Here is a 57671-nt window from a genome sequence, read left to right on the forward strand (position 1 = left end):
CGTGTTGTATAACTTCCCCTGCGCCTGAGCTTTGCTCGGCGCACCAAGTTTCGGAATTCACATTGGCTGCATCGCCTTGAGCCCGCGGCGGATGGCAGGGCTGCTCCTGCGGGGGCGCCGTAAATACATCCATGTAGGCTTAACTTCGGCATCCATGCCTCAGATACCCCCGCAAAAGCAGCCCTGCCACCCGTCGCTAACCTATTGCGTACTCCGGAGTTTGAAGGGTAAGAACCAATCCAGCACACTGGGTTCAACGAGTCGGATACCGATCAAAGGTCGGTGACTGCTCAACGCCTTCAACCCAATGCGGTCGTTCCGACCAGAAAATGCGATCATCCGGCGTCACTTCAGGCTCACCATCCAGGCTGCCAGCCGGTACCACCAGAAACTTTCCGCTGCGGTTCACGTAAGGCAGGCCAGACCCACAGGTCGCACAGAATTGCCGAGTCCAGTGCTTGGCCGTCGGCAATTCAAAGCGTTTGATCTGATCCTCACCCTGCTCCCAGGTAATGGCATCCGGCACGGTAAACAAATTAGCGGCAAAGGCCGACCCGGTAGAGTGCCGGCATCTGTCGCAATGGCACAGATGAAAAGCCGACACCGGTCCGTTGACCACAAACCGAACCGCGCCACATAAACAGCCACCAGAGACGGCATTTAATGCATTAGTCATTTTGAACCTCTTTTTTTGTATTGTTCAAATTTAGTATAAACGCAGGGTCAAGTGCTGGTCACCGGGTATGCCTATCCGGTGGCCGGGCACGAACGAATGGCTAAACAGCCAACCAAACCAACAAACTAAACAAGCCGCGTCATAAACACACTGTTTGGGTCTTCTATATAATCGCCAAAGGGTAAACACACTTCAAAGCCGAAGCGGCTATACAGCGCTCGGGCTGCTGTAAAATAGTCCATTGAGCCCGTCTCCAGACTGAGCCGATTCAGTTGCTGATCTTTGGCTTGGTCCAGCAAATGTTGCAGTAAATGCTGGGCCACGCCCTGGCGTCGAAAAGCCGCTGCGGTACGCATCGATTTGATTTCGCCGTGTTCGGCAGTCAATCGCTTTAACGCACTGCACCCAGCGAGGCATTCGCCCCGCCCTTCATTATCGGTTGCCCATAGCGTCCAGAAGGTGACGTCCGATTGTTTGAGACCATCCAGATCCAGCGCGTGCTTGCTTTCTGGCGGCGAGGTGGCGTTCATGTCCGCCAGATGCTCTTCCAACAGTAGCGCTATTTCAGGCCCGCTCAGATCATCGATCCGAATTCGGAAGTCTGGCTTGGTCGTCGGTGTCCTGACGGTCATCATGGGGCTCACTGTATTGGTCTCGTTGGGATGATTATTACTCGCTGCCAATAGGTGTGCAATCAGGTTTAAAGGCATCGGCAAACAAGACAACCTCATCGAAACCAAGATAGACTGATCCACACTATTGTCTGGTTCGGATCCGGAAATGTTCAAGCAATTACGAGTTAGGTCAGGGCTATGGATACTCGCCTTGTGTTTGCTCGTCAGCCCATGGGTTGTGGCAGAATACACGACTGATGCCAGCATCCAGCAAACCCTGGATCAGGTAAGCACGCAGACCAACCAGTTAAACCAGCGCCTGAGTTCCGTGCAACGACAGCATGATCGGCTGCTGACCAATGAAGCGGCGTTGAACGAGCACATCATAGCGCTGACCGGCAGCGGCCTGGTGTTTCGTGTTCTGCAGGAACAAAACATTAACCTGCCTAAGCTAGACTTCGATCCGGGGCTCTCTGACCTGATCGCCGATGCACGGCTGACACAGTTTAACGTGAGCCAACAGCAGCAAGAGATCCAGGATAACCCCAACGACTACCCGGCCAATGTGCGACTGCCCGAATTGCAGGACCGCCTGCAAGAGCTAGTGGTGACTGCCGTCAGTCTGCAGCAGGCCCAGCACGAGCTTACCGAGACGGCCGACCGCCTAAGGTCCAGCATTATTGAACAGTTGTTCTGGATTCCGAGCAACCCGGCGTTCAGTCTGAGCTGGTTCACCACTGCGCCTGGCGCTCTGGTGCAGCAACTTACCCGCCTGAATGATCAGTTCTCAGTCAGCCTGACTCCGGGTGACCTGTCACTCTGGCATTGGTTGGGCGCCTTGCTTTTCCTGCCTGCTGTCGCCCTGTACTGGCTGCGCCCTCGTTTAAAGACAGCGCTGGCGACAACGTTGAAGACCGGTACGGCCGCCTTCTACCTGCCTACACCTCAAACAGGGTCAACAGCGGAAGCAGAAACCGCAGGTTCCAATCCCTTGTCCACACTGCTGGCGCTGGCCTTGACTGCGGCGATCACGGCACCGGTCAGCCTGACTTTGCTGGCGATCGGCAACTTGTTTTCCGGCCCCCAGGCACCTAACACCCTGGTGCTCGGCCCCGCCCTTACCGCCATCGCGCTAAGCTTGTTTGTCGTACAATTCTTACGCAGAATCCTGGCACCCGGACAAGTCGCTGAGGTCGATTTTCAATGGCCAGACAAGGCCCGCCAAACACTGCATACCTTTGTTCGGCATTTTGCCTGCGTTCTGCTGCCTACCAGCGCCGTGTTAACGCTGGCTGTTCAGCAAGGGGCTGCGCTGAGCAATGATGTACTGGGGCCGGTCATACTGATTGTAGCGAGTGCCCTGGTTGCCTATTTCTTTCGCATGCTGCTGAAACAGCTACCGTCTGGTTTCGCACCGGCCGGTGTGCGCTGGATGCTCAACCTGGTTCTGGTGTTGCTGCCGCTGAGCCTGGTGGTGCTGACATTGACCGGTTATTACTACACCAGCTTGCAGCTGACCGGGCGCTTCCTGGCCACTTTTTATGTCCTCAGTGGTTGGGTGATCGCAGAGGCCAGCGCACGCCGGGCCATTGAGGTATCCAGTAACCGGCTTCGCCTGCAACGGGAAGCCGAAATACAGGTGTTACGAGAGCAGCGTGACGCACAACGAGCCAAAGATCCGGACAAACTTCAGGAACCTTTACCCGATATGACAGCAGAGCTGCGTCAGGTGCGGCAACAGACCCAGCGTCTGGTTCGCTTTCTGCTGCTGACCGGTTTTGGCGGCTTGCTGTATTGGGTCTGGGCGGATCTGGTGGGGGTATTTGGCTATCTCGACTCACTGGTTATCTGGCAGTACGGCACGGCTGAAAGCCCGGGTAGCATGAGCCTGTTGGACTTGGCGTCATTTTTCTTCATCGTCTTACTGTCGCTGTTTCTCGCTGCCAATCTGCCTGGCCTGCTGGAGATGCTGGTGCTTTCCAGGCTCAGTTTGCGGCAAGGCAGCGCCTATGCCATAACCACGCTGCTCAACTACATCCTTACCGGCATTGGTCTGGTACTGGCGTTGTCGAGCCTGGGGGTCAGCTGGGACAAACTGCAGTGGCTGGTGGCTGCACTCAGTGTCGGGCTCGGCTTTGGGTTGCAGGAGATATTTGCCAACTTCGTATCCGGGCTGATCCTCTTGTTCGAACGGCCCATACGCATCGGTGATATCGTAACCCTGGGTGATTTATCGGGCGTGGTCCGTCAGATCCGCATTCGTGCCACCACCATTACCGATTTTGACCGCAAAGACATCATCGTACCCAACAAAACCTTTGTCACCGACCAGCTCATTAACTGGTCGCTCACCGACACGGTGACCCGGGTCATCGTACGGGTAGGCGTTGCCTACGGTTCAGATCTCGATAAAACACGGGCACTCTTGCTCAGTGCCGCGAAGGCAAACCCCCGCGTACTGGACGAACCGGAACCCCAGGTTCTGTTTCTCAATTTTGGTGCCAGCACGCTTGACCATGAATTACGCATTCATGTGAAAGAACTTCAGGACAGAAACCCAGCAATCGACGAAATTAACCGCTACATCGACCGGGAATTCAAACGGGCGGATATCGAGATTGCGTTTCAGCAAATCGACATTCACCTGCGCAACGGCGAAGGCTTGGACAAACTGATCAGCCGCCAACCGCCTCAATCAAGCCAGTGAATTCGCCTACTCACCGGCCAAAATCCAGGATGCTGCCTTTTCGGCGATCATCAGCGTCGGTGAGTTGGTATTGCCGCTGACGATGGTGGGCATGATACCCGCATCCACGACGCGCAAGCCGTTCACGCCCCACACCTTCAGATGGGCATCCACCACTGCCAGCGGGTCGTCGGCCACGCCCATCTTGGTGGTGCCGACCGGGTGGAAAATGGTGGTGCCAATGTCGCCAGCCAACTGCACCAGTTCTTCGTCACTTTGGTATTCAAGACCTGGCTTTATTTCCTGTGGTTGGTATTTGGCGAAGGCTGGTTGGGCGGCAATGCGACGGGTTACCCGCAGCGAATCAGCGGCCACTTTGCGGTCTTCTTCGGAGCTGAGGTAATTCGGGCTGATGGCCGGTGCCTTGTGTGGATCCGCACTGCGAATCTGAACCCGGCCGCGGCTGGTCGGGTTGAGGTTGCAAACACTTGCGGTGATCGCCGGGTAACGGTGCAATGGCTGGCCAAACGCATCGAGGCTCAGCGGTTGTACGTGATACTCAAGATTAGGGTGCTCGTAACCGGGCGAGCTGCGGGTAAAAGCACCCAATTGTGACGGTGCCATACTCATCGGGCCAGATCGGGTGAGCAGATACTCAAGCCCGATGCGAGCTTTGCCCAGCCAGGAACTGGCCATGGTATTCAGGGTTTGGGCACCGCTGACGCGATAGACTGACCGAATCTGCAAATGGTCCTGAAGGTTTTCGCCGACACCGGGCAAATCTTTCACCACATCGATACCGTTAGTCTGAGACAGAATGGCCGGGCCAATACCCGATACCTGCAACAACTGCGGCGACCCGATGGCACCGGCCGACAGTACTACTTCGCGTCGTACCCGGACAGACCGCGCCTGTCCATCCCGTTCAACGTTAACGCCCACGCATTTTGGTTGCCCATGAGGGTCGGTTTCAACCTCCAGTTTCAGCACCTGCGTTGAATGCCAGACACTCAGGTTCGAACGATGACTAACCCCCCGCAAAAACGCCTTGGCCGTGTTCCAGCGCCAACCCCGGCGCTGGTTGACCTCGAAATAGTCGACCCCTTCGTTGCAGCCGCGATTGAAGTCTCGGGTGTAAGGAATGCCAGCCTGCACCATAGCCGCCGCAAAATCATCCAACACCGGCCATTTAAGGCGTTGCTTTTCAATGCGCCACTCACCGCCATGGCCGTGAAAATCACGGTGATTTTCATCGGCATCGGCACCGGGATCCATCCGGTAATGGTTTTCGTGGCGCATAAAATCCGGCAAGCAGTTTTCCCAGCGCCAGGCGTCATCCCCAACAGACCGGGCCCAAGCATCGTAATCACGTGCCTGACCGCGCATGTAGATCATGCCGTTGATGCTTGAGCAGCCGCCCAGGGTTTTACCTCGGGGGTATATCAGGGCGCGGCCGTTCAGCCCACTATCCGGCTCGGTGCGATACAGCCAGTCGGTGCGTGGGTTGTTGATGCAATAGAGATAACCGACTGGAATGTGAATCCAGTGATAATTATCGCGACCACCGGCTTCGATCAGCAACACGCGGTTGCTGGGGTCTGCACTGAGCCGATTGGCCAGCAGACAGCCGGCGGTGCCTGCCCCGACAACGATGTAATCGAAGACATCGCCAGATAAAGACTGTGACATGAACCCTCTCCGGGCGCTTTGGTAGCGCCCAGCTTAACCCGCATAAAGACTTTGACCATCGAACAATAGTAGGACGTTCAACGCCCCGATCACCTCGTTCAGGCAAATACCTGATCCAGCCTCGCCTTGTACGCTGCCCGTGCACGGTCTTCCATCCAGGCGCCGTCGAAACCATTTAGCAGCAGCGTATGCAGTTGATCGCGGTCGATCAGCCCATGGTTAATTAGCGCACGGTAGTTGTCATTGACGTAACCGCCAAAGTAGGCCGGATCGTCGGAGTTGATGGTGGCCTTGAGGCCCGCAGCCAGCATGGCCGGAATCGGATGCTGTTTCAGATCGTCGATGACCTGAAGCTTGTGATTCGACAAGGGGCACACGGTCAGTGTGTAGCCGCGCTCTACCAGTACCTTAACCAGCGCCGGGTCTTCCATCGCGCGATTGCCATGGTCGATCCGGTCCACTTTTAGCAGGTCTATTGCCTGCCAGACATACTCCGGCGGGCCCTCTTCACCGGCGTGCACGGTGATGATCAGCCCCAGTTCACGGCAGCGGGCAAAGACACGCGCAAACTTCTCAGGCGGATGCCCTTTCTCGCCGGAATCCAGCCCCACAGCATGAATTCGATCCAGGTACGGCTCGGCGATAGCCAGGGTTTCAAATGCGCTTTCTTCGGACAGGTGCCGGAGAAACGACATGATCAGCCGGAAACTGATACCAAATTCAAGCTCACCCTGTTGCAGCGCCCTTTCGATGCCATTGAGCACAGTTTCAAAGGCAATGCCCCGCTCCAGATGCGCCTGAGGGTCAAACATGACTTCGGTATGAACCACATTGTCGGCATGAATGCGTTTGAGATAGGCAAAAGTCAGGTCATAAAAATCCTGCTCGGTTTGCAACACCGACATGCCCTGGTAGTACAGATCCAGAAACTCCTGCAAGTTGCCAAACTGGTAGGCCTGCCTTACCGCTTCGATATCAGCATAGGGCAATGTAATACCATTACGTTCGGCCAGTGCAAACATAAGCTCTGGCTCCAGGCTACCTTCAATGTGCAAGTGCAGTTCCACCTTGGGCGCCTGGTCTGCAAGTTCGGCTAAAGAAACGGTCATAATACGATCCACTTTCGATGTCTTATTAGTAAGTCACTTTGGGTAAGTTTGGACTTTTCACCCAAACGAGTGCCAGGTGACTGGTGCGTACGACTGACATTCAGGCAACGCTTGACTGGGTTTGTGTTTGTCCCCGGTATTCGCCGCTGAAATAATGATCGGCGATGGCCTGGTGCAATTCGTTGAACGAGATTTGCAGTGTATCGACAAAATCATGCAGCAAATCCGGTGTATGCGCCATTTTTTCCATGTTGGCATTGACCAGGCGCGGTAGCAAATCATCCACGAGTGCCTGCACCTCCTCATGACGTGGCAGATCTTCCAGTTCAAAAGAGAGCTGCCCCAGGCAACTGGCCACAGCACGCGGAAAGAATTCGTCCTGCAGTAAAAAGCGCAACACGTCCGGCCCTCGCACCCGCAAGCGAACTTGTTGACGGTACATCTGATAGCCGGTCAGGGATTTCAGCACGCTCATCCACTGCAGATTCTCAAAGGGCGTCAGATCATCCGGGCTGCGGGGCAGCAGGTTAGCCGAGCGCACATCAATGATGCGCGTCGTCATATCGGCTCGCTCCAGGTTCCGGCCGAGCATCAGAAAGGTGTGTACCTGGGTGTGGCTTAATGAGCCTTCGATCAACCCGTTGATGGCCTGACAACTGCGAATCACGCGTTTCAAAAAAGCATCCCGCTTGCGCGAGGTGATACCGGCTTCAACCTGCTTAAGCGTATCCAGATAGAGTGTATTCAACTCCTCCCAGACCTCGCGGGGCATAATATCACGCGTGGTGCGCAGGTTTTCCCGTGCCGACTCCAGCGACGAAATAATCGACCCCGAATAATGCAGATCGACGCACAGAAAATTCAATACATTGTCGGCACTGCGTGTTTCATAATGCTCATCGAACAGTTCTTCGGCACCGGTAATGGTGACCAGCGAATCCCAGTCGAGCCGGGTAGTGCGGGGAAAATCGAGCAGAAGATTACTGGTCACGTTAATCAACCGTGCAGTATCTTCCGCACGTTCCAGATAACGCGCCAGCCAGTAAATATTTTCAGCAACACGAGAAAGCATAGATCACCTCGTTTTGGTCCGTACTATCAAGACGCATCAATTCAAGTCCACAATCCAGGTGTCTTTACTGCCGCCACCCTGAGACGAATTCACCACCAGTGACCCCTTGGTCAGCGCGACCCGGGTCAAACCACCGGTAGTGACGTAGGTGCTGTCCTTTCCGGACAGTATAAAAGGTCGCAGATCAACGTGGCGGGGTTCCAGCTGATCATCAATCAGTGTAGGCGTTGTCGACAATTTAAGCGTTGGTTGTGCCATGTAATTGCGCGGATCGGCCTTGATCAGTTCAGCGAATTTTTCGCGCTCTTTTTTGGTTGAATGCGGGCCGACCAACATGCCATAACCGCCCGACTCGTTGGCGGGTTTTACCACCAGTTCATGCAGATGATCGAGCACATAACGACGGTCATCCTCGCGCATGCACAGATAGCTTGGCACGTTGGCCAACAACGGTTCCTGATCCAGATAATATCGAATGATTTCGGGCACAAAGGCATAAACAACCTTGTCATCCGCCACGCCTGCCCCCGGTGCATTCACCAGAGCCACTTTCCCACTTCGCCAGGCGCGCATTAGGCCGGGTACACCCAGTGTCGATTCCGGGTGAAACACTTCCGGGTCCAGAAACAAATCGTCAACCCGCCGATAAATCACATCCACACGTTTCAGACCGTTCACGGTCAGCATGTGCACCACATCATCGTCATCGACCACCAGATCAGAGCCTTCAACCAGCTCCACACCCATCTGCTGAGCCAGATAGGAGTGCTCAAAATAGGCCGAATTATAGATGCCCGGCGTCATCACAACGATTTGCGGGTCATCGCCGGGCCGGGGCGACATAGAGGCCAGCATGTCGTAAAGCTGACCGGTGTAGTCGTCCACGGGCTGAATTTTTCCGGTCGCGAACAGTTCAGGCAAAATGCGCTTGGTGACGTTGCGGTTTTCCAGCATGTAGGACACACCGGATGGTACCCGCAAATTGTCTTCCAGCACGTACAGTGTGCCGTCGATGTCGCGCACCAGATCCGAACCACAAATATGAGCCCAAACATTGTTAGGTGGGTTAATCCCCACGCATTGTTTGCGAAAGTTGGCAGAATGCGCCAGTACTTCAGCCGGAAACACCTTGTCACGAATAATCTTCTGTTCGTGATACAGATCGTTGATAAACATGTTCAGGGCTTCGACGCGTTGTTTCAGACCAGCTTCGGTTCGCTGCCATTCATCGAGCGGGATGATTCTGGGCACAATATCGAAAGGCCAGGCGCGGTCGATCATGTTCCCTTCGGAATAGACGGTGAAGGTGATGCCCATCACCTGAATCGCCACTTCCGAGGCGTTTTTCAGTTCGGCCAGTTCGCGGCCACCGAGCTCAGCGAGATAATCACACAACATTTCTGCAGCCGGATGTGGCACGCCGGGTCGAGCCATCAGCTCATCATAAAAACCCTTACAGGCGTATGCCGACCAATTTATTTTACTCATCGATGGTGTCTCCTTTACGCGCCCGTTCAGTGGCCTGCCCGATCTGATTTAAGCGCCGCCTCACGTACATGGTCAAAGCGCATGTCCAGGGTATGAGGGTATTCCCCACGCGGCACAGACGTCGTCACCGGCAATGGGCCCTGGGTGTGACCGTGTGACCAGAACCGGGCCAATCTGCGTGCCTCGGCTTCATTGGCGTTGACTGGAAAGTGCTCATAATTCCGGCCCGCCGGGTGTGAAACATGATAGGTGCAACCGCCCAGTGAGCGATCGTTCCAGGTATCGACAATGTCGAACACCAGCGGCGCATGCACCGGTATCATCGGGTGCAGTGCCGAGGGTGGCTGCCAGGCGCGGAAACGCACGCCAGCGACGGCTTCACCTTTGGTACCCGTAGTATGTAACGGCACTGGCCGGCCATTGCAGGTCAGTACATGGCGTTCAGGCACCAGGCCGCTCACCTTAACCTGCAACCGTTCGACCGATGAGTCCACATAGCGGGCCGTACCGCCGCCACTGACTTCTTCACCCATTACGTGCCAGGGCTCAATCGCCTGCCGCAATTCCAGTGATATCTGGTCATACTGCACCTGGCCGTAAAGCGGGAAGCGGAATTCGAGGAACGGCGCCAGCCAGTCGGGGTCAAAATCAAAGCCGTGGTCGCGCAAATCGTGGAGAATGTCGAGCAAATCCGTCCATAAATAATGCGGCAGCAGCCAGCGGTCGTGTAACGCTGTGCCCCAGCGCACCAGCGGTTTGCGATAAGGGTCGACTGCGAAACGGGCTACCAGCGCCCGAATCAACAGCTGCTGCATCACGCTCATGCGCGCATGCGGCGGCATTTCAAAGCCGCGCAATTCGACCAACCCCAAACGTCCGGTAGCACTGTCCGGTGAGTAGAGTTTATCGATGCAGAACTCGGCGCGATGCGTATTGCCAGTAATATCAGTCAGCAGATTGCGCAATAACCGGTCTACCAGCCAGGGTTGCGGTACTTCGCCCGGCGGCATTTGCTGAAAGGCGATTTCCAGTTCATACAACGCCTCATGTCGAGCTTCATCAATGCGCGGGGCCTGACTGGTCGGCCCCATAAACATGCCGGTGAACAGATACGACAGCGCCGGATGATGTTGCCAATAAGTGATCATACTGGCGAGCAAATCCGGACGGCGCAAAAACGGAGAGTCGGTTGGTATAGCACCACCCAGAGTGACGTGATTACCACCCCCGGTGCCGGTATGACGACCATCGAGCATGAATTTGTCGGCACCCAGGCGACTCTGACGGGCAGCTTCGTAGATGGTTTCAGTGACCCGGACGACATCGGGCCAGTTGCTGGCTGGCATAATATTCACTTCAATCACGCCCGGATCTGGGGTAATCATGAATTTTTCCAGGCGCGGGTCAGAGGGTGGCGGATAACCCTCAATGCCTACCGGTATTTTAAGCTCAGCTGCGGTTTGCTCCACGCTGGCGAGCAGGTCTATGTAGTCTTCAAGTTTAGTGACCGGCGGCATAAAGACAAAGAGTTGGCCATCTCTCGGTTCAATACAGAGTGCTGTGTGAATGATGCTCTCGGCCTGGTCCGTTGCCGCTGACTGGTCGAGGTGTTGTTCACTCACCGGCTTGCGTGCCGAGTTGTCTGCTTGCCAGGCGGTATAGCGCGCCGCCACTTCGCCATGAATGTCAGCCAATGGCTGGCGCATCTCAAAGGCGCTCGGTGGCTGATGCTCTTCGGCCCGGTCAGATTCCGGCAAGCTGTCCAGTGGTAAGCGCAAACCCATGGGGGAGTCGCCCGGAATCAGATACAGAGCTTCCCGGCGCAAGGGCCACTCGCTCGACTGCCAGCGATCGCGACGCACGTCACGCCCCAGTGGCAATACGAAGCCGGTTATCTCATCCAGGCCACGTTGCAGCAGTGCCGCCAGACGTCGCCGGCTATCAGTGTCTTTCAAGTCTTCCCGGCTTAAATCCACATCGGCGGGTTGCTGCGCTTCCTGCAGCAAATAGTGATACGCATCCTCGTAACCGGGAATTAAAAACCGGTCACGCACACCGAGCCGATTAGCGACCAGCGCCGCGAACGTTCTGGCAGTCTCGACACTGACGTCAGGGTGTTTGCCTTTTTTGTCAGCAGGCGCGTCACGGAAGGTCGCCAGCCAGCGCTCGTTCTGCCACAGCGCTTTGCCATCTTTGCGCCAGTAACAGGCCAGTGCCCAGCGGGGTAAAGGTTCACCGGGGTACCACTTGCCCTGCTGATAATGCACCAGGCTCCCGGGTGCGAACTCGGCACGCAGCTTGTGCAACAGGGTTTCAGACAAACGGCGCTTGTCTTCGCCGAGTGCGGCTATGGTCCACTCCGGCGCATCCATATCATCGATGGAAACGAACGTTGGTTCACCGCCCATGGTCAGCCGGAGATCCTGCTGATTCAGCTGATCATCTACCTTATCGCCCAGCGCCAGAATGTCCTGCCATTGCTCTTCGCTATAGGGACGGGTTACTCGTGGGTCTTCATGGATGCGGGTCACGCTCATCGAGAAGTTGAACTCGACCTTGCTTTTATCGCTGGCGCCGGTTATCGGTGCCGCACTGGTCGGTTCGGGTGTCGCCGCCAGTGGTATATGGCCTTCTCCGGCAAACAGACCCGAGGTTGGGTCCAGCCCTATCCAGCCGGCGCCGGGTACGAAAACTTCAGTCCAGGCGTGCAGATCGGTGAAATCGACTTCGGTGCCCGACGGGCCGTCCAGCGCCTGCTGGTCGGCTTTCAACTGAATCAGGTAACCTGAGACAAAACGTGCTGCCAACCCCAGATGCCGGAAGATCTGTACCAGTAACCAGGCGGAATCCCGGCAGGAACCGCGCTTGATGTCGAGCGTCACATCGGAATTTTGCACGCCCGGTTCCATGCGCACCAGATACTCAATGTCATGCTGCAGACGCTGGTTGATACTGACCAGAAAATCAGCTGTCGGTCGTTTATCGGAGCTGACACCGGTCAGCCATTGTTTTAATAAAGGGCCGTCTTCGCTGACTTCGAGGTACGGCGTCAGCTCTTTCTTTAGAGCTTCCGGATAATTGAACGGAAAATTTTCGGCGTAGTCTTCGAGAAAAAAGTCGAAAGGGTTAATCACCGTCATCGGCACGATGAGTTCGACATCCACCTGCATAAACCGAACCTTGTCGGGAAACACAACCCGGGCCAGGTGATTACCAAAAGGGTCCTGCTGCCAGTTTATAAAGTGAGGGCCGCCACTGACATGGAGCGAGTAGGCATCAATCGGTGTCCGGCAATGGGGCGCAGGTTTGAGCCGGACCAGGTGCGGGCTGAGCGCAACAGACCGGTCAAAGGCGTAGCGGGTGGAATGCTTGAGCGCAACGCGAAGGGTCATGATACCTATCCTTGTGAGTATGAGTTTGACTTAGCAATTGCTACGCCAGATTAAACAGGCCAAACAGGTAGAGTTTCTTGAGCCGTCGCTTACTCAAACGGCGAGGCACCGTGAATAATATCGTGCACCATACCGAGCTTGCGAATTGCACCGGGTGAGAGCACAAAGGGATACAGATCACCATGCCCCATGCTTCGGTTCAGGCTGTTTAAAGCATAGGTCAGCGGTAACCAGTGCTCCAGCAGACTGTTGATATGAGTATCGAAGTAGGGATTGAAGTGCTGTTCAACACTCTTTTCAGAGTCTTCTGTCACTCTGGGATGCAGACTCAGCCCGAACTGATAGGCGGTCTCGAGCGTGTCGACCATGTGTAGGTAATGCGCCCAGGTCTCCGCCCAGTCTTCCCAGGGGTGTGCACTGGCATAGGCGCTGACGTGGTTTTCCTGCCAGTTTGCCGCCGCTCCCTGGCTATACAGCGTCTCTAAAGCCTGACTGTAATCCTGACGTTCATCGCCAAAACACTGTCGGAATGGTTCAAGCCAGGGGGTATTCCAGACCAGACGATCCCAGTAATAGTGCCCGGATTCGTGCCGAAAGTGCCCTAATATGGTGCGATAGGGTTCCGCCATCTTGCTGCGCATGGCTTCGCGTGTCACCGGGTCGGCTTCGGCGATATTCAGTGTTATGACCCCGTTTTCGTGACCGGTTATTACCCGACCGCTTTCATTAAACTGGGGCGCCGTATCGGCCAGAAACCGGAATGCCAGGCCGAGCTCCTCATCCGCTTTCGGAGTCAGCGGCAAATTCAATTTTAACAGGCTGTACACCAGACGCCGTTTTTCGGTTTCAAGCCGCGCCCAGAGCGTTTTATTGGCCCCGAAACTGAGGTCCGGGATGGTCTGATTCAGACGGCAGGCTACGCAATAGACCTCCTGCGGGGCCTCCGGCAGCAGCCAGTTGCACACACCCTGATGCGCATAATTGCTGCACTGGTAGTAGACCGCGGTGCCCTGGCTACCTGTCGCCACTGACTGCCAGCGACCATCGCCAAGCGGCCGAATCGCCACCATGTCAAAACGATCGAGGTCGAACCCCAGCGCGGCACCACACTGGGTGCACTGGGTGTTCTCGAAATAGACCCGATGACCGCAGGATTCGCACCGGAACAATTGCATAAGTGTACTCAGTCGGATGCAGTTGGTTTATGATCTATAGATATAGAATTTACCATCCAGACTCAAGCGGTTTCGGAACAACAGCCCGTAAACCCACCTCACAGAATCGATCGTCCGGCGGACTCAGACCGATCATGCGCAACCCACTTCCTCACAGCACCCTGTTGCACCAATTACTGGCAGATTACCAAGCCAAACGGTCACAGACTGCACACCGGTATGACGATCTGGTTACCCCGGAAGGTCAGTTTCGGGCACGCTGGCAGCCGCTGGTTGAAGAGCTTGATGAGCTGGGTCTTGACGGCCTGCAACAACGCACCCTGGAAGCCCAGAACCTGCTTCACGAAAATGGGGTTACCTTCAACGTTTACGAAGACGATGTGCGTAAAATGCGCTCCTGGCAACTGGATCCAATCCCCTATGTCATCAGCCCGCAAAGCTGGACCATGCTGGAACAGGGCCTGAAGCAGCGGGCGCGGCTGCTCGAATGCCTGGTGACCGATTTATACGGTGAGCGTCGAGTTATCAGGGACGGTATTTTACCGCCCGAACTGGTCTATACACATCCCGGCTGGTTGTTCCCGGCGGCAGACACCGGCAATTTATACGCGCGCCCAAACGTTATTTTTCAGGGCATGGATGTGATGCGCAACGAGGATGGCGAATGGCGCGTGCTGGGTGACTGGACTCAGGCGGTTTCGGGTGTCGGTTATGCGCTGGAAAACCGCATCATTTTGTCGCGCGCTTTGTCCCGACTGTACCGGGACGCACCACTGAGCCGGCTGGCTGGCTTTCTGCAAGCCTACCACCGCTGCCTGTCGGAACTGGCGCCGCATCGCCGGGGAAACCCAAACATCGTGCTGTTCACGCCAGGCCCCGGCAGCTCGGGCTATTTTGAGCATGCCTGGCTCGCCAACTACATGAACTTTTCACTGGTTGAGGGCGGTGACCTGGTAGTGCGTGATGGCCAGGTATCGATGCGGACGCTGGGTGGCCTGAAAGCGGTCGATGTCATCGTCCGGCAAATTACCGATCCCTGGTGCGACCCGCTGGAGTTACGCGGCGACTCTTTGCTGGGCGTTCCCGGATTAATGCAGGCGGAACGGCGCGGTGAAGTCGCCATCGCCAACAGCCTGGGGGTCGGCGTGCTGGAACATCCTGCGCTGGCCGGGTTTTTGCCCGGGTTATGCCAGTACCTGCTTGGGGAACCCTTGCAGCTGACCGGTCGCGACGTACTCTGGTGTGGCACACCGCACTACCTGAACACCGTCCTGGACAATATGAACGCCTGGCAGATCCGGGCTGTTCAGGATGCTACCAAGCCGATCATACCGGCCGAGTTGACGCCCGACGCACTGGCAATCTTGCGTCAGTCCATTATTCAGGCACCCCACCTGTACGTGGCCGAGCAACCGCTGAAACCAGCCTCCTCGCCCAGCTATAACCTGCAGCACAATAAAGTGACCCCGCAGCCCGTCTGTTTGCGTTTTTTTGCTCTGGCTGACCCGAGCGAAGGCAATACCGAACCCGCAGACCTACCGCATCGCATCATGCCTGGTGGCCTCGCCTGGGTGGCCCCACCGGGTACCCCGGTGATGGAAAGCACGATCGTTAAGGATATATGGGTTCTGTCACCGGTCGCCCAACCCCATATCAGCCTGTTGCAGCGTGCCAAGGGGCCCATTCTGGTAACCCGTGATGGCATGGATTTGCCCAGCCGTGTTGCCGAAAGCCTGTTCTGGATTGGTCGCTACGGCGAACGGTTGGATAACCGGTCACGGTTACTGCGTGAAACCCTGACCAGCCTGGTCGAAGAAGGCCAGTTGCGTTTGACCGATACACTGCTGCCCGACCTTTTTACCGCTCTGAAACTGGAGTTGCCGGACTCACTCGACCCAGACGAAGATCCCTCCGCACGGACTCCCACAGAGCCTCCGGTCGCCGTTGAGCAATTCATCACGTTGCGAAAAATACTGCTGGATATGTTTCAACATTCCGATAACGAAGGCTTGCCCCGGTTGTTCTATGCCATGTTACGCAACAGTCGTGCGGTGCGTGATCACCTCGGTGACGACGCCTGGCGTACCATTAACACCCTGCATCAGACGTTCAGCGACCTACCCAACATCCAGGGCGCCAACGCCGGACAGCGCGGACTGGAAGAGATCGTTACCTTGCTGGCGGCCTTTTTCGGGCTCTGCAACGAAACCATGCCGCACCATTTTGGCTGGCGTTTTATGGACATTGGCCGCATAACCGAACGTTGCATCGCCAGTCTTGAGCTATTGAAGCTGGCCATGATCAGCGCCCGCAGGCCAGGTACCGACCTGTGGGAAACAGTGCTGGCCACGACTGACAACCTGACCGTCTATCGTCGGCGCTATCGTTCGCAGTTGTACCCGGCTGCAATTCTCGATCTGCTGCTGTTTGATGAAACCAACCCGCGCTCGGTTGGCTACATGCTGAAACGACTGGAAACCCAGATTGAACACCTGCCCCACCCTGAGACCACGCCATTTCGCAGCCAGGAAACCCGGCTAATCATCCAGGCAACCAGTCATCTGCACCTGGTCGATCTGGATTCACTGACCGACCTGGAGAACTCGGCCAAGGCCCAGGCAGCCCTGGAAACCCTGCTCGACCAGTTGCTGACGCCACTCTATGCGCTCTCTGATGCGATCTCGCACAGCCATTTCAGCCACGCTGAAACCCCCAAACAACTGGTGACGTTGCAAGGGTCCGTTACATGAAATACCAACTGCGCCACACCACTCACTTTGAATACAGCAGCCCGGTAACGCTCAGCCACAACGAGGCACGTTTGCTGCCAAGAGACCTCGACGTTCAGCGCTGCACGAATACCCGACTGACGATCTCGCCAACGCCATTGCGCCAGCATGAGCGCCTCGATTTCTTCGGCAATCGAGTGCTTTATTTTGTCATCCAGGATATCCACGACAGCCTGGAAGTCACCATACGCAGCCGGATTACCACTCAAAAGCGGTTAGAACCCACCGGCGATGCTGTTCATTCAGGGTGGGAAACGGTGGTTCAGCATCTGGCACCGGACAGTGGCGGAAAGGCGACTATAGCAAGCCCGGAAACCCTCGATGCGCGGCTGTTTACTCTGAACTCTCCGTTCGTTAAACGCAGCGAAGCACTTAGACGTTTCGCGCTGGACTGTTTCAGCCCGCAGCGATCATTGTGTGACTCGGTACTGGCACTCAATCAGAAAATTTACCGGGAATTCAGCTACGACCCAGAGTACAGCACTCTGGCGACTCCGCTTGAGGACGTGCTAAAAGACCGCAAAGGTGTGTGCCAGGACTTTGCCCACCTGGCCATTGGTGCGCTGCGCTCGGTCGGCCTGGCAGCCCGGTATGTCAGTGGTTATCTGGAAACTTTTCCGCCGCCCGGCCAGGAAAAACTGGTGGGCGCCGATGCCAGCCACGCCTGGCTGAGCGTTTTCATTCCCAACTGGGGGTGGCTCGACATCGATCCGACCAACGGCAGCTTGCCCAACGAACGCTATTTAACACTGGCCTGGGGACGTGACTACGGCGATGTAACCCCGCTAAGGGGTGTTATGAATGGTGGTGGTGCGCATGAATTGACGGTCGAAGTGGATGTGCTACCGCTGGATTGAATGAAAACGTTCGCTTTTTTTGAGCAAGCTATGACGCCTTAATAGGTCGAATGCACCAGATCGAAACCAAACATGTCGAACAATCCGTCTTTGGTGTTCGTTGGCACCATAAACGCAGATTGCACACTCTGATACGCCAGAATGCCATATTTCAACGCTGTCCGAGGGCATATCATTAACTTCAAAGTATTGCGGGGTTAGCAATGTAGAACTTTTATCTAACTTATCAGGCACAGCAAATGGCGCCGCGCTAAGTCAATCAAGGAAGGTTCTCTTAGGAATAGGTCGGAAGTGATCAGGAAGAGATAAATCAGGCACAAACAAAAAAGGCCCTGCTTACGCAGAGCCTTTTCTCGAATCAATCAACCCTTATAGTGGGGTGATGTTCTCAGCCTGAGGACCTTTCTGGCCTTGAGTTACGGTGAACTCAACTTTTTGGCCTTCAGTCAGGGTTTTGAAGCCAGAGCCAGTGATAGCACTGAAATGTGCGAAGACGTCTTTGCCGCCTTCCTGCTCGATGAAACCAAAACCTTTTGCTTCGTTAAACCACTTAACGGTGCCAGTTACTGTAGACATAGTAATATTCCTATCAATTATAGATTGTGCCCGAAATTGAGCTCTTTTAGCATAAAAATTGGAGCTGACGTACTTAAGAACTTCAAGGCAGGAATAAAACTAAACCGGCATGGAGCAATTAAACTATCTTGCGTCGTTCTTTTTAAGCTGTGGTGCATGATATAGATCCTTCAGATGATGTCAAAGGTTTCTGCACCCCTGAACGCAAATATTTCGAACGCTGATCCTAACTGATTGATTTTATTGCCTTTATGCTTCTAAAAATACTTTTTTCGTTTAGAAAAAGTCATAGGCAGTACCATGTCAGCCCTCAGACCAGCCGGTTGCAAGCACTACCCGGTGTTCCGCCTGGCCACGAATCCCCACCGGAACCTGAAACAAGCGCTCTACGGGGCCGTCACCTGTCTTGAGACCACTTACTGCCTTTATAGAGTGTTTCCAGATCGCCCCCCAGGGCCGGACAGAAGCCGTCTGGCGCCATGCCCGATGGCATCCGATGAGTGCCGAAACTGATAGCCTAGACCAGACCCGCGAAACCGACCGCGCCTACCGGCTGATTCGCCCTGCCCTACCCACCGGATGGGAAGAGGTGAGAGTGGTCCGGCAATTTCGCGGCATCCGCTTTAGCGTTCGCTATATACGGACTGCCGAGCCAGGCCAGAGGCATCAGGGTAGACGGGCAACGCCTCGAAGGCGATGGTGTAACGAACGTTCAGGCTGGAAAGCTATATCAAGTGAACGTATATATCGAACAGGCTGTTGAAATTCCAGGAATTCCAGCATCCTGTGCCCGGAAGACGGATGTTCCGGCGAAATCGATGATTGCTAACTATGGTCAATGTATTCTATACATTGACGAACAACCTCATCGAAAGATACATCAACTGATATATGTTTAACTTCGCTAGCGTCTGGTATTTCAAGATCATTAAACTGACTGCGTAACATTTCATCCCCTGAAAAATAGTGATTTTTGCGTGCTATCAATCGATCTCGGATTATCTCAAACGAGCCAGAAAGAAAAATGAATTTAGGCAATGATTCCGATAGTGATCCCAGCTGGGAACGATAACGATTTTTCAATGCCGAACAAGCAAGAATAACGTTCTCATGCTCCGATAGCAGACGAGACAATCGATCAAGCCAAACAACCCGATCATCATCTGTAAGCGGCTCTCCTGCAGCCATTTTTTCAATACTGCGCTGACTGTGAAAGTCATCTGCATCAAAGAAAGGAACACCGTATTCCTTGGCAATATACTCGCCGACGGTTGACTTCCCTGAGCCTGAAACACCCATAATGACAATTCGACCCGTAGTTGGCACCTTACTTCACCCTCCCTTAGCTGACACTTTACGCCGCATTTGAACTACAATTAGCAGAAGTACAATTACAATGCTGAACAAAACCATAGAGAGCGTAGAATCAAAGAGATACTGCAAAATTGACATACTACGAGCTTCGGAAATACGTAAGGATCGGGCAAGGTTGATCTCTATAAGCGGGCCTAAAACAACACCAATAATAATTGGTGCAGGTGGAATACCAACACGCCGAAAGATAGCACCAAGTATGCCTATTGCTATGGCAACGAAGACGTCAAAAAGGCTGTTACGCAGACTGTATGCCCCAAACAATGAAAGAACGAGCACAGTTGGAACGATATAGGCAGATCGTATTTTTAATATATAAGAAAAATACTTGATCCCAAAGGCTCCAATTAGTGCCATTGCCACAACGGTAAACAGCATTCCGTAAATAAACACAAAGGCTATGTCAGGACGATTCTGAAACAGTGACGGCCCAAGAATCACACCATGCACGACCAATGCACCAGCAATAATGGCAGTTGTTGGACTTCCTGGAACACCGAGTGCAAGCAAGGGAACAAGTGCTGACCCGACGGTCGCATTATTCGCGCTTTCCGCTGCAACAATACCGTCTACATTACCTTTTTCGAAAGTTTCCGGTTCTTTGGAGCTGCGTTTTGCTTCTGCATAGGAAATGAAGACAGCGAGGGTGGTACCCACACCAGGAAGCAAACCGATGATCGTGCCAATTAACGAGCCCTTGGCAAGCAACAGCTTGCGTTTAAGCATGTCACCAATAACCGAGCTGCGCTTTATATCCTGCTCGGCATAGCTCACCTTATGGCCATCTTTTTTACCCAGAACGGACAGCATTTCTGCGATACAAAACAACCCGAGAACAACAGGCACAACGGAAATACCTGATCGCAACTGATTTTCACCAAAAGTGAATCGATCGGCACCCATCATCTGGTCAATACCAATTGTGCTAATAAACAGACCAAACAAAACCGCAAAAGCTGATTTTGGAATACTGCCAGACAATGCACCAACTATGATCAAGCCGGAAAGAGATACAAAAAACATTTCAGCTGGCCCAAACTGAAGAGCAAAACGAGCCAGCGGAGGTGTAAAAAAAATCATAACCAGCACACCAACAACACCGCCAACCGTGCTGGAGAATACGGAGTAGTACAGCGCTTCCCGGGAACGACCTTGCTGTGTAAGCGGATACCCCTCCATGGCAGCAGGAGCTGCTACTACATCGCCCGGAACATTAATCAGAATCGCGGTAATTGAACCACCGTACATACACCCCATGTAAATACCACCAAGAAGTAATATTCCCAACTGGGGTGGCATTGCAAACGTCATTGGCAACATCAAAGAAATGCCAACAGCACCGTTGAGACCCGGTATTGCGCCTACGAGAATGCCAATCACAACGCCAGCAAAAGCCGCAAGAAAGACAGTAGGGGAGAACAATGCCCCCAGTAAAGCGAAATCCATCAGGCTTTCCTTTTATTGAAAAGTGACTACAAAGAGGGTCGCTTTTTGCGACCCTCTTTGACTAACCAGAGATGATACATTCAGAACTGATCAGCATTCGCTTCAATCACTGTCCTAAACTGCTGATTGGACATCTCAACTTTCTCGTTGACTGCTTCATAACCCAAGTAGTTATAAGGCAGTGCAGCCTCAAGGAAAGTGTTAATCATGGCTTCGTTGGTAGAGATTGCATCCAGTGCATCCGTAAGTACTTGACGCACTTCATCTGACATTCCCGCAGGCGCGACCATTACACGACCAACTTCCATAACCTGGTCTACACCCAATTCGCGCATAGTCGGTACGTCAGGAAACATGTCCATCCGTTCGGCTGCCGCAAATGCAATAGGTATGCCGCCACCATCAACAACCGGATCGTGGCTCATCGACGAAGTAGAAGCCAGATCTATATGCTGACCCAGAATGGCATTCATCAGATCACCACCACCGCCATATCGAATCTCTGTCAATTGCACCCCGAGGTTTGATTCAAATGCCAGTGCACTTAAAAGACCCAATGCTCCGCTCTCGCCAATGATCAAAGCGTTGGGATTTTCACTGGCATAAGCCTGTAAACTATCGAGATCTTCATAGGCAGCATTAGGTTTGGCAAAAATACCCATCGGGGTAGAGTCAAACTGAGCAAGGAATTCAAGATCTTGATCGGAATTGAAGCCAACATCGCGGGTGTTTTCGATTACAAAATTATCCGGATAGCCAAATACACCCAGGGTATAACCGTCCGGGTCTGCATTGGCCATTTCCGTGATACCAATCTCTCCGCCCGCCCCCGGCCGGTTAACAATATTAACATTAACACCCAGCTCTTTTGACAGCGGGTCAGCGATAATCCGTGACACAGTATCACCGCTACCACCGGCACTATAGGGCACAATGATCGTGATATCCTGATTTGGATAGCTGCTTTCAGCCATGGCACCCGCTGCGATGAGTGCAACCGGTGAAGCCAGTAAAAACGCTAGTTTGCGAATCATTATCTTTTCTCCTGTCGTCTTATTATTGGTTGCCCGAAATCAAGTGGTACCAACACATTGCCAGCCACTTAACCGGACAGTTGTGGTCTGAAAGCGCCTTCTAGAACAAAGTACCAGAAGGCGCCGGAAGACCAATCAACACGTCGAAAACCAAGAACATGCCCAGCGTTGCGAACAACGCGAGCAAAATGCCACGCCTCAGAATGGCCACGGAAAAAGCAGCATGACCTGAGCGGTGAGCATGTAAGGTGTGGAAGGCAAAGATCATCAGTGGTGCGGTAACGTAAAAGCCAAATGCCATCAGGATCAAACCTGCTGCGACAAGCAAGAATGCGGGCATCAGTAACCCCGCCGCCTTGCGGCTATAGGCATGGCCTTCTTCTCTTTCTAGCTTGAACCCTATGTAAGCGGCCTGTATGGCAATCGCTGCCGTCACTACCAGCAGACACCAGAGTAAGGCAGTCGGAAAAAGTGCCGCCCGCTCTGGCAATTGCGCTGCTTCAGTTAGCAGCCATAACGTAATAGCCACACCAATGACACCAAAAAGGATTTCAGGCCAATATTGCCTATGGATGCCCAACATAGGGTGAACTCTCCCGTTTTAGCTACCTGCGGTCCATAATTGAACCCTTGGCAATGTGAATCGATGGCTGCAGTTTAGTACCAATGTTACCGGTAATGCAACTAAAAACATTACCGGTAACATTGGTTGCTCGAAAACTGAGGACGACCCCCGGTTACATCGGGAACTTGAAGCTCGACTTCATTGGAATCACACGCTGGTTAAGGAAGACCCAGCTATTAAAACAAGGGCAGGGTCTATCGTACGATAGGAAATTGAAAGCTGATCTTTAGTAGGTTGTTCGGTTGCAAACGCCTCAGATCGTTCCTCCAGCTTCGATCCGATAGCCCAAATCAATGACCGTGTCACCCAATGGTCGCCCCTGGATTCGACTCATCAATTCGTTTGCAGCCCTCTCGCCCACGGCCTCTCGAGGGGTTATCACACTGGCCAGGCAAGGCGACATGACCTGGCCGACATCATGTCCGTGAAAACCGGCTATAGCCATTTGCTCCGGCACTTTTACGCCACGCTTCATGCATTCAAAATAGGCGCCTACGGCAACGTCGTCGTTGGTGCAAAATATGCCGTCTGTTTCCGGATACTCCTCCAGTACACTGGCCATGAGACTGGCACCGACACTGTAAGAGGACCGGGACGTAATGCGCAGTGTCTGAGGTTTAAGACCATGCTCAGCCATTGCACGCTGGTAACCTTCCTGCCGTTGCAGTGTCCGGGCATCAAGCCGAACGGCCAGATACAATACATGTTGACGGCCACGCCGGATCATCTCACTGACCATATCATAGGACGCGGCGACATTATCGAAGCCAACTGCTTGCTGAAAAGGCTGTGTTCGCGAATCCATAATCTCAACAGCAGGAATACCGGCCGTCTCGAGCATGCGCAGGGTGCGTTGTGTATGTTGACTCTCTGACAATATCACCCCGTCAACGTTGTAGGACAGCAACGAGGCAAGGCTGCGTTCTTCGATTTCAATGCTATACCCATAATGAGACATCATCAGGTGATAACCGGACGGTTCTGTTACCTTTTCAATGCCCTTGATAACGTCAGCGAACACCTGATTGGTCAGTGACGGCAACAAAACACCAATAGCTCGACTGGTTGATCTGGATAGCATGTCCGGGCCACGGTTAGGGATATAACCCAGCTCTTCAGCTGTGGCAAAAATACGTTGCCGCAGGTTTTCCGAAACTGAATCAGGGGTACGCAGACACCGGCTTACCGTCATTTTGGTTGCGCCAACTCGATCTGCTATATCCTGTAGCGTTGGTCGTCTGTTCTTCACAACAATCGGCCATTCCATAAAGAGTAAAACTAATATCATACACGGAATCGAGACACATGCAGACGCGGAATGTGCGATCCCGGTGGTCCGGCAAGAGCAATCATGGACGACCTGACTGAAGCCGTCATTGAGCTGGGCTATCGGATAGAAACCGGGTGGACACTCTAACAAATCGTTAAAAAAGGCACCCTGCCTTCTCCAGCACAAGGAGCCCGGCGAGCTACCAGACTGATCCTTTTCCTTTCTGCCACAAAAAAAAAGCCCGAACATCTCTGTTCGGGCTTTTTTAATATGGTAGCGGGGGCAGGATTTGAACCTACGACCTTCGGGTTATGAGCCCGACGAGCTACCAGACTGCTCCACCCCGCAATAACCTGCTTAGAGAGTGTTTCTGATCAACCTTCTGAACAGAAACTTGCAACCAATTCTGGGTTGGCTGCTGTGCTTTGCTGACCGTTTGGTCATCGCCTCTCAACGGGGACGCATATTAATGACCGACCTGTTAGCTGTCAACTAACTTTATGATTTTTTTCAGTTTTTTCTGTTAACTCGACGTCATCCAGACCGATCGAGCCTGTTTCATTCGCGCCATCAATGCATCATATTGCGCCTCATCGCGAGCCGGAGTCGCAAGCCAGGCAACAACTGCCCGATCGATGTCACTCTGGTCCACTTGCTGGCCAAGACCGTCGGTCAGTCGCTGCACCTGCAGTGCCATGCGCAACGTCTTATCAGCCTCGGGTGAATCGGCCCGGGCCAGGATCTCCAACTCAACGGTTTTGCGGCGTAAGGTTTCATCATCTGCACCCGAGGTCTGCCAGTTTGCCAGTGACGCCGGCAACTCAGCCGCCGGAGACGGGATCTTGCTCAGGCTCTCCCAGTCGGCTTTTGCCACTTCAGCCGAATCGCATTCGAACCGGGCACGTCGATTCCAGTCGAACAGTGCTTGCCAGTGCTGATCCTGCTGCTGGAGTTTGAGGTCCCGGCACCGGGTCTGATAATCCTGGTTCAGGCGACCAAACTGGTCCTGCAACTTTCTATAGTCGGCTTTGGGTAAGGTGCCCAGTGCACTGTATTGCGCTTTTAACGCCTCAAACCGATCTTTCGCTGCAAGGGGGTCGGCTTCGGTTAATAGGGCATCCATGTCGGCCAGAATGTGGTCGGCCTGCTCTTTATGGGCATTTAAATCGGCCTTGAACGTCTCTGCCGCTGCTTCACGACGGGCAAACAGCTCATCGCAAATGGCCCGGAACGACTTCCATAACATTTGTTCATCGCGCCGCGTTAAATGCCCGGCCTGTTGCCATTCACGCTGCAGTTGTTTCGCCGCTTCAGTCGCCTGCCGCGAGTCAGGCTCTTCAAGCAAGACCCGGGCCCGGTCAATGATGGCCAGCTTGGCCTCTTTGAAATCCTGTTGCTCGCTTTGCAACCGATCGCGAAGCCGCTGAAAAACCGCATCAAAGTCAGCCTGAACGGCCTTATTGGCGGCCCGATCCACCGGTGAAAAACGGCGCCATTCATTACGAGCCAGGGTCAGTACCCGGTCCAGCTCTTTCAGGTCGAGCCCCTGCGTTTCAATCAACTGTTCATACTGAACCAATTGTTCTGCCAGAGCCTGACGCTGACGCAAATTGAGTGCCCGCAGCTTGCCCTGCTCCTCGAAAAAAGCCTTACAGGGCTCGTAGGCCTGCTGCGCCAGATCATGAAAGGTTTCCCACAACGCCTGATGCTGGTTTTGTAATCCCCGGCTCAGCATCCGCCATTCATCCTGCATATCGCGGATCTGTCTGGCACGATCTTCCGGCGGCAACGACTGTTTCAGCAAGTGGCGCATGCGTTCGATCAGCGCTTCTTTCTTGGGCAGCACGGCAAAGCTCTGCCAGTCGCGCAGCTTTTCGACGGCCTGTTCGGTGTCTTCAAACTGACGAAAAAGACCATGGTGCTCGCCCGGCTTCAGGTCAACCATCGCATCGCGGATGCCCTGCAACAGGCCCGATGCGCGCTTGAGGTGGCCTTCGCTGATCGCTCCCTGACACCGCCGAATCAGCCCGCGCGCCTGACGCACGGCCTGAATGCTGTGTTTTCGGTGCTCGGCGAGCTGTTCGTGGTGGATCTGTACCGCCCTTTCCGCCCGGACTTTCAATGCCGGTTCCGGTTCGCTCTCTGGCCAGTCCAAACTGTGCAGCCATTCATCCAGCGCATGAGCAGCCGCGTCATATTGGGCAGGGTCGGATTCGATGGCGGGCAGCAGTTCTGCCAGCAAGCCGTAACGTTCATGGAGTCGAACCAGCGTATTCAATGAGGCCTCAAATGTAGTACACACCCGGTGAAAGGAGCGTTCTTCATCGCGATTGGCGCGCTGCGTCTGTTCTGTCTGGCGCCACTGATGCTGCTGCTCGGTTAAATACAGCAAGGCTTCACGCACCTGGGCCTGATCAATTTCAGGTTGATCGAGCCGGTCTTTTAAATCCTGCCACAGGTGCTGAATCAGTTCGCTTCGATGCGGGTCATTAGCGGCTTCCTCGCTCTCTGGCTCAACATCGGTTTCTACCTTGTCTTGTTCGGCGACCTCTGAAACTGCAGCCGTTTCGACCGATACCGGGGCGCTGTCAGATCTCTCAGATTCGACTTCCGAAACTGCCCCGGAATGAAGGCGTGCCAGAGCCTCAGCCTGGTGCCAGCGCTCAGTTAACGCTTCATCTGCATAGGGGCTGTTCGCCACCCATTGATCCAGCAAGGCTCGCAACTTCCCGCTGAATAAAGGGTCTATAGGGGCTTTGGCATGCCGTTCCAGTTGCTCAACCAGGCGGCGGCTATGATCCTGTTTCGCTTGCAACGCCTGATGCTGACGTTTGTGTTCCTCCAGCCGAGTTTTCACCTGCCGATAGACGCTTTTATCCCGGCCTTTGGCACTTTTCAGCAATTGCTCCATCGCCCCGACACCGGTCACTTGCTCGGCGGCGGCGGTCCGAACCCGCGCAGAGAAACCGTTACAGGCCACCTCTACCCAGAGTTCCTCGCTGACATTTGCTGGCATCGGTGCTCTGGCGTGAAGGTCCAGAGACAGTTGCCCCGCGGCCGGGATTTGTTGGCGATGCTCGGCGGTCAGCTGTCCTTCATCCAACGCTTTGGCCAGTTCAACCATGGCCTCTTTGCGCTGTTTCGGGTCGGTGGCCTGTGCCAGCCCGAGCCAATGGTCTATGCCAGCTGCAGCCATCTGGGGCGCTGGACGCTGGGGTGCCTTCGCAGTGGATTTCGGGGCTGTGGATTTTTTACCAAAGAATTTGCTGAGCACCATAAAACGGTCTCCCTGATTGCCGTTGTGCCTGGCCGGTAACGCGCGTTCACCGTGCCGGAATCGCCCATCAATGTTAGGCTATGCGTAATTGACGCCATGAGCAGGCGCCTATGCGGATCACTGCCATCAGCCCGGTTCAAAAGGGCTGACACCACAGTGTAAACCCAAGCAGGAGTGAGCACTACTGCCCCCGACAGGACTCCGGTTTCCCATGCCAGCAGCCACATCGACAGCACCCCAACAATTCCTCTGGTACGACTATGAAACCTGGGGCATTAACCCGGCCCGGGACGGCATCGCCCAGTTTGCCGCGGTGAAAACCGATGCCGACCTGAACATCATCGGCGAACCAATGGACTGGAAGTGCAAGCCACTGCCAGATGCTGTCATCGACCCCGCATCGGTGATGATCACCGGCCTGATGCCTGGCCAGTGCCAGCAGGAGGGGCTCAGCGAATGGGAATTGGCCAGCCGCATCAATACGGTCATGTCTGAACCCGGCACCTGCACCGTTGGCTATAATAGCCTGCGTTTTGACGATGAATTCACCCGGTTTTTACTCTACCGCAACCTGCTCGACCCCTACAGCCGTGAATGGCGCAATCAGAATAGTCGCTGGGATTTGCTGGATGTGGTGCGTCTGACCTACGCGCTGCGACCGGAGGGCATCGAATGGCCACGGCATGACAGTGGAGACCCTTCTTTTAGGCTGGAGCACCTTACGGCGGCCAATGGCATCGAACACGCCAAAGCGCACGATGCTGTCAGTGATGTACTGGCCACCATTGCACTGGCGCGTCTAATTCGGGACCGTCAACCGAAGCTGTTCTACTATGCGCTGTCGTTACGGTTCAAACATGAGGTGCGTCGGCAGTTACCGCTGGAATCGCGTCAGCCCATGCTGCATGTCAGCGGCAGAATTCCCGCCCGACAGGGCTGCCTGACGGTGGAAGTTCCGCTGATGGAACACCCCGACCGACGCAACGAGATCATCGTGCTGGACCTGATGCAGGACCCAAGCTGGCTACTGGACCACAACGCCGATGAGGTTCGCGAATGGCTGTACACTCCGACAGAATCCTTACCGGACGGCATTCTCAGGCCGCCGCTGCGCACCCTGCATTTGAACCGCTGCCCGATGATCGCGCCCTACCGCATGCTCGACGAAGCCACCTGTGAACGCTTTGCAATAGACCCGCAGCGAATCGCACACCACCTCGCCATTCTGGATCGCTGGCACGATCTGGTAACGCTGGCCCGAGAGGTGTTCGAAATCACCGACCGGCCCGCCCCGGCCGACCCGCAGCAAGCTCTCTATCAGGGCTTTGTCGGCGATCACGATCGCGGCATTTTGAACCAGATTCGCCGCAAAGAGCGCCACCCGGAAACCTGGCCAGGCCTGGCCGACGGCCTACAGGACGACCGCCAGCATGCGCTGGTGTTTCTTGCCCGCGCCCGGCATTTTCCCGGCAGCCTGAATGCCAATGAGTTGGCCCTCTGGCGCGACCAGATACGCATTCACTTAACGGAACCGGATTGGGGCAGCACCCTGACGCTCAGCGATGCGATAAAGGCGACAGAGCAATTGATTGCCGAACACCCGAACCGGGAAGACCTGCCGCAGGTGTTAGCCTGGCTGCAACAACAGGATGAGCGCTGGCTGCAAGACCCGGTAGCACCGACGCCTGAGGCAACTGCAGATACCAATATAGAGAAGCCTGCCCCGTCACCCGCTGAAGACAATAAAAAGAAAGAAAGTGACACACCTTCTGATGATGGGCCGCAATTAGGGTTGTTCTGAACCCGGCATCAGGGATAAACAAGAACATTCAAAAACCGGGCAGGTTTGTCCGGAGATTCATTTCGGTAGGCATGTGATTGATCGGCACGAAAGCGATGGGCATCGCCCGTCCGAAGTCGGTGCCATTGGTCGTCACTGAATACCGACAGTTCACCAGACTGGACAAGAATGCACTCAATCACGCCGCTGCGGTGAGCATCGGACTCGCGTAATCCACCGGGCTCCATCTCCACATCCAGCAACTCGGAATGCAGTTCGGCTGCGAATGGAAGGATAGTTTTTACCGCAAGTGCGCTTTCTTCCGGGGTGACCCGGGACACAGAACCAATAGCCGCGTCGTCATTGTTCAGTCCCTTCTCGACGGGCTCTATCAAGGTTGAAAAACCAACGCCATAACCCTTTGCCAGCCGCCACAGCGTCGTCAGTGTCGGGCTGGATTCACCCCGTTCGATCTGCCCCAGCATGGCCTTACTGACCCCGGTTTCCGTCGCGGCCCGATCCAGACTCCAGCGTCGCTCTGCGCGTAAGGCCTTCAATCGGGTAGCGAACTGTTGCTGTATAGCCGACATAGAGGCTTCTCCCGGTCATAACCACTTGTGCGTTATAACGCACGTTGTTAATCTGTCTGCATTGTACGTTATAACGCACAACCGTAAAACCACAGGAGATTCGGCCATGCGCACCCCGCTTTGGCGTCAATTCTGGCAGGACCTATCGCTCAGTAGTCTGAGCGCTGGCATCGTCGCCGTTCTGGTTGGTTTCAGCAGTTCGGCCGTGCTGATATTTCAAGCCGCCGAAGCAGCGGGCACGACCGCCGCACAGGCCAGTTCCTGGCTGTGGGCGCTGGGCCTGGGCATGGGCATCACCTCGGTCGGTTTGTCACTGCAACACCGGCTGCCCCTGGTCACCGCCTGGTCGACGCCTGGCGCCGCCGTATTAATTGTCAGTCTGTCTGGTTTTTCACTGTCCGAGGCTATTGGTGCCTTTATTCTGACCGGAGCGTTAATAACGCTGGCCGGTTTCACCGGTCAGGCCGAAAGACTGACCCAAAAACTCAGCCCGGCCCTGGCCAGTGCGATGCTGGCCGGTGTGTTGTTTCCGTTTGGGCTGAATGCAGCGACGTCTCTGACAGAGGCACCGGCGTTGGCCGGAACCATGGCCGTGGTCTATTTCCTGGCGCGGCTCTGGATTCCGCGTTACGCCGTTGTGCTGGTGGCACTGGTCGGTTTCGTCTTGGCGCTTGCGCTCAATCAAGTGACCGAGAATGCCTGGACTTGGTCGTGGACGAAACCCGTGTTGCAATGGCCGGAATTTACCTGGCAAGCGGCATTCAGCCTAACGCTGCCGTTGTTTATAGTCACGATGGCATCGCAAAACCTACCAGGTATCGCCACCCTCACTGCTGCCGGCTACCGCTCACCCACCTCTTCGGTCTTGAAATGGACCGGGCTGACAACCCTGGGCCTGGCCCCTTTTGGCGCCTTCGCCTTGAACCTTGCCGCCATCACCGCCGCCATCTGCATGACCTCGGATGCCCACCCGGACCCAAAAAAGCGCTACACCGCGGCGGTGTCTGCCGGTGTGACCTACGCCATACTGGGCTTGCTGGCCGCCTCGGTAATCGGGCTTTTCCGAGCCTTGCCCGGAGCCTACATCATGACGCTGGCAGGCCTGGCGTTGCTGCCGACCATCGCCAACAGCCTGGTCATTGCCCTGCAGAATGAACAGGAACGCGAAGCCAGCCTGGTGACCTTCCTGGTCACCGTGGCCAATGTCACTTTGTTCGGAATCGGAGGGGCCTTCTGGGGGCTGGTGTTTGGTTATCTGGTACGGGACCGCCGTTACTTGAAGCTGCTTATTCAGCGCCTGACTTGGCGGCAAAAAAGGCGCTGACCGCCTGGCGAAACTCGTCACTCTTCAATTGTGCTTGAAAGTGGCGGGCTTCATCGTCGATGGTGTTTAACGTTATGCTCATAAAATGCTGCTTCATCAGCTTTTTGGTCAGCTCAATCGCCTTGGGCGGTTGCGCGGCCAGCAGCTGCGCCTGCTGATGGGCGGCCTGCAGGTAGTTTTCATCACCGAAGACGGCGTTGATCAGCCCGGCCTCCAGAGCCTCCTGCGGGCCAAAACTCTTGCCCAACATCAGCCATTCGGCCGCTTTGACATGACCCACCTTCAACGGCAATAAAAAGGAAGAAGCAAACTCGGGCACCAGCCCCAAATTAACGAATGGCAGTTGGAACACCGTACTGTCACCGCTGTATACCAGATCACAATGCAGCAGCAAGGTGGTGCCAATACCGACAGCAGGCCCGTTTACCGCAGCGACGATGGGCTTGGGAAAATCAGCCATGGTACGCAAAAAACGCAGCACCGGTGCCTCATCATCTTCCATCGGGTGTTCCATGAAATCTTTCAGATCGTTGCCCGCGGTAAAGCAGAACTTCTGACCGGACAGCAGCACCACCCGCGCCTCGGGGTTATGCTTGGCCTCGTCGAGTATATTCTTCAACTCGATGTACATGGCCTCGGTCAGGGCATTGCGTTTCTCGGGGCGGTTCAGCGTCAGTTCCAGCACGCCGTTATGCACCCGCTGTATAATCTCGCTCATGGGAGCTCCTGTTGATATCAGATACTCTACAATTTAAACGAGCGTTTGAATTTTGCAAGTGCCATTCGGTTAGCCTGCCTCCTATAACTCAAGTCGAAGCGACCACATTTCGTGCGTCGGTTAACGGTGGTGCCTCTGCGGGGGAGTCCGCAGCATGGATGCTGCGGTCTAGGCTCCATGGACGGATTTACGCCGACCCCGCAGAGGCACCACCGGTAACCGACGCGGGTCATAGCCACCTAACTTGATAAGCTAATGCTTTTGTACTGACCCGATTCCCGAGAAAGTGTTGTACACTTCGCGCCACCGAGCAGACCGGCAGAGGAGCCCTTCATGACCGTCATTAAGCAGGACGATCTTATTCAGAGCGTCGCAGACGCCTTGCAGTTTATTTCCTACTATCACCCGAAAGACTTCATTCAGGCCGTACACCAGGCCTATGAACGCGAGGAATCCCAGGCCGCCAAAGACGCCATGGCCCAGATTCTGATCAACAGCCGCATGTGCGCCGAGGGCCACCGCCCCATCTGTCAGGACACCGGCATCGTCACCGTTTTCCTGAAAATAGGCATGGATGTACGCTGGGATGGTGCCACCATGGGCGTCGAAGACATGGTCAACGAAGGCGTTCGTCGTGCTTATCTGCACCCCGACAACGTACTGCGCGCCTCAGTGCTGGCCGACCCGGACGGTAAGCGCACCAATACCAAAGACAACACACCCGCCGTTATTCACACCCAGCTGGTACCCGGCAATACTGTCGATGTTCAGGTAGCGGCCAAGGGCGGCGGCAGCGAAGCCAAGTCCAAGTTCGCCATGTTGAACCCCTCGGATTCGATCGTTGACTGGGTACTGAAAGTCGTTCCGGAAATGGGAGCAGGCTGGTGCCCGCCCGGCATGCTTGGCATCGGTATCGGCGGCACCGCCGAGAAAGCCATGCTGATGGCCAAGGAATCCCTGATGGAACCGATCAACATTCAGGAACTGCAGGAACGCGGCCCGAGCAACCGGGGTGAAGAACTGCGGCTTGAGTTATTCGAAAAGGTTAACAAGCTGGGCATCGGCGCCCAGGGTCTCGGTGGCCTGACCACGGTGCTCGACATTAAAGTCATGGATGCACCTACCCACGCCGCGAACAAGCCGGTTGCCATCATCCCCAACTGCGCAGCCACCCGCCATACCCACTTCGTGCTGGATGGCTCCGGCATTGCCAAACTCGAAGAACCCAAGCTGGAAGACTGGCCGGATATCGTCTGGGATGCTGGCCCGAAAGCGCGTCGGGTTGATCTAAACACCCTGACCAAAGATGCCATGCTCGACTGGAAACCCGGCGAAACCCTGTTGCTCAACGGCAAGATGTACACCGGCCGTGATGCGGCTCACAAGCGTATGGTCGATATGATCAATAAAGGCGAGCCACTGCCGGTCGATTTTACCAACAAGATGATCTATTACGTTGGACCGGTTGACCCCATGGGTGATGAAGCAGTCGGCCCAGCAGGCCCGACCACGGCTACTCGGATGGACAAATTCACCGACGCCGTGCTGGAGCATACTGGTCTGATCGGTATGGTGGGCAAGGCCGAACGCGGTCCGGTAGCCATCGAATCGATTGCCCGCCACAAGGCGTCTTATCTGATGGCAGTTGGTGGCGCAGCCTACCTGGTATCAAAGGCCATTCGAGAAGCCCGCGTCGTTGCCTTTGAAGATCTGGGTATGGAAGCCATTTACGAGTTTGATGTGGTGGATATGCCGGTTACGGTAGCCGTTGATACACAAGGCAGTTCGGTACACCAGACGGGGCCCAAAGAATGGGCGGCCAAGATACTGGCCAAAGAAGTCAGTTAACGGCCAGTCAACAATCAATCAGACCCGCTACGGCGGGTTTTTTTGGGGTCTGAGAACCCCGTTACAATTGGTTTATCAACGGTAAGCTGGCCGATGAGCCGGACCCCCTGGCGGTTCCGGTTTGATTTTCCAGTCGAGTTAAAATGCCGCCCTGATCTTTTCCGCCAACGCCTTCAGGTGGTCGGGATCAGCCGCTGTGGTCGCATGCGGCTGGCGCAAATCGGCGATTGACCCGGGAATAACGTGGCAATGAACGTGAGGGACGGTTTGGCCCGCTCCCTTGCCGTTTAATTGGAACAGCACCACACCCTGCGCATCCAGCCCGGCCTTTACCGCGGCGGCCACCTTCTTGGTACTCTGAATCCAGCGCGCTGCCGCTTCATCGGACAAATCCATCAGCGTCTCTGCAGGCTCCTTGGGGATCACCAGGGTGTGGCCATCGGTCTGTGGCATAATGTCCATAAACGCTAGGGTATAATCGTCTTCGTAGACCTTGATGCAGGGAATTTCATCGCGCAGCATTTTGGCGAAGATGTTGTTCTGATCGTAGGCCATAACAGGCTCCTTTGTTCGACCGGATGGTTTAAAATCCTGACCGATTGGTTTAGTGTCGATAAGCAGGTTAATCTTAACGAACATCACAGCCAAGCTAAACCACTGCTACTGTGTCACCCTTTCCATTCAATGACGGCCGGAATGAATGCCATTATGACCCTCTTCAATCTTGGTTCCATTAATATTGATCACCTCTATCAGGTCGACCACTTTGTACGTCCCGGAGAAACCCTGAGTTCGTCAAAGTACCAGACCGTGCTTGGCGGCAAGGGTGCCAATCAGTCCATCGCCCTGGCCCGGGCCGGAGCAGACGTACGACACATCGGCGCTGTGGGTCAGCAAGATGCCTGGGCCCTGTCTCAATTGCAGGAAGCTGGCGTCAATACGGATCACGTGGCCCTACTGCCACAGGCCAGCGGTCACGCCATCATTCAGCTAACAAAGGCGGCGGAAAACGCCATCATTCTATACCCCGGCGCGAACCACAACCTGACTGACTCGCATCTGGAACAGGCACTGGCCACGGCCCAAAAGGGCGATTGGATGCTGATGCAGAATGAAACCAATGGCCTCGAAGCGGCGATAGCACTGGCACGGAAACAAGGCCTTAACATCGCCTTCAATCCAGCCCCCATGGACGTGCAACGGGTCAGGCCTATGCTCAGCCAGATCGATTGGTTAATCGTCAATGAAGTCGAAGCGATGGACCTGACTGAAACTGAATCGGTCACCGCCGCAGAGCAAGCACTGGTTGAATCCTACCCGCAACTGCACATCCTGCTGACGCTGGGCAAGGACGGTGTCGTGTATCTGCACCAGGCTCATCGCGACAGTGCTGCCGCTCACTCGGTTGAGGCTGTAGACACGACCGCTGCCGGTGATACCTTTATCGGTTACACCCTGTCTGCCCTGGCTACTGGAGAAAGTCCCACACAAGCCATGGCACTGGGTTCAGCCGCCGCAGCGATCTGTGTGACTCGTTTGGGTGCATCCTCGTCAATCCCCACCCTGGATGAAACACAGAACTTCATGAAACAGGCAGCTTCACAAGCCAAAAACGGAGACCCGAAATGACGCACAAGATCATCATCGACACAGACCCGGGCATCGACGATGCCATGGCCATCTTGTTCGCCTTTCGCGCCGCCCAAATCGAGGTGCTGGGCCTGACCACGGTATTCGGCAATGTCAGCGCCGAACGCGCCACCCTGAATGCACTGACGCTGAGCCAGCTCGCAGGCAAGGCCGTACCGGTCGCCAAGGGCGCCAACACACCGTTGATGATGGAACCGCGCAAGCACGCCGACTACGTCCACGGTCAGGATGGCTTTGGCAATATAGACTGGCCCGAAGCAACAACAGAGCGCGATATGCGCAGTGCACCGCATTTTATTGTCGATACCGTCAACGCCCACCCGGGTGAGGTGACCCTAGTTGCGCTGGGCCCACTGACCAATCTGGCACTAGCCCTGGAACTGGACCCGGACATCGCCTCAAAAGTGAAAGAAGTGGTGTTAATGGGTGGCACGGTGCATGAAACCGGCAATGTAAGCCCGGTGGCCGAAGCCAACCTGATCAACGACCCGCACGCCGGCGACGCCGTTTTTGGAGCCGACTGGCCGGTCACCATGATTGGACTGGATGTCACGCATCAGGTTTTGCTCAAAGCGGGTGTGCTGGAACGCATCGAAGCGGCCAACCCCGAACAAGGTGGATTTTTAAACAAAGCCGCACAACATTATTTCGACTTCTATCGGCAAGCCATGGGCATCGACGGCTGCTATTTCCACGATGCCGCCACCATCGCCTATTTGTTGGACCCTTCCCTGTTCGGCTGCCGCCATGGTTCAATTCGTGTTGCTCCCGATGGCCTGGCGATCGGCCAGACCATGATGGCACCCGAAGGACGTACCTTTCCAACTGAAGGCTGGGACAACAGGCCACTGGTAAAGGTAGCGATTGAAGTTGATGACGTTCGAGTGTTGTCTTTGTTTGAACGTACGCTCTGCAGTTAATAGCTGGCTTATGGAGTAGAGGCCGCTACGCGGCCCACCCTCCCCTGATCCTATTCGCTTACCCGAAACTGCCCGACCAGACTGTTACCGAGCATAGCCTTGCCCTCTCCAGTCTCAACGCACCAGCCCACGATTCCAGGCACTCAGCAAATCGTCATAGCGCACCGTTCGCCCCTGTGGCTTTTCATTGCCGAGGGCTGACTTTGGCGATCCGGGCTGCGCCAGCCAATAGTCGGCACCGCGAGCATCAGACAGATCGGCGATTTGCGGTCCGCACACATCAGTCTGAAAGGTTCTCTGCATGGTCGCCATTACTCTGTCCTGTTCTATCGCCAGTTGGTCGAGCGCTTGCTGAGGGGTTTTCACACCCGCCACGGCATCAGCAATATGTGGCCACCAGCGTTCAGACAAGCGCGGATAGTCAGGTACGTTGGTGCCCGTAGGCGTCCAGGCGTCACGGGCCGGGCTTCGGTAAAACTCGATCAGTCCGCCCAGTTTTGGCGCCATGTCGGTGAGCGTATCTGACGCCAGATCCGAGTCTCGAATCGGGGTGAGTCCGATCAGCGTTTTCTTTAACGAGACCGTTTTGGAGACCGTAAACTGAGCATAGAGCCAGGCTGCCTGCTGTCGATTTGTGCTCATGAATCGGGGAATGGTCCAGGCACCTACATCCTGGTAGCCCAGCTTCATGCCTTCCTCCCAGTAGGCACCGTGTGGCGACGGCGCCATGCGCCACTTCGGTGTTCCGTTGGCGTGGGTAACGGGCAAACCCGGTTGCAGCAAATCGCTGGTAAAGGTGGTGTACCAGAAAATCTGCTGAGCAATATTGCCCTGGGCTGGCAATGGCCCGGCTTGCTCGAACGTCAGCTCAGACGCCTGGGGTGGTGCAAACCGCTCCAGCCAGTCAACATAGGTGGTCAGTGCATAAACGGACGCTGGGGCATTGGTGGCACCGCCACGCGCAACGTGAGAGCCCACGGGGCGACAATCCTCAACCCGAATGCCCCACTCATCGACTGGCAGGCCGTTGGGGAAGCCCTTATCTCCAGCACCGGCCATGGAAAACCAGGCATCGGTAAAGCGCCAGCCGAGCGACGGGTCGCGCTTGCCGTAATCCGAGTGACCGTAAATACGCTGGCCATCCAGCTCGCCCACATGAACCGTAAAAAATTCGGCAATGTCTTCATAGGCAGACCAGTTCACCGGGACACCCAGCTCGTAGCCATACCGGTTTCTGAACTGCGCCTGCAAGTCAGGGCGTTCGAACCAGTCGTAACGAAACCAGTAAAGGTTGGCAAATTGCTGGGTTGGCAACTGATACAGCTCACCATCGGTTCCACGTACAAAATCAAGCCCGATAAAGTCATCCAAATCCAGGGTCGGCAGGGTAACGGCCCGGCCTTCGTTGTCCATAAACTCACTGAGCGACAAAATTTTACCGGAGCGAAAATGGGTACCAATCGAATCAGAATCATTGGCAAATAAATCGAATTCGTTCGACCCCGATATCATTTGCAACCAAAGCTGATGAATAACATTCCCTTCGCGCGAGGTCACATGATTCACGTTGATACCAGTGATCTCAGTAAAGGCTGCCGCCAACACCTCGGCTTCATACTGATGCGTCGCAATGTTTTCAGACAGCACATTGATCGTCATACCCTTAAGGGGTTGCGCTGCCTCTCTGAACCATTCGAGTTCGGTTCGTTGCTGATCGCGGACTAAGGTAGAGGGGGTAAATTCCTGGTCTATCCAGGTATCGAGAACGTCGGCCTGGGCCAAATTACAGGCACAGCACGCCACCAGAGCTGCCGCCCGAATACTATAATTAGCGTTAATCATGGGAATGACCTTTACGGTTGCCCCGTCCGTTACCAGTTACAATGCGTCAGGCACGTCGGGATAGGTTAACCAGTTATTGTTGTTAGATAAGGCTCCCTGAGACATGATTTTCCGTCTGGCCCCAGGTACCTGCGAGAGGGTCATTACGAGTGCAGGTGTCAAAAAGGGGCTGGAAGACCAGCCCAAGGACTCAGCACTAAACTTTGCAAGCGAGGTTCATCAACCGATTCGGATGATGCGTCCGGGTGAATAGTCCGGACACCCCAGCTTGCTGAATTTCACTGTCTAGTTGATGCAATACGTTACTATTTAACAGGTGGTTAAAAAAACGGGGTTACAGGTAATCCCGAAATGGATTCGCCCTGTCCAGCGGCGAATCCCATGCCGTCAGCGTGTACCGGCAGCCATCCACTCAGCCATCATTTCATCATAAGGCTGTGTGCGACCCTGAGGCTTCTCATTCGCCAGAGGAGCCTTGGGAGAACCCGGCTGATCGAGCCAGTACTGGGCGTCACGCTCTTCATTGAGAATCGGCGCATACTGCTCGAACACGTTGGCCCGGGCCAAACGGCTCATGGTGTTGTCGATCGCACCGGCCAGGTTATCCAGCGCTTCCTGAGCAGAGATATCACCACTGACTGCTGGTGCCAGGTTTTGCCACCACAGCGGAGCCAGACGCGGATAATCAGGTACGTTGGTACCGGAAGGTGTCCACATGCTTTCATTCGGGCTGCGGTAGAACTCAACCAGGCCACCCAGGTTGGGGGCCAGTTCAGTCATTTCTTCCGAGTTGATGTCGGAACGACGAATCGGCGTCAGACCCCGAATGGTTTTTTCCAGAGACACTGTTTTGGATACGGTGAACTGGGCAAACAACCAGGCGGCCGTGCGGCGATCTTCCGGTGTGGAGTCAAAGAAAGTCCAGGCACCCACGTCCTGATAACCGACTTTCATGCCTTCTTCCCAGTAAGGGCCAACCGGAGAAGGTGCCATACGCCATTTCGGAGTACCGTCCGCTTCCGTTACCGGCAGTGACGGATCGGTCATGTCGGCGGTGAAGGCGGTGTACCAGAATGCCTGCTGAGCGATGTTACCCTGAGCAGGAACCGGGCCGGCTTCGCCGAAAGTCATGCCCTGGGCTTCGGGTGGTGCATAGTCGCGCAGCCAGTCAACCATTTTTCGCAATGCGTACTCGGAAGCCGGCGAGTTGGTTGCACCGCCGCGGGTTACACTGGCGCCCACCGGGTTGCCCTCTTCATTCACGCGAATACCCCAGTCATCGACCGGATTACCGAATGGCAGGCCAGGTGACCCCATACCGGCCATAGAGAACCAGGAGTCGTGGAAACGCCAGCCCAGAGACGGATCACGACGGCCGTAGTCCATGTGGCCATAGACGGTCTGACCGTCGATTTCGCGCCCAGTGAAGAACTCAGCGATGTCTTCATAGGCCGACCAGTTCAACGGAACACCCAGGTCATAACCGTATTCATCGCGGAAGGCGGCTTTCAGATCGTCGCGATCAAACCAGTCGGCGCGGAACCAGTAGAGGTTGGCAAACTGCTGCGTCGGCAACTGGTAGATTTTACCATCGGGGCCGGTGGTGTACTGGATACCGATAAAGTCATCCAGATCCAGTCCCGGATTGGTGAAATCACGCCACTCATTTTCCATTGCGTCGGAAATAGCGATAGTTTTACCGTACCGCAGGTGGGTACCAATGGCATCCGAGTCATTAACAAAGCCGTCATAGATGCTTCGGTTAGACTGCATTTGCGTCTGCATGGTATTTACCACATCACCCTCACCGATGATGTTGTGAGTGACCTCAATACCGGTAATTTCAGCAAAGGCTTCGGCCAATACGCTCGATTCATACTCATGCGTGGTCAGGCCTTCCGCTACGGTACTGATTTCCATACCCCGGAAAGGCTCTGCGGCTTCAATAAACCACTCCAGCTCGGCAATCTGTTCTTCCCGGCTGAGAGTGGAGCGTTGAAAGTTGTTGTCAACCCACCGTTCGGCAGCCTGACGATACTGGTCTTCTGCCTGAGTGTGAGCGGCTATCAGGAAAGAACCTGACATAACTAGAGATAGGTACTTCATTTTTTTATTGTTCATGATGACCTCATTCTTGGTTCTTGAATTACATCCCTTTACTGACATCGTCCCTTCCTTATTTTCACACTGTTTTGGATTAACCCCAGCGCATCAAAACGCCTACCCAGACGACTGACACAGTGGTTGCTACCAACACGTGAAATTCGGTAAATCCAATCACGCCGAGATGAAGAAAAGCACTGGTCAACAGGCCAATGAACAGTCGATCACCCCGGGTGGTACTGATTGGCAAAAAGCCCTTACGTTCGATGGACGGCGAAAAGTACTGCCATACCGTCATACCCGCCAGAATTATGGCTATCGCAGAGAAAAAGCCAGCTGTGGGTAATGTCCAGACCATCCAGCTCATCGGCTGTCTCCTCAGGTGCGGCCAAGAGCAAAGCCCTTGGCGACATGGTTGCGAACAAAGTAGATTACGAAAATTCCGGGCAGAATGGTCAGCACACCAGCGGCAGACAACAACCCCCAGTCGATGCCCGACGCCCCGGCCGTACGCGTCATAATCGCCTGAATCGGCTGTGCCTCGGTTGCTGTCAACGTGCGTGCAAGCAACAGTTCGATCCAGGAGAACATAAACAGGAAGAAGGCCGTCACCCCGATACCCGAACGAATCAGTGGTATGTAGATTTTCAAGAAGAAGTTCCAGAACTTGTAGCCATCGATATAGGCGGTTTCGTCTATCTCGATGGGCACGCCAGACATAAAGCCCTCCAGAATCCAGACTGCCAGTGCCACGTTGAACAGACAGTGGGCCAGGGCGACCGCAATGTGGGTATCGAACAGGCCGATCGAGGAATACAGCTGGAAGAACGGCAGTGCAAATACCGCTGGCGGCGCCATTTTGTTGGTCAACAACCAGAAGAACAGGTGTTTGTCGCCGACAAACTTGTAACGGCTGAACGCATAGGCTGCTGGTAACGCCACCAGCAGACTGATGGTCATGTTCATCGCAACGTAGGTCATTGAGTTGATGTAACCACTGTACCAGCTGGGGTCGGTCAGGATGCGCTGGTAGTTATCCAGCGTGAAGTTATTGGGAAAGAACGACAAGGCCCCCAATATTTCCTGATTGGTTTTGAACGACATGTTGACTAGCCAGTAAATTGGCAGAATCAGCAGCGCCAGATAAATCGTCAGACCAATGCGTGACTTCATGCCAGAGTCTCCTTTGTACCGGGCCTGTACATTCAATGATGTGGCAGACTTCGATGGTGATACCGAAGGTCTGGTCGCGGTCGAGAGCGTCATATCAGTTATCCCCGGTTTTCTGTATCGATTTATCTTTCTGCATATGCATGATGGTGGTGTAGAACACAAAGCTCACCGCCAGAATGATCAGGAAGTAAATGATCGAGAACGCAGCGGCTGGCCCAAGGTCAAACTGCCCGATGGCCATGGCGGTCAACGCTTGACTGAGAAAGGTGGTGGAGCTACCCGGTCCGCCACCGGTCAGCACGAACGGCTCGGCATAGATCATGAAAGAATCCATAAAGCGAATCAGCACGCCAATAACCAGCACATTGGTGAGCTTGGGCAATTGAATAAAGCGAAACACAGCCCAGCGCGAAGCACGGTCAATTCGGGCGGCCTGATAATAGGCCTCAGGGATCGCTCGCAGACCGCTGTAGCACAACAGTGCAATCAGAGGAGTCCAGTGCCATACGTCCATCAGAATAATGGTGGCCCAGGCGTCACCCGAGTTACGTGATATGTTGTAGGCATAGCCCAGCTCACGAATCCCCCAGCCCATCAAGCCAATATCAGTTCGGGTAAATATCTGCCAGATTGTTCCCACTACGTTGAGCGGAATCAACAAGGGCAACGACACCAATACCAGTGACAGCGATGCCTGCCAGCCCTTCTTGGGCATCATCAGTGCCACCAGAATACCCAGCGGCACCTCAATGGCCAGAACGGTAAAGGAGAAAAAGAACTGCCGTACGAGAGCACCCTGCAGTTTCGAGTCATTCAGCATGGTCCGATACCATTCGGTGCCGGTGAAGAACCGGGCATTGACATCAAACACATCCTGAACCGAGTAGTTCACTACGGTCATCAACGGGATAACCGCTGAAAACGCGACGACGATAAATACGGGCAGGACAAACAACCAACCCTTATTGCTTTCAATCTTATTCATGGGGCAGCTCCAGCAAGTATTCATCGGCATAGACTTTGAGCCACTGCTCCGGGAAGCTGACTCTGGCCTTTTTATCCGGCACTTTCTGATCTTCGTGAAGACGCGCTTTCATCGGTATCGAGCCGAATTTAAAAGACATAATCCGATAGGTACCCAGGTCTTCAATGTCTTGAATGGTGACTTCATAGGCATCGTCATTGGCTTCGGTCCAGACATGCACAAATTCTGGCCGAATGCCCAGTTTGATGTTGGCAATACCAGCCTTTCGAAGGTGAGTGATCATTGACTCGGCAACCGGCATCAATTGACCTTCAAATTCCAGCCCGCGCTCGGTTAATTCCGGTGTAATGAAATTCATACCCGGACTGCCAATGAAATACCCGACAAAGGTATGTTTGGGGCTCTCAAACAATTCGCGAGGCGTACCGAACTGGACAATCTGGCCCTCGTACATCAGCGCAATCTTGTCGGCGAAGGTGGACGCTTCCAGCTGGTCGTGAGTAACGTACACCATGGTGGTGTTAAACTGCTTGTGGATCTGCTTGAGTTTTCGCCGCAGCTTCCACTTCAATTGCGGATCAATCACAGTCAGGGGTTCGTCAAACAAAATGGCAGATACATCGTCACGCACCAGCCCGCGACCCATCGACACTTTCTGTTTCTGGTCGGCGCTCAGGCCTTTGGCCTTGCGCTGCAACTGATCAGTCAGCTCCAGCACTTCCGCGACTTCATAAACTTTGGATTTAACCTTGTGTTCAGGCACACCGATGTTGCGTAACGGAAACGCCAGATTGTCAAACACCGTCATGGTGTCGTACACCACCGGGAACTGAAATACCTGAGCAATGTTGCGCTGCTCCGGCTTCAGCTTATTGACCCGGGTATCATCGAATAAAATATCACCGTTAGAGGGTTCCAGCAGGCCGGAAATAATGTTCAGCAAGGTCGATTTTCCGCAGCCGGATGGGCCCAGCAATGCGTAGGCTCCGCCCTGTTCCCAAACATGCTCCATTTCGCGAATCGCGTAATCTTCCGGTCCCTGGGGGTTAGCGCTATAGGTATGCGCCAGTGACTTTAAGGTAATTTGAGCCATTGCCTAGGCCTCCACAAGTCGAGCGGGCGAATGAACAAGTGCGCCCTGGGTATCGAAGGCATACAACTTGTGGGTTGGGAAATAGATTTTTATTTCCTGGTCAACTTCGTATTCGTGCACCCCAGACAGATGCAGAACCAGCTCAAAGTGGGGGTTACGAACGTGTAGGAAGGTTTCCGACCCCGACAGTTCTGCCAGATCCACCTTAACGGGTAACTCCAGGTCATCATCGGAATGGGGAACCAGGCCGATGTGCGACGCCCGAACACCAAATTGATAATGCCCCGGCTCCAACATTTTCAAATCATTATTCAGTTGAAAGTGCACGTCCTGATCAAAGGTCACCTCGTTTTCAGTGACTTCACCAGGCACTACATTGATGGGAGGTTCAGAGAACATTTCGGCCGTTATGATATCGCGTGGCTTGTGGTAAACCTGTGCGGTTGGCCCCATCTGCAACAAGCGCCCTTCATGCAACACCGCCGTATTGCCACCCAGTGCCAGGGCTTCGTTAGGCTCTGTGGTGGCATAGACAGCAATGCAATTGCGGGCTTTAAACAGAGAACGCAGCTCTTCTCGCAACCCTTCGCGTAACTTGTAGTCGAGGTTAACCAGAGGCTCATCGAACAACACGATTTGCGCGTCCTTCACCAGAGCACGGGCCATGGCGGTACGCTGCTGCTGCCCACCGGACAGTTCCAGCGGCAAGCGCTCCAGCATTGATTCAATACCAAGCATTTCGGCCGTTTCGCGCACACGCCGGTCAAGGATGGCCTTATCCAGTTTGGCCAGGCGCAGGGGCGAGGCAATGTTCTCGTAGACCGTTAAGTTGGGGTAGTTGATGAACTGTTGATACACCATGGAGATGTTACGTTCGCGCACCGGCACACCGGTCACGTCGACTCCATTCATTAGAATCTTGCCTTTGCTTGGCCGGTCCAGCCCGGCCATCAGACGCATCAGAGTCGTTTTGCCAGAGAGCGTTCGCCCCAGCAACACGTTGAAGGAACCGGGTTCCAGAGTCAGGCTGACATCTGAAATCCAGGTGTCTCCATCGACAACCCGTGACACGTTTTGCAGCGTCAATGACATGCTACTTACCCTTTGTCGTTATTGTTTGGTCTTGCAAACCCCCCTCAAAGGTTGAGTGGGGTGGATAGCCAGATCGGCCTTTTATTTTTATGTCAGTTTAAAACCGCTTGTACTTGCCGGAACCCGTTCACTGCGTTTTTTGGCTTGTCGCAAACAGATCGGGTCCCGGTCTTTGTGTCATAGGTATTACAAGACCCGTGCCAATAAAAACGAAAAATATCGAATATTTTTCGAATTCCTTATTTCATGAGGCCTAACGCCACTTTCTGGCGGAGAAGTGAAGATTATCGGTACGTCCCAGCCACTGCCCATGACTGTTCAAAACTGTTCAAAGTGTTCAGGCGGGTGTGTAATATGAACACTTTCATGAACACATAGGTAATGGGGAATCAATGGGCAGGACACCTTGAGGATCGCTACTGACAGGCTATCATGAAGAAAATTGACCGCTCTGCGGATTAAACGTCCAGCGCTGAACAGTGCTTGACAGTTGACTTGCTGGTGAACCAATGCAGAATGCAGGTGATGGCTTGTCGCTCCTCACTGGTGAACAGTGGTACCGGAGCCATAAATGGACAAAAACGAACATTCTGGGCCGCCTTTACAACAACAAAACGCGCAGCCAGATCCTGATTTCACAGGACATGAGAGTCTCGATACGAACACTAAAGACCACAAAGATGTAATTCAGGAGTCGTGGTATCGGTGTGAACAATACGGTCTGGAGCACGGTAGTCAGCCGAATTTCGCCACCTTACCAAAAGGGGAACTCAAAGACCGGGTTGAGCAGCATCACAGTTTGCTGGAGACCACGGAAAAAGAGGTTCTACCTTACTACGAAAACATCCTGAGCAACTCATCGTGCATGATTGTCCTCGCCGACCGGCAAGGGCATGTCCTCAATACCTGGGGGCAATCGCGTTTCGGACCCTCTTCCGAACACGGGCTTGTGGGTGGCAATCAATGGACGGAAGTTGGTGTGGGCACCAACGCCATTGGCACCGCGCTGATCACCGGCCACGCGATTCAGGTGGGCCGTGACGAGCACTACCTGCGCGCCAACCGCTTTATGGTGGGCTCAGCCTCACCGATCTACGACACCAAAAACGACCTGGTTGGGGTGCTGGATATTTCATCCGATGCCTATCTGCCGCAGGACCATACCCTGGGCATGGTCAAACTGATGTCGCTGAGTGTGGAAAACCGCCTGATCTATTCGGCTTTTCAGAAAGACCATTTCATACTCACCTTTAATACCAACGTTGTCAGCCTCGACAGTCATTGGTCCGGTATTCTGGTTCTGGATGAAAATGGCATCATTGTGTCGGCCAACCGCCGGGCTGAGGTGGTGCTGGCTCAGGATCTTGCCCTGTTGAATGTTAATCAGGTATTCGATTGCTCCATGCGCGAGATCAAACACCACCCGCCCAATGCACCAATGAAGCTGCGTGCTATGGGCCGGTTCAAGATCTATGTGAAAGTCATTCCACCCCTGGCACCGGTCATGCGAGTACCCGATTTCCGCAATCGGGCGGATTATACGCCACCCGTGGCGGCCCCTGTTGCGGAGGGTGTAGAAGCCATCGCGCCCTTCGATCTCAGCCCCTATACGGAACCTGGCGCAGCTCCTGAACCGGCATCCGAAGCATATAACCACCCAGTGGCAGCCGAGAAGACTGACGCTCGTCGCACAAGCCCGCTGCCAGCCAACGTCATTCCGCTGGCCGAGCTGGAGCACGGTGACGTAAGAGTGCGGCGCACGGTGCGCCAGGCGCACAAAATCATGGAAAAAGACATTCCGATTCTGATTCACGGTGAAACCGGCGCCGGCAAGGAAATTCTGGTACGCAGCCTGCATTATCACAGCCGTCGCGCCAGCGAGATGCTGGTCGCGGTGAACTGCGCGGCTATTCCCTCGGAGCTGGTCGAATCGGAACTGTTTGGCTATGAACGCGGTGCCTTTACCGGAGCCCAGAACAAGGGCTCCATTGGCCTGATCCGCCGCGCGCACCGGGGCACTCTCTTTCTGGATGAGATTGGGGAGATGCCGCTGACCGTACAGTCCCGGCTGTTGCGGGTATTGCAGGAACGCATGGTCATGCCTCTGGGTTCTACCGAGGTGTTTCCGGTGGACATCAAGCTGATCTCAGCCACCAACCGGATTCTGAAAGACGAAGTGACCGCAGGGCGGTTCAGGGAAGATTTGTACTATCGGATTTCCGGCCTGAACATCGAACTGCCCTCGCTGCGCGATCGTGCCGACAAGGCCGAACTGATCCGCTACGTTTACGAGCGGTTGCGTCTGGAGGAACCAGCTCAGCCATTAACGGACCGCTTGCTTGAGATGCTGGTCAGACACCCCTGGCCTGGCAACATGCGCCAGCTGGTGCATGTCTTGAAAGTCGGTATGGCCATGGCTGACGGCGATGAACTGGAAGACTGGCATCTGCCCGACGACTTCTTCGATGAACTCGACAGCCCGCACCAGGTGGGTAATACGCCAGAGGTGGAACCCCTTGAACGGCTGATACCCCGCTTGCTGAAAGAGCACCATGGCAATGTTTCAAAAACGGCAAAAGCGGCCGGGGTCAGCCGCAATACCGTTTATAAATACCGAGCCTGAAACCTATATCCCGGCGAGACGGCCACCTCAGTCGATCAGGGCTGAACGAACCGCTCGCTGCCAGCCAGCCACCAATCGCTTACGCTGATTCGACGTCATATCGGTATCGAAGGTACGGTCTGCCTGCCACAAGTCCGACAACTCCCGGGTCGATTTATAGACCCCGGTCTGCAGCCCGGCCAACATGGCCGCCCCAAGCGCCGTGGTTTCCGTAATGACGGGTCGGGTCACCTTGGAATCAGTCACATTGGACAAAAACTGCATGGCCCAGTTATTCGCGGCCATACCACCGTCAATGCGCAGCTCTACTTCATCAATCGACCCGTCGTCGAGCATAGCGCCGAGCAGATCGGCCGTCTGATACCCCACCGACTGCAAGCCCGCCGTCACAATGTGCTCGATGCCGGTATCCCGCGTCATACCCACCAGAACTGCACGGGCGTTGGGGTCCCAGTGCGGGGCACCCAATCCGGTGAAGGCCGGCACCAGATAAACATGCTGATCCGGCCCTACCTTTTCCGCCATCGCTTCACTGTCGGCGGCATGCTTGATGAAGCCCATCTTGTCGCGCAGCCATTGCATGGTCGCACCGGCCATAAAGATCGAGCCTTCCAGCGCGTAGGTCACCTTGCCATCCAACCGATAGCCAACCGTGGTCAACAGACGGTGTTTCGAGTTAACGGGCTGGGAGCCGGTGTTCATCACCATGAAGCAACCGGTACCGTAGGTACTCTTGGTCATGCCCCGGTCGAAACAGCATTGGCCAAACAAAGCGGCCTGCTGATCCCCTGCCACGCCAGCAATGGGCAATTCGACGCCCACTACATCCGGATCGGTCATACCGAAATCGGCCGCTGAATCCAGCACGGTCGGCATCATTGAACCGGGAATGCGGAACAGATCCAGCAGGGCTGAATCCCATTGCTGGGTGTGAATATTGAACAACAGGGTTCGGGAGGCGTTGGTCGCATCGGTCACATGCCGCTTACCACCGGTCATTTTCCAGATCAGGTAGGTATCGACGGTACCAAACAGCAATTCACCGGCTTCAGCCTGGGCTCGGGCGCCTTTGACATGGTCGAGAATCCAGGCCACTTTCGAGGCCGAAAAATACGGATCCAGCAACAGACCGGTCTTTTCATGCACCCAACCTTCGGTTTTACGATCTCTAAGCTCTTCACAGTATCGGGCCGTACGGCGGTCCTGCCAGACGATGGCGTTGTACAGTGGCTCACCAGTCTTACGGTTCCACACCAGCGTGGTCTCCCGCTGGTTGGTAATACCCAATGCCCGAATAGTACCCTCATGCTCAGCCGCCTTGCCCACAACATCCTTCAACGTATCCAACGTTGACTGCCAGATGTCTGCCGGATTATGTTCAACCCAACCGTCATCCGGAAAATGCTGTTCAAATTCCTGCTGCTCACTGGCCAGGGGCTCGCCCTGCCGGCTGAAGAGTATGGTACGGGTACTGGTCGTGCCCTGATCAATGGCTAGAAGTAAATCTGTCATAGGAACCCCGGTTGCAATAACGCCGCTATTTTCTTTTTTGTTCGATATTCAAGTTTATCCGCGCAGAAACGAACTTTAAAGTGTTTTTTCCTGTACTTTCTCTTTAATTATAAGTGTTGATAAACCAAGTGCAGGCTGCCGGGTAGGCTTATCCGGGGTAGTCCGCAGCATGGATGCTGCGGTCTAGGCCCCATGGACGGGTTTACGCCGACCCCGGATAAGCCTACCCGGTAGCCTGCACGTGCTCATGACAGCTAAGCAGAATCAACCACTGTATTAAGTAACCGAACCCGTCACCCATCGAAGCAGATTCCCGAAACAGTGTGGTAACAGGCCACCAAAAACTCAAACCGAATGTCAGGCAGAAAGTCGGTAGGACAAGGTTAAGAACAGTGTGCTAAGGTACTTTCCGTTCGTCTGATGTCGCATCTAGGAGTGTTCATGAGCAACCCCAAACATACCCTTTTCTGGATGACGGTCTATCTGCTGATCGTCGCTACCGTCTGTGCTCTGATTTATGAACCTCTCAAATCGGCTTTTATGGCCAACTGGGTCTTCAACACCCTGATTCTGGCCGTATTACTGATCGGCATTGGCCTGACTTATCGTCAGGTACTGATCTTGCGCCCTGAATTGCAGTGGATTGCTCTGTTTCGTACTGGCCGCAGTGGCCTGTCCGTCAAACAGGAACCACGTCTGTTGAAGCCCCTGGCACGCCAGTTGGGGGATGACTTCAAACGCGACCGCTTTACTCTGTCGGCCATGTCGCTGCGCACCGTGCTCGATGGCATTCGGTCTCGACTCGATGAATCCCGGGAGATCTCCCGGTATATGATCAGCCTGCTGGTATTTCTGGGTCTGTTGGGTACCTTCTGGGGTCTACTAGGTACCATTGAAGCGGTCGGGCGGGTGATTATTAACCTGGACATCGGCAATCAGGACTTTGAACAGGTCTTTGGCGAATTACAGGCTGGCCTGCTGCGGCCACTGGAAGGCATGGGTACCGCGTTCAGCTCATCCTTGCTGGGTCTCGGCGGCTCGCTGGTGCTGGGTTTTCTGGATATTCAGGCCGGCCATGCCCAAAACCGCTTTTACGACAGCCTGGAAGAATGGCTGACCGGCCTGACCAACCTGATTGATGCTCGCGATCTGACCGACGAACCCGGCCTGCCACGGACGCAAAAAGCCCGTGACGAACTGGCCGAAGAACTCCTGATACTCGAAGAAGAAAATCGCCAGCTGAAAGAAAAGCTGGGTTTTTCTGACGACGACTGAACGGAGCCCCGCTGATGTTAGGCAGTCGCAGACGCGCTCAATCTACCGTTAATGTCTGGCCCGGCTACGTCGACGCCCTGTCGGCTTTGCTGTTGCTGGTCATCTTTATGTTGCTGATCTTTACCCTGGCGCAGGTGTTTCTGGCGGAAACGGTGTCTGACCGGGATGCCGAGCTCAACAGGCTTAATGCACGCCTCGCTGAAATCAGCAACGCTTTGCTCCTTCAGGAAGAAAGCAATGAGGCTCTGAATGAACGGCTGGTGTCGTTGCGCGCCCAATATAACCAGAGCTTGCAGCGGCAGGCGGGCCTTGAAGATCAGGTTACCGCGCTTGAGGAAACCATTGAAACCGACCGGGAAACGATCGAAGTCCAGCTAAGGGAAAAGGCTGCGCTGCAGCAGGATATTGTAACTCTGCGCCAGTTGCGCGCTGAACTGGAACAGGAAATCGCCGGTTTGGTCACACGCCTTAACCAAAGTGAGACGTCGGTCGATCAACTTGAAACCGAACTGGCCGCGCGGGAAGAGCTGGTAGGCTCACTGCGTGATCGTAGTCAGGCGCTGGAAGCTCGCCTCGCGACAGAAGAAGAGCGCACTCTGCTCGCCCAGCGTGATATTGAAGAGCAAGAACTGCGCATTGAAGACCTGGTCGCCATCGCCAGTGAAAGTGAAGAAGCACTGGAGGAAGAGAAACGCCTCTCTGCCCGGGCACAGGCGGAAATCGACCGCCTGAGCCAGCAGATCGATGCGCTGCAAGCCCAACTCAACCAGATCAGCACGGCGCTGGCCCTTGAGCAGGAACTGACCGCTGAACAGGAGGTTCTATTGGCTGATCTGGGCGAGCGGCTGAACTCGGCGTTGGCGCAACGCGTCAATGAACTGGAACAGTATCGTTCCGATTTCTTTGGCCGGCTGCGTCAGGCACTGGCTAACAACCCCAATATTCGAATTGAAGGCGACCGTTTTCTGCTGCCTTCTGAACTGTTCTTTGAATCCGCCTCAGCGACTCTGGGTGTAGCGGGTCGGGGAGAGCTGGACAAGCTGGCGAACATCTTCGAGGAGATTGCCGCGGAGATTCCAGAGGATATCAACTGGATACTGCGCATTGATGGCCACACCGACCAGCGACCCATCAACACCGAACGCTTCCCGTCTAACTGGGAGTTATCTACCGCAAGGGCGGTGTCAGTTGTGCGCTACCTGGCCCAACGGGGCATCGAAGAAGACCGCATGGCGGCCGCTGGTTTTGGTGAACATCATCCGGTCGACCCGGCCTTTACCCAAGAGGCCTTTCAAAATAACCGGCGCATCGAGATCAAGCTGACTAATCGTTAAGCACTGACCGGCGTTATCGGTACCAAAAAAAGCCAGACATCGTCTGGCCAAGGTACTACACGGGTATTGGTACTACATGGTTATTGGTACTACACGGTCATCATTCAGCAACAATCAAACGTTATCTTCGTCGTCCCATACATCCCCATCGTCTTCCAGTTCCAGCCTGATGCTGCGCACGGCATTCCAGGCTTTTTCAGTCATTGGTGCCTTGTCATTTAGTTGTTTCACCTTTTGCCTGCCTGGCATTCTCGTTGATGAGATGCGCGACAGACTACCAGAACCTGACGACAACGGTACGCGCCTGGTTTGTATGGCATGTTTCAATAATGTTCCAGAATTGTTGGCCAACGTTCTCAGCCCGCCTCCGGCCAGCTATAGTGATACAACAGAGGGGGCATTTGATGTTTTCAATATTCGCTAGAATTTACAGTACCTGGATTGGCATCCTGCTGATCGCCAGCCTGGCCCTGTTTGTTGCGGTCACACTGGCCAACGACTACCGTTTCAAGCGCATGTCCGATCCGCTGCTGGACTCAGCGGCGCAATTTGTACAGCAGGGATATCAGCGCCAGGACACCGAGGAACGTCGCCAGTCGTGGCTGGAACTGGTATCAACACTGACCGGTTCCAGCTGGCAGAGCGTGCCCGGCACTCTAGAAGCACCGGAATACAACGAAGTCGACTGGATCAACGAGACTGTGCAACTAAAACACCCGCTCAGTGACCAACAAGCGCTAAGCGTTACCATCAGTGACTGGGAGCACCTGGCTACCGGGCTCGGCTTACTGGTAACCAACGAACTGTCCCTGGTACCCGTGCCGGATCGGGAACAACGGCTGGCAGAGCTCAATGCCAAATTCAATGTAGAGGTTCAGCGCCTGGGCTGGCGGAATGCAGATCTGGGTTTCGTGCTGGAACGTGAGCTGGAAAATGGCCAGGTAGTGCTCAATCGGGACAACGCTTTGAAGCAGTTTTTTGTCTACGTGCCCGCGGGTTCCGAGCAAGCACTCAGGCTGGGCCCGTTTAAGGAGTTCGTTTGGCTGACACCCAACATGACAGTGATCTTACTGTTGGGCTTTCTGTGCGTGACGGCGCTCGCACTCTGGCTGGTTTTGCGACCTTTACAATACCGGCTAACCCGAATGACCAGGGCAATTGATGCCATTGCCGAAACCGTAGAAGCCCCTGACCTGCCGGAGAAAAAGACAGACGCCCTTAATGGAATGTGGCATCACATTCAGTCGATGGCCCAGCGTCTGATCCAGATGGCCGAGCAAAGCCAGCAACTTAACCAGGCGGTGTCCCACGATCTGAAAACACCGCTGGCCAGAATGCAATTCGCTTTGGCCATGCTGGACCCCGATGCCCCACTGACCAAACAACTTCAGGAAGATGTGCGCGAATTGGAGCAATTAATTGACGAGTTGCTGTTGTATCATCAGTTAAGCCAACGGAAACCGGGAACTGGTCGTGAGCACGATACCCCTTATTGCTTTGTCAGCGATGAGCTGACTGCATTGGTCAACAGAATGAATCAGGAAAACGGAAACATCGAGTTGGTACTGGACCCAATAAACCGGGCCAGCATCGCTGCGCATCACTGGCGGCGGCTGTGCCGCAACCTGATCAGCAACGCTCTCCATTATGGCCATGGACAGACACGGGTCACGCTTACCGCCCACGCTCCCAACCTGGTGCTGACGGTTGAAGACAATGGTTCTGGATTCCTGGGTCTGAGCCTTATTCACGCCATCAAACCATTTGTACGGGGTGACAAGGCACGAAACCTGAGTCACAAAGGCCACGGTATGGGCCTGGCGCTGGTCGCCACTCTGGTCGAGCATTATCAGGGAGAATTGTCGGTGGGGCGCAGCGCACTGGGTGGGGCTAGGGTGACCGTTGCATTGCCCGCCCTGCCTGATCAACTGCCAATGACGTCATGAGGCGATTGAGGACCCGCCGCAACAGGCTACTGGCACCCGTGGTGCTCCTATTGTGGCCTGGAATCAGCCTGGTCCCGGCAGATGAATGGGGCAACTGGGATGATCTGCCAGATAATCTGCTAGAATCTCAAAATGATATCGAGTCTCTGGAAGAGTTATCAGGGCGCCTTGATCAATTGATTGCCGACCGTGCGGACACCGCTGGAACCAGCCAGGAACGGCTGCTGCAACGCTGGTTGAACCAGCTTGCCCCTGAAGACCGCAAAAACCTGTCTCTCGACACGCTGCTATCCCTTCCTAAAGACTGGACCGATGACCAGTTTGAAACCTGGTATGAATCTCTGGGCAATGGCCCGGGTAATGGTGGCCCGGGTAACGGAATCGGCAATGGCCCGGGTAATAGTGGCCCGGGCAACGGAATCGGTAATGGCCCGGGTAATGGTGGCCCGGGCAACGGAATCGGTAATGGCCCGGGTAATGGTGGCCCGGGTAATGGAATGGGTAATGACGACGATGATGATGACGAGGACGACGACTAAACATCTCTCGCTGCGTCAGCGCCTGCAAAAGGCGCTCTGGTTACTGGTCTTACTGCCGATGCCTGTCATTGCAGAAACCAACTGGTCGGATGAATTGGCCGCCATTCAACAGTTACAGGCTGAAGGAAATGTCGTACAAGCTGTCATCGATCTTGAGGCACTGCACAGCCAGAACCCGACGGCATCTCGTCTTAAGTTGGAACTGGCGGCGTTGTATTTGCAACTCAACGAGCCAGAAACCGCCGAACGGTACCTAACCGATGTGCTGGCAGATCCCGACTTGCCGGTGCGAGTACGCATCAACACTCAGGTGTTGCTGATACAAGCACAGGAAGCCCAGACAGTCAGTGACTACCAACTCTACAGCCATCTGCAGATCAGCACAGGCCAGACAGAGCAATTAGACAGCGGCTATGGTCAGGTTAGCGGTCAGATCCAGTTGTTGTTTCCCAAATCGATCTTCTACTCCACCCGTCAATCGTTCACTTTACGACCCCTGGCGCAAGTGACGGCCCTGTCACGACATTACCCGGACCGAAACGACAACCCCTGGCTTGGTCGACTGGAAGGCGGGCTTTGGGCACACAACGCCAATTCCCTTGTGCAACTTTCCCTGGGGTTCCAGCGGAACGACACTTTGAGCGGCTGGTTGGCCAATGCTGCCTACGCCACCAACGTCAGGGATGTCCAATTACGGCTAACGCATGAACAGTTCTGGCATGACCAGGGAGCGCACAGCGACAGCCTCGCGGGCGTTTCAAAAGCACTTGGTACGCGCAGCCGGGTGAGTATCTTCTGGGAAAGGCAACACCGCACGCTCGATACCGCCACCAGAACCGATCACGAGGCAGGCATCGGCCTTAACACCAACCTGAACGACTGGGGGACCGAGTTCAACCTGGTGCAAGCGCTGACTCGCGACGAACTAGCATTGGAGAACCGACTTATTTGGCAGGTCTTACCCGATTGGCGCGTGCGCCTGCATGCAGACCTGACCAACCTCGCGGCCAGCAATCCTCTGAACTACGCTTTATCGATCAGCCTGAGATGGACGCCAATAGGAACCTGATCCATGATCTTCACCGCCGATTTCTCCCACGAGCCAGACTCAACCCAGGCTGGCTACGGCCGCCTTGTGCTGGTCGAGGACGATATCGCATTGAGCCAGCTCACCTGCCAATACCTGACCCGAGAGGGTTTTGAGGTGTTGACCGTCGCTGATGGTCTTCAGGCACCCAACCGCATCAAAGCCTGGGCACCGGATCTGGTGATTCTGGATATCATGTTGCCCGGTCAGGATGGTTTTGACATCTGTCGTCAGATTCAGCGGTTCTACCAGGGTCCGATCCTGTTCCTGACGGCACGCGGTGAATCACTGGACGAAATTCTCGGGCTGGAACTGGGCGCCGATGACTACCTGACCAAACCGGTCGAACCCCGGGTATTGCTGGCCAGAATCAAAGCACATCTACGGCGCAGCTGTCGCAACAGAACCTGGCCTGGTAGCATCGATAGCACTGTGTTCGACTGGCTCAAAGTGGATAAACGCAACCTCAAAGTCACCTGCCAGGGCCGGGATATCGAGCTAACCCAGCCGGAATTTAATCTGTTGTGCCTATTGTACGATCAACCGGGGATCATCCACAGCCGGGATGAGATCATGAAATCACTGCGTGGCATTGAGTACGACGGTGTATCACGCACGGTGGACATATTGGTGTCCGGCATTCGCCAGAAGCTTGGGCTCGAAAATGCCATCAGGACCGTCCGGGGCAAGGGGTATCTGCTGGTTGAGTCACCCTACTAAACCCCTGCATTTGTCAGCACAGCGCCATTTTCATACACTGATCGGTTGATCGATACCTGTCTGACGGAACACAAGCCAGGTTGAATACTGGAAAGCGGTCGCTCAGGTCCAGCGTTTGGCCAGGGTTTCATCGCTCTGGCGGGCATCAAGCCAGCGCGAAGTACCATCCGGTCCCGTTTCCTTTTTCCAGAACGGTGCCTCGGTTTTCAGGCAATCCATCAGAAAGGACGCGCCATCGAACGCAGCCTGACGATGCGGGCTACTGACACCAACGAACACAATCTGGTCAGCCGGGTGCAAATCACCCACTCGGTGAATGATACGAATCCGGTTCAGTGGCCAGCGTTCAGTAGCCTGGTCAGCCAGCCGGGTAAGAACCGCTTCGGTCATGCCCGGGTAATGCTCCAGGTGCAGACGCTGCACGGCATCGCCATCGTTGAGATCCCGGACCCGACCAACAAAGCACACCACCGCGCCGTCATCGGTGTTGCTCGCACAAAGGGCGTCGTATTCCGCTTGCAGGGTAAAGTCCTCTGGTCCGACTCGTATCTCGATCGCCCTTTCCGTTGTTGTAGCTGTCACGATTCAGCCTCCCGTTACCGGCGGGAAAAGGGCCACTTCATCGCCCGGTTTCAGCGGCTGATTGGTCTGCGTCATGGTCTGGTTCACAGCGGTCAACAAGCGTCCGCTCAGCATCGGCTGCCAGTGTGGGTGAGCCTCACCCAACCAGTGCTTGAGGGCATCGAGATCAGGCGCCTCCTCAACCGGCACTTCCAGGCCAGCAACCCCCAATTCTTCTCTCAGACGGGCGAAAAACTTCACATGAACCAGATGACTCATTGCTCACTCCCGCGGGCAGACCAGTGGCCCGTCTTACCGCCCTGCTTTTCAAGCACCCGCAACCCGTCAATGCGCATGCCCGGATCGACCGCCTTGACCATATCAAACAACGTTAAGGCCGTTACCGAGGCAGCCGTCAGCGCTTCCATCTCGACTCCGGTTTTACCTTCAAGCTTGCACCATGTCTCTATCCGCACGCGTCCCTGGTCACGCTCAAGGGTCAGGTCGACACCGATCTTACTGAGCATCAGCGGGTGACACAGCGGAATCAACTGCGATGTCAGCTTGGCGCCCTGAATACCGGCGACCCGGGCAACACCAAAGATATCACCCTTGTGATGCCCGCCCTGCTCGATCAGGCTCAGGGCGGCCTCGTTCATGAAGACGTAGGCTTCTGCTCTGGCTTCGCGCTGAGTGACAGCCTTTCCGGACACATCCACCATATTGGCTTCGCCCCGGTCGTTTAAATGACTGAACTCACTCATGCGGACCCCGGTTTTAACTGGCCTACAAAGTTGCAGGGCTTGTGGGTTGAATCGAGCTGCTCCCGAATAATGCCTTCCCAGCCGGTACGACAGGCACCGGTCGAACCCGGCAGGCACATCACCAGGGTGCCATTGGCGAGCCCAGCCAAAGCCCGGCTTTGCACCGTTGAGGTACCGATTTCCTGGTAAGACAACTGCCGAAACAGTTCGCCAAAGCCGTCAATGTGTTTATCCAGCAGTGGTGTGACCGCTTCGGGGGTGGAATCGCGGCCGGTAAAGCCAGTGCCTCCGGTCATCAGCACGACCTGGGCATCGGCAGAGGCGATCCAGCGCGACAAATGTGCCCGTATCTGATAAACCTCGTCTTTTTCGATCATTGTTTCGATCACCCGATGCCCAGCCGCTGCGGCTGCCTCGGCCAGATATTGGCCAGAGGTATCATTGTGAGGCCCGCGGGTATCGGAAATGGTTAACACCACAATATTGAGCGCCTGTGGCGTTTGTGCCGATTCAGTGGGTGTAGAGTTACTCACCGGTGTCTCCTGTCGGTGTGTCTGAAAAACTTGACGAAACCTCAGACACTGCCTGAAATTCAGCCCAGTCCTCAGGCGTGTTGAGATTGAGGCGATCCTGCTCAGCGAGAGGCTCCGCCAACCACCGCCCGTTAAAATGGGCCATCAGGGCGCGCAATGAACGCGGGCCGTCAGGCTGGTTTAGCCAATCGGCCAGCGTCTCCCTGACGGTGGCTATCGCCGGTACCGCCAGGGGCAGCGGTGCATTCTGGTAGGCTACCGGCACCGACTCAGCCTCCATGCAGTGCGCCAGCCGACACAAGCGATCCAGCGGCAACGCAGGCATATCCACCGGCACCACCAGCCAGAACGCGGGTTCCGGGTGCTGCGTAAGGGCGCTGTACAGCCCCGCCAGCGGGCCCCGAAAATCAGGCCAGACGTCAACAATACCGCCTGGCCCACTGTGCCAGACGTCGAGGTCGAGCGATGCCAGGCGCTGACGCTGCCAATCCAGCAAGGTGGTATCAGCCA

General features: G+C 54.9%; 46 protein-coding genes and 1 tRNA gene (1 of these 47 running past the window's edge). 15 read left to right on the top strand and 32 right to left on the bottom strand.

Going from position 1 to position 57671, the window contains the following annotated elements; translation table 11 throughout:
- Window positions 1-253: 253 nt before the first annotated feature.
- Together WEB54_RS05775 and WEB54_RS05780 are read right to left on the bottom strand one after the other, a co-directional pair.
- The gene (locus WEB54_RS05775) at window positions 254-676 is read right to left on the bottom strand and encodes a GFA family protein (protein WP_368054096.1); all 423 of its coding nucleotides are present in this window, start codon (window positions 674-676) and stop codon (window positions 254-256) included.
- A gap of 125 nt (window positions 677-801) precedes the next feature.
- On the bottom strand, window positions 802-1311 hold the full coding sequence (locus WEB54_RS05780; RefSeq protein ID WP_368054098.1) for a GNAT family N-acetyltransferase: 510 nt from the start codon (window positions 1309-1311) through the stop codon (window positions 802-804).
- 145 nt (window positions 1312-1456) lie between these two features.
- On the opposite strand from WEB54_RS05780, the gene WEB54_RS05785 reads away from it, so the two are divergent.
- The gene (locus WEB54_RS05785) at window positions 1457-3997 is read left to right on the top strand and encodes a mechanosensitive ion channel domain-containing protein (protein ID WP_368054100.1); all 2541 of its coding nucleotides are present in this window, start codon (window positions 1457-1459) and stop codon (window positions 3995-3997) included.
- A gap of 6 nt (window positions 3998-4003) precedes the next feature.
- Here WEB54_RS05785 and WEB54_RS05790 read toward each other — a convergent pair whose 3' ends face one another.
- The 6 genes from WEB54_RS05790 to WEB54_RS05815 all read right to left on the bottom strand — a co-directional run bounded on the left by WEB54_RS05790 (window position 4004) and on the right by WEB54_RS05815 (window position 13901).
- Window positions 4004-5665 (bottom strand): GMC family oxidoreductase, encoded by a 1662-nt coding sequence (locus WEB54_RS05790; RefSeq protein WP_368054102.1) that lies wholly within the window; start codon window positions 5663-5665, stop codon window positions 4004-4006.
- A 98-nt stretch (window positions 5666-5763) separates the two neighbouring features.
- Window positions 5764-6774 (bottom strand): adenosine deaminase, encoded by a 1011-nt coding sequence (locus WEB54_RS05795; RefSeq protein ID WP_368054104.1) that lies wholly within the window; start codon window positions 6772-6774, stop codon window positions 5764-5766.
- Window positions 6775-6874: 100 nt separating this feature from the next.
- Window positions 6875-7846 (bottom strand): alpha-E domain-containing protein, encoded by a 972-nt coding sequence (locus WEB54_RS05800; RefSeq protein ID WP_368054106.1) that lies wholly within the window; start codon window positions 7844-7846, stop codon window positions 6875-6877.
- Between the two features lie 36 nt (window positions 7847-7882).
- Window positions 7883-9334, bottom strand: coding sequence for a circularly permuted type 2 ATP-grasp protein (locus WEB54_RS05805; RefSeq protein WP_368054108.1), 1452 nt, complete (start codon window positions 9332-9334; stop codon window positions 7883-7885).
- A gap of 26 nt (window positions 9335-9360) precedes the next feature.
- Window positions 9361-12726: a DUF2126 domain-containing protein gene (locus WEB54_RS05810; protein ID WP_368054110.1), complete on the bottom strand. Its 3366-nt coding sequence runs from the start codon at window positions 12724-12726 to the stop codon at window positions 9361-9363.
- Window positions 12727-12815: 89 nt separating this feature from the next.
- On the bottom strand, window positions 12816-13901 hold the full coding sequence (locus WEB54_RS05815; RefSeq protein ID WP_368054112.1) for a putative zinc-binding metallopeptidase: 1086 nt from the start codon (window positions 13899-13901) through the stop codon (window positions 12816-12818).
- A gap of 134 nt (window positions 13902-14035) precedes the next feature.
- Here WEB54_RS05815 and WEB54_RS05820 point away from each other — a divergent pair, with 134 nt between their 5' ends.
- The gene (locus WEB54_RS05820) at window positions 14036-16651 is read left to right on the top strand and encodes a circularly permuted type 2 ATP-grasp protein (RefSeq protein WP_368054114.1); all 2616 of its coding nucleotides are present in this window, start codon (window positions 14036-14038) and stop codon (window positions 16649-16651) included.
- Complete coding sequence (locus WEB54_RS05825; RefSeq protein ID WP_368054116.1) at window positions 16648-17547, top strand: transglutaminase N-terminal domain-containing protein; 900 nt, start codon at window positions 16648-16650, stop codon at window positions 17545-17547. The genes WEB54_RS05820 and WEB54_RS05825 overlap by 4 nt, the downstream gene beginning before the upstream one ends.
- 369 nt (window positions 17548-17916) lie before the next feature.
- On the opposite strand, the gene WEB54_RS05830 is transcribed toward WEB54_RS05825, so the two are convergent.
- From WEB54_RS05830 to WEB54_RS05865, 8 genes are all read right to left on the bottom strand, one after another.
- The gene (locus WEB54_RS05830; protein WP_028671572.1) at window positions 17917-18123 is read right to left on the bottom strand and encodes a cold-shock protein; all 207 of its coding nucleotides are present in this window, start codon (window positions 18121-18123) and stop codon (window positions 17917-17919) included.
- Window positions 18124-18948: 825 nt separating this feature from the next.
- Window positions 18949-19449 carry a gluconokinase gene (locus tag WEB54_RS05835; protein WP_368054119.1) on the bottom strand — a complete coding sequence of 167 codons (501 nt, stop codon included), beginning with the start codon at window positions 19447-19449 and terminating at the stop codon, window positions 18949-18951.
- A 6-nt stretch (window positions 19450-19455) separates the two neighbouring features.
- Entirely contained in the window at window positions 19456-20943 is a 1488-nt protein-coding gene (locus WEB54_RS05840) for a tripartite tricarboxylate transporter permease (protein WP_368054121.1), read from the bottom strand.
- Window positions 20944-21023: 80 nt separating this feature from the next.
- Window positions 21024-21977 carry a tripartite tricarboxylate transporter substrate binding protein gene (locus WEB54_RS05845; protein WP_368054123.1) on the bottom strand — a complete coding sequence of 318 codons (954 nt, stop codon included), beginning with the start codon at window positions 21975-21977 and terminating at the stop codon, window positions 21024-21026.
- 100 nt (window positions 21978-22077) lie between these two features.
- Complete coding sequence (locus tag WEB54_RS05850; protein ID WP_368054125.1) at window positions 22078-22560, bottom strand: hypothetical protein; 483 nt, start codon at window positions 22558-22560, stop codon at window positions 22078-22080.
- Window positions 22561-22855: 295 nt separating this feature from the next.
- Window positions 22856-23851, bottom strand: a complete 996-nt coding sequence (gene gntR / locus WEB54_RS05855; protein WP_368054127.1) for a gluconate operon transcriptional repressor GntR — start codon at window positions 23849-23851, stop codon at window positions 22856-22858.
- Window positions 23852-24143: 292 nt separating this feature from the next.
- Window positions 24144-24220 (bottom strand) — tRNA-Met (locus WEB54_RS05860).
- Window positions 24221-24395: 175 nt separating this feature from the next.
- Window positions 24396-27149 carry a DUF349 domain-containing protein gene (locus WEB54_RS05865; RefSeq protein ID WP_368054129.1) on the bottom strand — a complete coding sequence of 918 codons (2754 nt, stop codon included), beginning with the start codon at window positions 27147-27149 and terminating at the stop codon, window positions 24396-24398.
- A gap of 211 nt (window positions 27150-27360) precedes the next feature.
- On the opposite strand from WEB54_RS05865, the gene sbcB reads away from it, so the two are divergent.
- Window positions 27361-28950: an exodeoxyribonuclease I gene (sbcB, locus tag WEB54_RS05870; protein ID WP_368054131.1), complete on the top strand. Its 1590-nt coding sequence runs from the start codon at window positions 27361-27363 to the stop codon at window positions 28948-28950.
- An 8-nt stretch (window positions 28951-28958) separates the two neighbouring features.
- Here sbcB and WEB54_RS05875 read toward each other — a convergent pair whose 3' ends face one another.
- Complete coding sequence (locus tag WEB54_RS05875) at window positions 28959-29519, bottom strand: helix-turn-helix domain-containing protein (protein WP_368053508.1); 561 nt, start codon at window positions 29517-29519, stop codon at window positions 28959-28961.
- A gap of 106 nt (window positions 29520-29625) precedes the next feature.
- Here WEB54_RS05875 and WEB54_RS05880 point away from each other — a divergent pair, with 106 nt between their 5' ends.
- Window positions 29626-30843, top strand: coding sequence for a benzoate/H(+) symporter BenE family transporter (locus WEB54_RS05880; protein ID WP_368054133.1), 1218 nt, complete (start codon window positions 29626-29628; stop codon window positions 30841-30843).
- Here the strand turns inward: WEB54_RS05880 and WEB54_RS05885 are convergent.
- Window positions 30806-31561: an enoyl-CoA hydratase gene (locus WEB54_RS05885; RefSeq protein WP_368053504.1), complete on the bottom strand. Its 756-nt coding sequence runs from the start codon at window positions 31559-31561 to the stop codon at window positions 30806-30808. The genes WEB54_RS05880 and WEB54_RS05885 overlap by 38 nt on opposite strands.
- A 333-nt stretch (window positions 31562-31894) precedes the next feature.
- On the opposite strand from WEB54_RS05885, the gene WEB54_RS05890 reads away from it, so the two are divergent.
- Entirely contained in the window at window positions 31895-33409 is a 1515-nt protein-coding gene (locus WEB54_RS05890) for a fumarate hydratase (RefSeq protein WP_368054135.1), read from the top strand.
- Window positions 33410-33547: 138 nt separating this feature from the next.
- Here the strand turns inward: WEB54_RS05890 and WEB54_RS05895 are convergent, their stop codons facing one another.
- Complete coding sequence (locus tag WEB54_RS05895) at window positions 33548-33964, bottom strand: HIT family protein (RefSeq protein ID WP_368054137.1); 417 nt, start codon at window positions 33962-33964, stop codon at window positions 33548-33550.
- Window positions 33965-34105: 141 nt separating this feature from the next.
- On the opposite strand from WEB54_RS05895, the gene WEB54_RS05900 reads away from it, so the two are divergent.
- Entirely contained in the window at window positions 34106-35038 is a 933-nt protein-coding gene (locus WEB54_RS05900; protein WP_368054139.1) for a ribokinase, read from the top strand.
- Window positions 35035-35979, top strand: a complete 945-nt coding sequence (locus WEB54_RS05905) for a nucleoside hydrolase (RefSeq protein ID WP_368054141.1) — start codon at window positions 35035-35037, stop codon at window positions 35977-35979. Before WEB54_RS05900 ends, WEB54_RS05905 begins: the two co-directional genes overlap by 4 nt.
- Window positions 35980-36093: 114 nt before the next feature.
- Here WEB54_RS05905 and WEB54_RS05910 read toward each other — a convergent pair whose 3' ends face one another.
- From WEB54_RS05910 to WEB54_RS05940, 7 genes are all read right to left on the bottom strand, one after another.
- Entirely contained in the window at window positions 36094-37821 is a 1728-nt protein-coding gene (locus tag WEB54_RS05910) for an extracellular solute-binding protein (protein WP_368054143.1), read from the bottom strand.
- 387 nt (window positions 37822-38208) lie between these two features.
- Window positions 38209-39942 carry an ABC transporter substrate-binding protein gene (locus WEB54_RS05915; RefSeq protein WP_368054145.1) on the bottom strand — a complete coding sequence of 578 codons (1734 nt, stop codon included), beginning with the start codon at window positions 39940-39942 and terminating at the stop codon, window positions 38209-38211.
- A gap of 76 nt (window positions 39943-40018) precedes the next feature.
- Window positions 40019-40291: a DUF2160 domain-containing protein gene (locus tag WEB54_RS05920; protein WP_368054147.1), complete on the bottom strand. Its 273-nt coding sequence runs from the start codon at window positions 40289-40291 to the stop codon at window positions 40019-40021.
- 11 nt (window positions 40292-40302) lie between these two features.
- Entirely contained in the window at window positions 40303-41097 is a 795-nt protein-coding gene (locus tag WEB54_RS05925; protein WP_368054149.1) for a carbohydrate ABC transporter permease, read from the bottom strand.
- 94 nt (window positions 41098-41191) lie between these two features.
- Window positions 41192-42082, bottom strand: coding sequence for a carbohydrate ABC transporter permease (locus tag WEB54_RS05930; protein WP_368054151.1), 891 nt, complete (start codon window positions 42080-42082; stop codon window positions 41192-41194).
- Window positions 42075-43175, bottom strand: a complete 1101-nt coding sequence (locus tag WEB54_RS05935; RefSeq protein WP_368054153.1) for an ABC transporter ATP-binding protein — start codon at window positions 43173-43175, stop codon at window positions 42075-42077. Before WEB54_RS05935 ends, WEB54_RS05930 begins: the two co-directional genes overlap by 8 nt.
- Before the next feature lie 3 nt (window positions 43176-43178).
- Entirely contained in the window at window positions 43179-44267 is a 1089-nt protein-coding gene (locus WEB54_RS05940; protein WP_368054155.1) for an ABC transporter ATP-binding protein, read from the bottom strand.
- 571 nt (window positions 44268-44838) lie between these two features.
- On the opposite strand from WEB54_RS05940, the gene WEB54_RS05945 reads away from it, so the two are divergent.
- Window positions 44839-46890, top strand: coding sequence for a sigma-54-dependent Fis family transcriptional regulator (locus WEB54_RS05945; protein WP_368054157.1), 2052 nt, complete (start codon window positions 44839-44841; stop codon window positions 46888-46890).
- A gap of 27 nt (window positions 46891-46917) precedes the next feature.
- Here the strand turns inward: WEB54_RS05945 and glpK are convergent, their stop codons facing one another.
- Window positions 46918-48402, bottom strand: a complete 1485-nt coding sequence (gene glpK, locus WEB54_RS05950; protein ID WP_368054159.1) for a glycerol kinase GlpK — start codon at window positions 48400-48402, stop codon at window positions 46918-46920.
- 441 nt (window positions 48403-48843) lie between these two features.
- Between glpK and WEB54_RS05955 the strand changes: the two genes are divergently transcribed.
- The 6 genes from WEB54_RS05955 (at window position 48844) to WEB54_RS05980 (ending at window position 55303) form a co-directional block, all read left to right on the top strand.
- Window positions 48844-49677 carry a hypothetical protein gene (locus WEB54_RS05955; RefSeq protein ID WP_368054161.1) on the top strand — a complete coding sequence of 278 codons (834 nt, stop codon included), beginning with the start codon at window positions 48844-48846 and terminating at the stop codon, window positions 49675-49677.
- Window positions 49678-49691: 14 nt separating this feature from the next.
- Window positions 49692-51011 carry an OmpA family protein gene (locus WEB54_RS05960; RefSeq protein ID WP_368054163.1) on the top strand — a complete coding sequence of 440 codons (1320 nt, stop codon included), beginning with the start codon at window positions 49692-49694 and terminating at the stop codon, window positions 51009-51011.
- Window positions 51012-51415: 404 nt separating this feature from the next.
- Window positions 51416-52957, top strand: a complete 1542-nt coding sequence (locus WEB54_RS05965) for an ATP-binding protein (RefSeq protein ID WP_368054165.1) — start codon at window positions 51416-51418, stop codon at window positions 52955-52957.
- 50 nt (window positions 52958-53007) lie between these two features.
- Window positions 53008-53496, top strand: a complete 489-nt coding sequence (locus WEB54_RS05970; protein ID WP_368054167.1) for a hypothetical protein — start codon at window positions 53008-53010, stop codon at window positions 53494-53496.
- On the top strand, window positions 53384-54565 hold the full coding sequence (locus WEB54_RS05975; RefSeq protein ID WP_368054169.1) for a tetratricopeptide repeat protein: 1182 nt from the start codon (window positions 53384-53386) through the stop codon (window positions 54563-54565). The genes WEB54_RS05970 and WEB54_RS05975 overlap by 113 nt, the downstream gene beginning before the upstream one ends.
- A 3-nt stretch (window positions 54566-54568) precedes the next feature.
- Window positions 54569-55303, top strand: coding sequence for a response regulator transcription factor (locus WEB54_RS05980; RefSeq protein WP_368054171.1), 735 nt, complete (start codon window positions 54569-54571; stop codon window positions 55301-55303).
- A 102-nt stretch (window positions 55304-55405) separates the two neighbouring features.
- Here WEB54_RS05980 and moaE read toward each other — a convergent pair whose 3' ends face one another.
- The 5 genes in view from moaE to WEB54_RS06005 are tightly spaced (at most 3 nt apart) and all read right to left on the bottom strand, a layout consistent with a single transcriptional unit that may run on beyond the window.
- Window positions 55406-55885, bottom strand: coding sequence for a molybdopterin synthase catalytic subunit MoaE (gene moaE / locus WEB54_RS05985; protein ID WP_368054173.1), 480 nt, complete (start codon window positions 55883-55885; stop codon window positions 55406-55408).
- A 3-nt stretch (window positions 55886-55888) separates the two neighbouring features.
- A complete protein-coding gene (locus tag WEB54_RS05990) occupies window positions 55889-56143 on the bottom strand; it encodes a MoaD/ThiS family protein (RefSeq protein WP_368054175.1) in 255 nt (84 codons plus the stop codon).
- Entirely contained in the window at window positions 56140-56628 is a 489-nt protein-coding gene (moaC, locus tag WEB54_RS05995; protein WP_368054177.1) for a cyclic pyranopterin monophosphate synthase MoaC, read from the bottom strand. Before moaC ends, WEB54_RS05990 begins: the two co-directional genes overlap by 4 nt.
- Window positions 56625-57161 carry a molybdenum cofactor biosynthesis protein B gene (gene moaB / locus WEB54_RS06000; protein WP_368054179.1) on the bottom strand — a complete coding sequence of 179 codons (537 nt, stop codon included), beginning with the start codon at window positions 57159-57161 and terminating at the stop codon, window positions 56625-56627. The genes moaC and moaB overlap by 4 nt, the downstream gene beginning before the upstream one ends.
- Window positions 57154-57671, bottom strand: partial view of a molybdenum cofactor guanylyltransferase gene (locus WEB54_RS06005; RefSeq protein ID WP_368054181.1) — the 3' portion only. 79 nt of this gene lie beyond the right edge of the window; the window shows 518 of its 597 coding nt (coding positions 80-597); its start codon lies beyond the right edge, outside the window — the gene reads right to left on this strand; it ends in the stop codon at window positions 57154-57156. Before WEB54_RS06005 ends, moaB begins: the two co-directional genes overlap by 8 nt.

The organism is Saccharospirillum sp. (assembly GCF_040881935.1).
Lineage (GTDB): Bacteria > Pseudomonadota > Gammaproteobacteria > Pseudomonadales > Natronospirillaceae > Saccharospirillum.

What these genes read in the sequence shown, in the direction of transcription:
- WEB54_RS05915 (WP_368054145.1), bottom strand. Translation starts at nt 39,942, where the DNA reads ATGAACAATAAAAAAATGAAGTACCTATCTCTAGTTATGTCAGGTTCT.
- WEB54_RS05960 (WP_368054163.1), top strand. Translation starts at nt 49,692, where the DNA reads ATGTTAGGCAGTCGCAGACGCGCTCAATCTACCGTTAATGTCTGGCCC.
- WEB54_RS05840 (WP_368054121.1), bottom strand. Translation starts at nt 20,943, where the DNA reads ATGGATTTCGCTTTACTGGGGGCATTGTTCTCCCCTACTGTCTTTCTT.
- glpK (WP_368054159.1), bottom strand. Translation starts at nt 48,402, where the DNA reads ATGACAGATTTACTTCTAGCCATTGATCAGGGCACGACCAGTACCCGT.
- WEB54_RS05965 (WP_368054165.1), top strand. Translation starts at nt 51,416, where the DNA reads ATGTTTTCAATATTCGCTAGAATTTACAGTACCTGGATTGGCATCCTG.
- WEB54_RS05865 (WP_368054129.1), bottom strand. Translation starts at nt 27,149, where the DNA reads ATGGTGCTCAGCAAATTCTTTGGTAAAAAATCCACAGCCCCGAAATCC.
- WEB54_RS05945 (WP_368054157.1), top strand. Translation starts at nt 44,839, where the DNA reads ATGGACAAAAACGAACATTCTGGGCCGCCTTTACAACAACAAAACGCG.
- WEB54_RS05975 (WP_368054169.1), top strand. Translation starts at nt 53,384, where the DNA reads ATGGCCCGGGTAATGGTGGCCCGGGCAACGGAATCGGTAATGGCCCGG.
- WEB54_RS05940 (WP_368054155.1), bottom strand. Translation starts at nt 44,267, where the DNA reads ATGTCATTGACGCTGCAAAACGTGTCACGGGTTGTCGATGGAGACACC.
- WEB54_RS05800 (WP_368054106.1), bottom strand. Translation starts at nt 7,846, where the DNA reads ATGCTTTCTCGTGTTGCTGAAAATATTTACTGGCTGGCGCGTTATCTG.
- WEB54_RS05815 (WP_368054112.1), bottom strand. Translation starts at nt 13,901, where the DNA reads ATGCAATTGTTCCGGTGCGAATCCTGCGGTCATCGGGTCTATTTCGAG.
- WEB54_RS05895 (WP_368054137.1), bottom strand. Translation starts at nt 33,964, where the DNA reads ATGGCCTACGATCAGAACAACATCTTCGCCAAAATGCTGCGCGATGAA.
- WEB54_RS05905 (WP_368054141.1), top strand. Translation starts at nt 35,035, where the DNA reads ATGACGCACAAGATCATCATCGACACAGACCCGGGCATCGACGATGCC.
- WEB54_RS05925 (WP_368054149.1), bottom strand. Translation starts at nt 41,097, where the DNA reads ATGAAGTCACGCATTGGTCTGACGATTTATCTGGCGCTGCTGATTCTG.
- WEB54_RS05990 (WP_368054175.1), bottom strand. Translation starts at nt 56,143, where the DNA reads ATGAGTCATCTGGTTCATGTGAAGTTTTTCGCCCGTCTGAGAGAAGAA.
- WEB54_RS05810 (WP_368054110.1), bottom strand. Translation starts at nt 12,726, where the DNA reads ATGACCCTTCGCGTTGCGCTCAAGCATTCCACCCGCTACGCCTTTGAC.
- WEB54_RS05780 (WP_368054098.1), bottom strand. Translation starts at nt 1,311, where the DNA reads ATGATGACCGTCAGGACACCGACGACCAAGCCAGACTTCCGAATTCGG.
- WEB54_RS05910 (WP_368054143.1), bottom strand. Translation starts at nt 37,821, where the DNA reads ATGATTAACGCTAATTATAGTATTCGGGCGGCAGCTCTGGTGGCGTGC.
- WEB54_RS05980 (WP_368054171.1), top strand. Translation starts at nt 54,569, where the DNA reads ATGATCTTCACCGCCGATTTCTCCCACGAGCCAGACTCAACCCAGGCT.
- sbcB (WP_368054131.1), top strand. Translation starts at nt 27,361, where the DNA reads ATGCCAGCAGCCACATCGACAGCACCCCAACAATTCCTCTGGTACGAC.
- WEB54_RS05805 (WP_368054108.1), bottom strand. Translation starts at nt 9,334, where the DNA reads ATGAGTAAAATAAATTGGTCGGCATACGCCTGTAAGGGTTTTTATGAT.
- WEB54_RS05890 (WP_368054135.1), top strand. Translation starts at nt 31,895, where the DNA reads ATGACCGTCATTAAGCAGGACGATCTTATTCAGAGCGTCGCAGACGCC.
- WEB54_RS05785 (WP_368054100.1), top strand. Translation starts at nt 1,457, where the DNA reads ATGTTCAAGCAATTACGAGTTAGGTCAGGGCTATGGATACTCGCCTTG.
- WEB54_RS05955 (WP_368054161.1), top strand. Translation starts at nt 48,844, where the DNA reads ATGAGCAACCCCAAACATACCCTTTTCTGGATGACGGTCTATCTGCTG.
- WEB54_RS05830 (WP_028671572.1), bottom strand. Translation starts at nt 18,123, where the DNA reads ATGTCTACAGTAACTGGCACCGTTAAGTGGTTTAACGAAGCAAAAGGT.
- WEB54_RS05880 (WP_368054133.1), top strand. Translation starts at nt 29,626, where the DNA reads ATGCGCACCCCGCTTTGGCGTCAATTCTGGCAGGACCTATCGCTCAGT.
- WEB54_RS05795 (WP_368054104.1), bottom strand. Translation starts at nt 6,774, where the DNA reads ATGACCGTTTCTTTAGCCGAACTTGCAGACCAGGCGCCCAAGGTGGAA.
- WEB54_RS05920 (WP_368054147.1), bottom strand. Translation starts at nt 40,291, where the DNA reads ATGAGCTGGATGGTCTGGACATTACCCACAGCTGGCTTTTTCTCTGCG.
- WEB54_RS05820 (WP_368054114.1), top strand. Translation starts at nt 14,036, where the DNA reads ATGCGCAACCCACTTCCTCACAGCACCCTGTTGCACCAATTACTGGCA.
- WEB54_RS05850 (WP_368054125.1), bottom strand. Translation starts at nt 22,560, where the DNA reads ATGTTGGGCATCCATAGGCAATATTGGCCTGAAATCCTTTTTGGTGTC.
- WEB54_RS05930 (WP_368054151.1), bottom strand. Translation starts at nt 42,082, where the DNA reads ATGAATAAGATTGAAAGCAATAAGGGTTGGTTGTTTGTCCTGCCCGTA.
- WEB54_RS05875 (WP_368053508.1), bottom strand. Translation starts at nt 29,519, where the DNA reads ATGTCGGCTATACAGCAACAGTTCGCTACCCGATTGAAGGCCTTACGC.
- WEB54_RS05790 (WP_368054102.1), bottom strand. Translation starts at nt 5,665, where the DNA reads ATGTCACAGTCTTTATCTGGCGATGTCTTCGATTACATCGTTGTCGGG.
- WEB54_RS05935 (WP_368054153.1), bottom strand. Translation starts at nt 43,175, where the DNA reads ATGGCTCAAATTACCTTAAAGTCACTGGCGCATACCTATAGCGCTAAC.
- WEB54_RS05900 (WP_368054139.1), top strand. Translation starts at nt 34,106, where the DNA reads ATGAATGCCATTATGACCCTCTTCAATCTTGGTTCCATTAATATTGAT.
- WEB54_RS05825 (WP_368054116.1), top strand. Translation starts at nt 16,648, where the DNA reads ATGAAATACCAACTGCGCCACACCACTCACTTTGAATACAGCAGCCCG.
- WEB54_RS05845 (WP_368054123.1), bottom strand. Translation starts at nt 21,977, where the DNA reads ATGATTCGCAAACTAGCGTTTTTACTGGCTTCACCGGTTGCACTCATC.
- WEB54_RS05775 (WP_368054096.1), bottom strand. Translation starts at nt 676, where the DNA reads ATGACTAATGCATTAAATGCCGTCTCTGGTGGCTGTTTATGTGGCGCG.
- WEB54_RS05885 (WP_368053504.1), bottom strand. Translation starts at nt 31,561, where the DNA reads ATGAGCGAGATTATACAGCGGGTGCATAACGGCGTGCTGGAACTGACG.
- moaC (WP_368054177.1), bottom strand. Translation starts at nt 56,628, where the DNA reads ATGAGTGAGTTCAGTCATTTAAACGACCGGGGCGAAGCCAATATGGTG.